The organism is Methylobacterium sp. J-001 (assembly GCF_022829565.1).
Taxonomy (GTDB): domain Bacteria; phylum Pseudomonadota; class Alphaproteobacteria; order Rhizobiales; family Beijerinckiaceae; genus Methylobacterium.
Genome location: NZ_JAKSYN010000200.1, coordinates 112,043 through 167,281, shown reverse-complemented (window position 1 = coordinate 167,281; position 55,239 = coordinate 112,043). Strand labels below are relative to the sequence as shown.

The window sequence follows — 55,239 nt, the reverse complement described above, 5'->3', positions numbered from 1 at the left end:
GCAGATGGCGGAAACCGATCCGGTGGAGCGCCGCCGCCATGCCGAGCCCCGCCGCCACGAACAGCACCTGGGTCAGCAGGCTGCCGTCCTCGGAGGCCGCCAGGGACGACCGGTCGGACAGGTCCTTGAGCCAGACGTGGTTCCACAGCAGGACGAACACCGCCCCGTTGAGGAGCACGCGCAGGACGTCCGGCACGTCGCGCCCGGCCGCGCCGTGCTCAGTCCTCTCGGCCGGGATCCCGATCGCCGCGTCCGCCGAAGCCATGCCGTTCCACCGCAGGGGCCGCGTGTTGCGGCGCTGCCCATTGTAGCGGGTGTGGTCGCCGGGGCGATGGGTCGGCCGGTGGTTGCACCCGTGGATCTGACGATAACCTTAGCGGGTTGGTCAGGTCGGGAAATGCCATGCGTCCCGCAGGTTTGGGTGCTGCGCGAATGCCGACTGGTTCACCTCGTCATTGCGAGCGCAGCGAAGCAACCCAGGGCAGCGCGCGTTCTCAAACCACAGCGTATCCCTAGGTTGCTTCGCTGCGCTCGCAATGACGGCGGGGTCCACGCGCAGCGTGCAACCATCGCGGCGGCTTTGCGTCTACAGACGCTCCGGAGCGGGCCGGCTCGCGTTGCGGTACGATGGCCCCGCGCAGTCAACAGGTGCACCATGACCCAATCGGCATCCCGGGCCGTCATCGTCCAGCCCGGCGGCGGCTTCGACACGGTGACATTCGGCGAGCGGCCCGTCCCGGAGCCGGGCCCCGGCGCGATCACCGTCCGCCTGCGAGCGAGCTCGCTCAACTATCACGACTACGCCGTGGTCAGTGGCCTGTGGGGGCCGAGCGAGCCGCGGGTGCCGATGTCCGATGGCGCCGGCGAGGTCGAGGCGGTCGGCCCCGGGGTGGACGGGTTCGCGATCGGCGACCGGGTGGTTAGCACGTTCTTCCCGACCTGGCTCGAAGGCACGCCGCAGGTCGAGGGCTTCGCCACGGTGCCGGGCGACGGAATCGACGGTTACGCCCGCGAGCGGGTGACGGCGCCGGAGACCGCCTTCACCCACGCGCCCCGGGGCTGGGACCATGCCGAGGCGGCGACGCTGACCACGGCGGCGCTGACCGCGTGGCGGGCGCTTCACGCCGATGCCGGGCTCAAGGGCGGCGACGTGGTGCTGGTCCAGGGCACAGGTGGCGTCTCGCTGTTCGCGCTGCAATTCGCAAAGGCGGCCGGCGCGACGGTGATCGCCACCTCATCGAGCGACGCGAAGCTCGAGCGCCTGCGCGGCCTCGGCGCCGACCACCTGATCAACTACCGCGCCGATCCCGCCTGGGGCGCCACCGCCAAGCGGCTGACTGGCGGGCGCGGCGTCGACCACGTCCTCGATGTCGCCGGCCCGGGGACGCTGGAACAGTCGATGGAAGCCGTGCGCGTCGCCGGGCACATCTCGGTGATCGGGATCCTGACAGGGGTGGCCGGGCCGCTGCCGCTGGTCCCGGCGCTGATCCGCCAGATCCGGCTTCAGGGCGTGCTGGTCGGCAGCCGTCGCCACCAGATCGAGATGATCCGCGGCATCGAGGCCTGCGGGCTGCGGCCGATCGTGGACAGCGTCTACCCGCTGGCCGAGCTCGTGGCAGCGTTCCGGCACCAGGAGAGCAACCGCCATTTCGGCAAGATCTGCATCCAGATCTGAACGGCGGGAAGCGGGTCGAGGGCTCGCCGCCCAAGGGGATACCGGTTCGGCGCGAACGCGCTTGTCCCACCGGGGCCTTGGAGGCGAGCCCGATTGCACCGCGATCGGGACCGCCTCTAGACTGGCGTGCTTCACCGTCGCCACACCGCCGAGCCGATGCTCTCAAACTTTGACGCCCCGGTGCTGTCCCCCGGCTTCGCGGCGGTCCCGCCGGGCCACATCGCCGCGATCGTCACCAGCCTTGAGATGGTCAAGCCGCCGGCCCTGCGCGATGCAAAGCCATTCCCGGACGACACTGTGTTGCACCGCCTCGTCCGGCCGGATGGCGAGACCTATCGCAGGCTGTACCGGGCGGTCGGCGCCGATTGGCTGTGGTTCTCGCGTTTGACGCTGGGGGACGAAGCGCTGCGGGCAATCCTCGACGACCCGCGGGTAGAGATCCTGGCCTTGCGCCGGGACGGGGCCGATCTCGGCCTGCTGGAACTGGACTTTCGCCAGCCGGACACCTGCGAGCTGGCCTTCCTCGGCCTCGTCCCGAAGGCACTCGGGCAGGGGCTCGGCCGCACCCTGATCAATGCGGCGATCGAACGAGCCTGGTCGCGGCCGATCCGGCGGCTCTGGGTGCATACCTGCACGTTCGACCATCCCGGGGCCCTCGGCTTCTACCGACGCTCCGGCTTCACGCCCTGCGCGGTCGAAGTCGAGATCGCACCCGACCCGCGGCTCACCGGCATCCTGCCCCGGACCTGCGCCCCGCACGTGCCGCTGCTGGCGTGACCGCCGGGCGGCAAAACCCTTATCGCCGCATCGTGTACTGCGACCGCCCCGCCGCCTGGCGCATCAGGAAGGACGCCATCTCGGCGAGTTCCGGGGCCTTGGAGCGGAAGGTCACCGACAGCGCCAGCAGCGTGTCCTTGTGGTCGAGCCCGGGATAGACCCGCTCCTGCACCGGCACGTGCGCGGCGCGCAGCTTGGCGGCGAGGCTCACCGTGTGCCGCGGCTTCACCACCGTGTCGGCCTCGCCGGTGGCCAGGAAGGTCGGCGGCGAGAGCGGTCCCGCGAAGGTCATCGGCTGGGTCAGCGGCAGGTCCGGGGCCTGCCCGAACACCTTGATGGTGGTGTCCTGATCGAGCGGCAGGAAGTCGTAGGGGCCGGACAGGCCGGCCACCGCCTTGATCACCTTGGGGTCGACCCCGGCGGCATTGAGGTAGCGCGGATCGAGCCCGAGCATCACGGCGTTGTAGGCCCCGGCCGAGTGGCCGGCGAGGACGATGCGGCGCGGGTCGCCGCCATAGGCCGCGATGTTGTCGCGCACCCAGGCGAGCGCGGCGGCCCCGTCCTCGAGGAAGCCCGGGAAGGCCGTCTCCGGGTAGAGCCGGTAATCCGGCATCACCGTCACGAAGCCCTGGGCGGCGAGCGCGTGGCCGACGAAGGCGTAGTCGTCCTTCGAGCCGCTCTGCCAGGAGCCGCCGTAGAAGAACACCAGCACGGGCGCCCGCTCGGCCGCGACCGTGGGGACGTAGACGTCGAGGCGCCGCCGCTTGCCCTCGCCGAAGGCCTGGTCGCGCGCCGCCAGGCGGCCACCGGCATCGCGCGGACCGATCGCGTCGAACAGGGTCAGCGGCGAGGCGGCGGTGAAGCCGTAGGCCGCGAGCCCGAGGCCGAGAAGGCTGGCAAGCGCGATGAGGAGCCGTGTCATATCCCGTCCGGTTGCCCTGATTGGCCCATTCAGCGCGCCGCTCGGGGCGGATTGATGACGGGAGCGGGGCCGGACGGTCAAAATCAGGTTCGAAGCACGATGCACGCGCCCCCGACCTTGCGGATACGGCCGCACAGATCGTCGGCGGCCTGCCGGCTCTGGGCGGGGAGGCGGATCCGGTAAAAGGCCCGGGTGCCGCGGTTGCGCAGGCGGGTGCCAATGATCATCGGCCGCGCCTCGCCGATCACCCCGGCATAGGCGCTGCGGGCGCGGTTGAAACTCTGCAGGGCCAGCGCCTTGGAGAAATTCCCCGCGAGCTGGATGCCCCAGGGCGCCGCCGGCCCCTCGTTCGGACCCAGCGCGAAGCGGTCGCCACGGGACGGAATGCGCAGGCTGGCGGTGACCTGCAGGCAGGTCGCCGGCGCCTCGGGCTTGGCCTCAAGCTTCGCCTCGGGCTTGGACTCTGCTTTGGCCTCCGCTTTGGCTTCGGGCTTCTCCTTCGCCGCGGGGGCCCCGCCCTCCGGATAGGTGATCGCGGCGCCGCCCCGCCAATCCTCGGCCGGGGTCCCGGTGATGGCGGCGACGTAGGCACGGGTCTCGGCGGGCAGGCCGCCATCACCGGCGAGCCATTTGCTCACCCGGCCGGCACCGCCGTTATAGGCGGCGGCCGCGAGCCCGAGATTGCCGAACTGGGCCTTGAGGTCGGCGAGCAGATGGGCGGCGTGCGGGATCGCCTGCTCGGGATCGAACGGATCGAGCAGCCCGCGTTCCCGCGCCGTGCCGGGCATGAACTGCGCAATGCCCTGCGCGCCGGCCGAGCTCACGACGCCGACGCGAAAGCTGCTTTCGCGCCAGATGAGCCGGGTCAGGAACGGGATCGGCAGCCCGCGCGCCTTGGCGGAGTCGTCGATGAGACGGCAGAGCGCCTGCTCGACGGTCTCGGTCGCGCCCTCCGACGGGGCCGCCATGGCCGGGCCGGCGAAGAGGAGCGGGAGCAGGGCGAGGCGGCGAAGGCAGGGGGCGATCACACAACCGCTTGTAGCGGGGCGCACGGGGGGATCAATCCGTACGGTTGGGGGGTGATGCCGCGGCGCGAGCCCTCCGGAGATCCCGCCCGCGCCGTCATCCCGAGGCCTTGGCTACGCCGCGGCGTATCCAGATGCGTGGAGGACCAGGAAATATTAGGTCGGCTGGCTTTTGCCGGATCCGAAGCAAGTCCACTGATGCCGATGATTTTCAGGCGATGCATCTCCGCTTAAGTTGCAAAACCGCAGGCAACGTGCACCGGATCGACGCTGGGGATCAGACGTTTCATTTGTCCGGCTCCAAACTTGGCCCCCGACTTGCTTAGGTCACACCGTCCTTGACGCATCCGGATCGGGAGACGGGAAGCGAGATGGCAGAGGCATCGGGATTCAGTCGTCGCAAGTTGATATCGCTGGTGGGCGCCGCGGCCGGGAGTGCGGCGGCCTATCAGGTCATGACCAGCCTCGGCTTCGCCGAGGAATCGCCCTATCGCGGGCCGATCCGGCTCGACGGCGACCCGAAGGGCGCCTCGGTGCTCGTTCTCGGCGCCGGGCTCGCCGGCATGACGGCGGCGCTGGAGCTGCACCGGGCCGGCTACCGGGTGCAGATCCTCGAGTACAACACCCGCGCCGGCGGCCGGAACTGGTCGCTGCGCGGCGGCGATACCTACACGGAGCTGGGCGGCGCCACGCAACGCTGCGACTTCGACGCGGGCCTCTACCTCAATCCCGGCCCCTGGCGGATCCCCTACCACCACCACGGCGTGCTGGATTACTGCCGCCGGCTCGGGGTGGCCCTGGAGCCGTTCATCCAGCTCAACCACAACGCCTTCGTGCAAAGCACCGCGGGCTTCGGCGGCACGCCGCAGCGGATCCGCACGGTCAAGACCGATTTCGACGGCGCCACCGCCGAGCTCCTGGCCAAGGCCACCCGCAAGGGCGCGCTGGACGCGGAGGTCTCCAAGGAGGACCAGGAGATCCTGATCGAGGCGCTGCGGTCGCTCGGCGGCCTCGACAAGGACCTCGCCTACCGCGCCGGCCCGGATTCCGCGGAGTTCCGCGGCTACGCCCAGGATCCGGGCGGCGGCCTTTCGGCGCGTCCGGTCGACGGCGAGCCGATGGCGCTCCACGACATCCTGACCTCGCGGCTCTGGCGGGGCCTGCAGAACTTCCTGCTCTACGAGTTCCAGACCACGATGTTTCAGCCGGTCGGCGGCATGGGCCGGATCGGCGAGGCCTTCGCCCGGGCCCTGCCGCCGGACACGATCCGGTACGGCGCCAAGGTCACGCAGATCGCCCAGGATGGCCACGGCGTCACCGCCACATACCAGGATCTCGCCCACGGCGGCGCGGTACGGCAGGCCCAGGCGGATTGGTGCGTCTGCGCCCTGCCGCTGACCGTGCTGAGCCAGATCCCCACTCAGGTCGGCCCCAAGATGAAGGCCGCCATCGACGCCGTGCCCTACGCCTCCTCGGTGAAGATCGGCCTGCAGTTCAAGCGGCGCTTCTGGGAAGAGGACGAGCACATCTTCGGCGGCATCTCCTACACCGACCTGCCGATCCGCCAGATCTCGTATCCCTCCACCGGCTACAATGCCGGCGGCAAGGGCGTGCTGCTCGGCGCCTATACGTGGAACGGGCCGAATTCCTACGAATTCACCGCGCTCAGCCCCGCCGAGCGGGTGCGCCGGGCGGTGGCCTACGGCAGCCAGATCCACCCGCAATACCGCACCGAGTTCGAGACCGGGATCGCGGTGGCCTGGCACCGGGTGCCGTTCACCCTGGGCTGCGCCGGCGACTGGACCGACGCGGCAAGGGCCGAGCACTACGACAACCTCTGCGCGATCGACGGACGGATCATGCTGGCCGGCGAGCACGCCTCGTACATCCCGGCCTGGCAGGAGGGCGCGATCCTCTCGGCGCTCGACACGGTCACGCGGCTTCACAAGAGGGTCCTGGCGGCATGAATGTCTCTTCGATCACCCGAACCCTGGCGCTGCTCCTCGCCACGTGTGGCGGCGCCGCCGCGCAGGAGCACGCCCTCCACGCGGCCGTCCCGTCGGCCGGCCCGGCGATGAGCGAGGGCAAGACCTTCACCGAGGCCGGGGGCGAGGCGCTCTACGCCCAGGTCTGCGCCGCCTGCCACCAGGCGGGCGGGGAGGGCGCGGTCGGCGCCGCCGCCTATCCGGCGCTCCGGCACAACCAGAAACTCGCCAGCGCCGGCTATCCCGTCACGGTGATGCTGTACGGCCTGCGCGGCATGCCCCCGCTCGGGCGCATGATGAGCGACACCCAGGTCGCGGACGTGGTGAACTACGTCCGGACCCATTTCGACAACCCATACGGCGACGCGGTCGCCCCCGCGGATGTGAAAGCGGCACGGCCATGATCGAACGGATCCTGATTTCCGCCCCCCTCGCGCTGGCCCTGTTGGCCGGGCCGGCGCGGGCCGAGGACATCACCCGGCACCCGATTCCGGGCTCGGATTTCCCGATCTCGGAGGCGGTGGAGGTGCCGGCCGGGCACGCGACCGTCTATCTCAGCGGCTTCGGGCCGGCGGTGACCAACCCCAACGCTGAGAAGACTTCTGTCGCCGCCTTCGGGGATACCCGGGCCCAGACCGCCTCGACCCTGGCGTCGATCGAGGCGGCGCTCAAGCGCCGGAACCTGTCGCTGCGCGACGTGGTGAAGATGACGGTGTTTCTGGTCGGCGACCCGGCCAAGGGCGGCCGGATGGATTTCGCCGGCCTGATGGAGGCTTACCGCGAGAAATTCGGCACGGCGGCGCAGCCGAACCTGCCGACCCGCTCGGCCGTCCAGGTCGCGGCGCTCGCCAATCCCGGCTGGCTGGTGGAGATCGAGGTCACCGCCGTGCGGCCGTGATCGGGGGTCGCCATCCCCACAGGATCCCCGGCATCCCGGACCCGCGACGCGGCGCCCGGGATGACAGTGTTTCCAGGAGAGCGCCTTCGCGGGGGCCGTGGCACGCCGCCACCGCAAGGTGCGGTCGCGAGAACCGGGTGCCGGTCGGACCATGCTCCCGCGGGGCCCACGTCTTGACGAGTGGCCTCGCCGACATGCCTCGCGCTCCGCCGGCGCTGTTGCCCGGCAACGACGCCGGCGGCGCAAGTTTGCATTCGGCGCATGAAAGAGCCGCCGGAGCCCCGTCGTCATGCAATAACGGCCAGCCGAAGATCGGGCACGTTGGGCCCTTGGAATGACAATGGCTGGATGGAACCGGACGGTCCGCGCTCTGGGGATGACCGCCGCGCTCATCGGCGGGCTGGCCGGCATCCCGGCGCAGGCCGGTTCGTCGGCGCAGCCCGGACAGACGGTCGGCATCCCGACCGGCGCGCCGCTGCCGAGCGGCCTCTACTTCATCGACACGTCGAGTTTCGGCGCACGCGATATCAGGCCCCGCGGCACGGATTCGAACGTCAACCTGCCGTCCTTCATCTGGGCGACGCCGGCCGAAGTGATCGGCGGACGGATACAGCTCGTCGTGCTGCAGCCGATCACGGCCTTGAGCACGCGGGGTGCCGCCTACCAGAGCGGGTTCGGCCAGACGCTGCTCGCCGCCCAGGTCGCCTGGAAACTCGGCGCCAATCTCAACTTCAGCTACCTGCTCGGGGCGTACCTGCCCAGCCAGACCAGGATCGTCATCCAGAACCCGGTCCTGCACCAGCGCTTCGCGATCACCTATAACGGGGACGGCTGGAACCTGACCGGCAACTTCTTGTACGGCACCTTCTTCGACACGCGGTCGAGCGCCGGTGTCTATTACCCGGACTTCCTCAATCTCGACCTCACCGCGACGAAGCATTTCGGCAAGTGGGAGATCGGTCCCGTGGCGTTCGGATCGACCGATCTGCCGACCGCCAACCCGTCCTATGCGCGGCAGGGACAGTTCGCGGTCGGCGGGCTGGTCGGCTACAATTTCGGGCCCGCGAACCTGCAGGCCTACGTGACGCGGGATGTGGTCCAGCGGAACTATGCCGGCCTCGAGACCCGGGGCTGGCTGCGCGTCACGGTGCCGATCGGCACCGAGCAGGCCGGCACACCCGCGCCGAGCCCCCTGGCGCGCCGCTTCTGACAGCCTGTTTCCGAACTCGACCGGCCGGCCATCAGCGGGCGCTCCGCATCCAGCCGATGTCCGGCGTCGGGACGGTCGTTCGGTCTTCCCGAAAACCGATTCCCCTCGGCCGCTCCCTGACGTCGGCGCGAGGCGGACGACGAGATCGCGAACGCCCGATCCTGACGCACTCAGCCGTCGGCATCGTGCGCAGAACGGCATCTCTCGAACAACAGGATGCCGTCATCCTCAACGCGATCGGTTTTCCAGATCAGGTGGCCGGGAATGTTTGCGGTCACGCAATATCCCTCTTCCGATCCCGCCGCCTTGTACGCGTCCAGATCAAGACCTGGCGGGAGATCGGTCGAGAGGACGATCAGGTCGTACCCTCCGGCCAGCGCGGCGCGGAAGGAATCCAGTTCCACGCGTGGCGAGAAGCGCTGCCGCCGATCCCACAGGTAGAAGGCTGGATTGGACGCACCGCCGACGTAGTTGGCGAAGACGTTGTGAGGGAACCAGGGCTGAATGGAAAAGGCCTTGAAGCCAATCGCTGCGACCCGCGCCGCCGGATCCCGCTCACGCGCCGCCCGCACGAGCGCGGCCGCCTCCCGACCTGACGAGTAGGGTTCTCTCACCTCCCTGATCCAGGCTGCAGCGGTCTGGACGTCCTGGAGCAAGACGAGGCTGGCGACGCTTGCCAGCACGAGCCTGCGCAGGGTGCGGCTGCCGGCGTTCAGCGTCGGCCAGCTGATCCAGAGGCCGAAGATCCACACGAGAAACAGGAAGCCTGAGTGCCAGAGATTGGCATGCTGCACGGCCGAGAAGACCATCAAGCTGAGAATGAGGGCGCCGACGAGGCTGAAGGTTCCGGCGCGGTGAAACAGAACGAGCGACGGGAGCAGGATCAACAGCCCGGCGAGCCGCTGGACCAGCACGGGCACGTCCAGGGTCCCGAAAGGCACGCCGCCCACGAACGCTTCGCTGAGGAGTCTATCGGCGCGGTCGAAATGGATGCCTGCCGCACCGAAGCTCACGTCCGGGGCCGGCCATGCCTGCAGGATGGCGCTCAACGCGCACAACGCGAACACGACCATGCTGCTGAGGAAGGCAGGTTGCCTCCAGGCGCCCGCACGCAACCCCAGAAGCAGCGTCTCGGCGCACAGCGTTCCGGCGACGAGGAAGCTGTGCGCATTGGTGTTGGCCAGCAGGCCAAGAACGATCGCGTAGGGCAGCGGCCGCGTTGCCCGCTGCGGGAACAGGCAGGCGGCCAGCGGGACGAGCAGGAGATCGAGCGCATAGCTGCGCGCCACGACGGAATATTGGTAGGCGAAGAAATAGGAACCGATGATGCCGAACCGGAGCCAGACAGGGAACGGCGCCGCGCGAAGGATCAGAAATGCGCTCGACACCGCAATCGCGGAACTGATGAGCCAGAGCGCCGCGAACGGGTAGCCGGCGTGTGAGGCAAGCCACAGCACGGCGTGCCAGAGGCCGGGCGACCCCTCGTAGTGGAGACGTTCGCGGAGCAGGTCCGTGAGTGTGCTGTCACGGGCCAGGAGCCACGCCTGCGCCTCGTCGAACCAAGCCTCGTGGTGCGATCCGACCGCGATGAGGGCAGCCGCAAGGCCGACCGCGCCGATCGCCGCCAAGGCCGCCTCATGCGACCGCGAAGGCGCGGCAGGGGTCAGCAATGCGGGCGACGGCATCGCGGCACGCGCGGTCAATCAGGACACCCATTTGAGGAGGCGGATCACACCCATATCGGCCGAGCGGTTATGGGCGGACACGTCGCGTCGCAGGGCGATCTCGGAACGGTTGGCCGCGTAATAGCGATAGGCGCAGAGCAGCATCTCGCGGTTCGTCAGCGTCGGCCGCCAGCCCAGTGCAGCTTTGATCCGCGTCGTGTCGAAGACGAAATCCGAGGCGATCATCCGCGCGTGGTACGGCCCGAGGGGTGATATCCGCAGGGCATGCGCAGCGCGCATCGCCAGGACGGTGGGCCTTTTCGGCAGGCTGCCGATCCGCGATTGGCTTCCCGCGTTCGCGATGACATGGGCGTAGCTATCGCGCATCGTGCCGACATCGTCCGAGCCGATGCCGAACACGCCGGCCGTTCGACGCTGCCAGGCCAGCAGCATCGCCCCGATCAGGTCACGCGCGGCGATGAACTGATACCGGTTCGAACCGTCGCCAACGACCCAAACACGTCGCCCATCGGCGATGAACTCGAACAGGATCGCCAGGAGGCCGAGCCGCCCCTGGTCCAGGATCGTCGGCGAGCGCAGCACAGTCGTGGCGAAATCGCCGGCATGGCTCGCGAGGATCTTCTCGCCCTCCCACTTGCTCGCGCCGTAGATCTCGCAAGGCTCCGGCAGGTCATCCTCGTGCACCGGGCGGCTGAAGCCACGGCCCCACAGGCAATTGCTGGAGATGTAGATCAGGCTGCGGATACCGGCTCCGGCGACGGCCGCCCCAAGCGTGCGCGTGCCCTCGACGTTGGCCGACCACAATTCACCCGGCGAGATCGAGCCGTGCGCCAAGAGCGCCGCACAATGGAAGACGCCGTCGTGCTCGCGCCCTGTCAGCAGCCGGTCGAGCAACGGTCGGTCACGGATGTCGCCGACGACCGCGGTCAAGTTCGGGTGTGATATCCTGCAGGGAAGCAAATCGATGCTGGTCACGGCGTGCCCGTCATCGAGCAGCCGCGCGATCAGCAATGAGCCCAGGAAGCCTGAGCCCCCCGTCACGAGAACACGTGCCACGCGAGTTCCTTCACGCCGGCGCCAAACGCGTAACCGGCGCCAAAACTTGCAACCGCTTGCTTAAGATTGCGTGGCTCCGCGCGCCGTAGGCCGTCCCCCAAGCACCACCGGAGCCGTGAGCGGCATCGCCGGTGCTCCTCGCTCGGGAGCGATGCCACCCCCGCCCTCGCCGCAGCACGCTTGGGTGTCCGTAAGCGGACCGGCCGTCATCCCCTTGGGAGGGCCGTTCCGGTCGCGACCCAGGTCCGGCATGGTGAAATGCGTCGGCGTTTTCCCGGACAGAACGTTTCTCCGCTGCCCTTCAATGGGGGCTTCGGGTGGCCTGATCCCGGGATCTCAGGACGACACGCGTGTCGCCACCCCTTCCTGGCTGGGCACGAGCCAGACCGGATGTGTTGGTTTCCCGTCAGGGTCCGTTGCCAAGCGGCCGACGCAGCGAGCGGCTGCGATCGCCATGACGGCGATCAGCGCACCCGCACCGACATCGATGAAGTAGTGGCCGCCATCGATCGGCGTCGCCGCAATCAGCATCACGTTCAACGCGAGGCCGGGCCAGCGCGTGATCCGCGACATCCAGAAATAGCGGATGAACAGCACGCCGAGTGCTGCATGGAAGCTCGGGAAGGTGATGATGCCTTCCATGTGGTCGAGGGACACGCTCCGGAGCGTGCCGTCGCGAAGGCCAGACAGATGGGCGAGATGAACGTATGCGGCGGCCGGGTTCAACCCGGGGAAATCCTCTGGCTTCAGGCCGAGGTGCACGAACATCGCCATCGCGGGCATCAGACCCGAGAGCAGGACGGTAACGAGCCCCGCGGTCACGAAGGCCAGCACGAACTCACGCACAGCGCCCAGCCGGCCGCTAAACCCGAGCACGACGACCACCAGGATCATTTGCGGCATCAGGCTCTGGTAGGCCAAGGATAGGACGAAGCCGAGCCGCGGACGGTCGTTCAGGCCGTGAAGGTAGGTCAGCCAATCGAGGCCAAGGGACCTGTCGATTGCCTCGAAGGTAACATCCCAGAGCGGACCGCCGGTGGCGGCGACAGCGTAGGAAAGGAGAGCCGCGCAAGAGCTGAAGGCGATGATTTGCGCGAGGCTCGACAGGCTCACTGCGAAGCGTGGCTCAAGGCGCCGCGTGCTGTAGAACATCGCCAGGACTTCGAGTCCCGCGCAACTCAAGGCGGGGATCAGTGTGCTCTTGGCATCCAGGGCGAGGCCAGCTGCACGCATCCACGCGGCCGTGAGGATGGCGGTGGCGAGGATCAGCAGCCAGAGACGCGCCCGCGTCTGATGAAAGTCGGACGGCAGGAAGAGCACGTGTCGTGATCCTGCGCTGTCCTCACTCTGTTCAGACATCACGGACCTGCCCGCTTCGGTGACGCGGCAGTCTAGAAGGGGGCCCTTAACGGACCTTAGCACGTTGCGCGGAGGCAGTGGCACCGATCCAGCTTGGGCAGGGAGATACGGATCGTCCGTTGAAGACGACGCGCGACGCCTGCTTCGTCCGACTTTTGCTCGGCAGCGGATTGTCGCGGATCCGCCCGTTGCAATCGTAAGGTACTGCTTCGTCAAACAGCTGGACACGAACCCTTCCGAGCCTGCCATGGGCCGGAGCCGAACGGCACCATGCGCTCGATCGTGCCGAGGCATTCCGCGCCGACGCGATTGCCCGACCCCCGCTTCCTACCGCGCGCCCACCCCTCGCTCACGCCCCCAGGCCGGCGCATCGTCCCCGAGTCGGCGTGCCGCCCGGTCCCAGCGCATCGCGGGCCCGGCCACGACAAGGGGCGGGCGCAGGCGGCGGGCCGGCCCCCAGGAGGTCGCCTCGATCTCCGGGGCCAGATCCTCTCGCGTCTCAGGCGCAAGCGCCGGCGCCGGCTCGGCCGGGCCGGCCGCGATCAGGATGGCCGCGGTCCGGGCGAGCGATAGCCGAGCCTGGCCGCCGGTGCCGTCCGACAGGCGCCGGGCCAGCAGCCGGAGCACGGCCGCCGCCATGAGGTAGCCGGTGGCGTGGTCCAGCGCCTGGACCGGGAGCGGCACCGGGATGTCGGCCTGCCGCCAACGCTGCCCGGCCTCGGCGAGGCCGCAGCTCATCTGCACCAGGCTGTCGAAGCCGCGCCGGCCGGCCCAGGGGCCGGTCCAGCCATAGGCATCGAGCGACACGTCGATCAGGCCTGGGGCCAGGGCGCGCCGCGCCTCCGGGCCGTAGCCGAGCCCGTCGAGGGCACCGGGTCGGTAGCCGTGGACCAGCACGTCCGCCCCCGCCAGCAAGGCCGCAAAGGTCGCCCGGTCGGCCGCCCGGCGCAGGTCGAGGCGGGAACAGGTCTTTCCGAGCGTCGTCTCAGGGACGATGGCCGGCTCGTCCCAGTCGGGCGCATCGATCCGCAGCACGTCCGCCCCGAACCCGGCGAGGAACCGGGTCGCCACCGGGCCGGCCAGCACCCGGGTCAGGTCGAGCACCCGGAGGCCGGCGAGCGGCCGCCCCGCTTGGGGATGCCAGCGCGATGCGGTGCGCTCGGCGGCCGGCGTGAACGCCACCAGGGGTTCTGCGGCCACCGCCCGGCCCTGGGGATGGCCCGTCCAATCCGCGAGCCCGCGCATCTCGGCCGCGCAGCCACCCGCGTCCAGAATCGCCGCCTCCAGCGCCGCCTTGTCCCAACCGGCCACGGCCCGCGCCATGCCGGCCCGGTCGGCCTGGGCGCCGAGCACCCGCTCCGCCGCCGCCCGGTGGTGCGGGGCGTTGGTGTGAAGCCGGATCCAGCCGTCCCGGGTCCGGTAGTCGCCGGCCACCGGGTCCCAGGGTGCCGGCACCCGCCAGTTTTCCGGCCGCAGCGACGTCGCGAACCAGAACGACGCGAGTCGCCGGTCCACCGCCACCGGTCCGTCGAGGCCCGCAACTTCCGCGAGCGCCAAGCCGGCGGCTGCAATCGAGGCCGCGGCAAGCTCGGTGACCCGGAACGCCGAGGGGAGGGTGCCGATCCCACTGATGCGAAGGGCCCGGGCAGCCTGCGACGGGTCTTCGACGGTAAGCCGGGTCTGCGCGGCCAATTCTTCGGCGAGATCCGGCATGGCAAGTCCCCGAGTTGCAGGCGGCGCGCATGATCGCGCATCCCCGGCCGGGTAGGCTAGGGTCCCGGCCGCGCTATAAGGATCCCATGTCCGAGGCCGAAACCCCGCCGCTCCTGTCCGTCGAGGGCCTGTCCGTCGCCTTCCGCTCCAGGGAGGGCGAGACCGCGGCGGTCGATTCGATCGGCTTCACCATCCGCCGGGGCGAGACCGTCGCGCTGGTCGGCGAATCGGGCTCCGGCAAGTCGGTGACCGCTCTGGCGATCCTGCGGCTGCTCGACGGCGCGGCGCGTCAGAGCGGGAAAATCCTGTTCCAGGGCAGGGACTTGGCAAGCCTGCCGGAGCGCCAGATGCGCGACGTGCGCGGCGCCGACATCACCATGGTGTTCCAGGAGCCGATGACCTCGCTCAACCCGCTCCACACGATCGAGCGGCAGATCGGCGAGGTGCTGGGCCTCCATCGCGGTCTCTCCGGCAAGGCCGCGCGCAAGCGAATTCTCGAGCTTCTGGAACTGGTTGGCCTGCGCGACGCCGAGAGCCGCATGGGCGCCTACCCGCACGAGCTTTCCGGCGGCCAGCGCCAGCGGGTGATGATCGCCATGGCGCTTGCCTGCGAACCGGACCTGCTGGTCGCCGACGAGCCGACCACCGCGCTCGATGTCACCGTGCAGGCGCAGATCCTGGCGCTGCTCGCCGACCTTCAGAAGCGCCTGGGCATGGCGCTGCTGTTCATCACCCACGACCTCGGCATCGTCGAGCGCATCGCCGACCGGGTCTGCGTGATGCTCAAGGGCAAGATCGTGGAGGCCGGCGAGACCAAGTCGGTCTTCGCCAACCCGCAGCACGCCTACACCCGCCGCCTGATCGCCTCGGAACCGAAGGGCCGGGCCAACCCGGTGCCGGCCGATGCACCGACGCTGGTGGAGGCCGGGCCGCTCAAGGTCTGGTTCCCGCTGAAATCGGGGGCGTTCCGGCGCGTCACCGGACACGTCAAGGCGGTGGACGGGGTCTCGCTCAAGGTCCGGGCCGGCGAAACCGTTGGCGTCGTTGGCGAATCCGGATCCGGCAAGACCACGCTCGGCCTCGCTTTGCTGCGGCTCACCGGCTCGGAGGGGCCGATCGTCTTCCTGGGCAACCGCATCGACGCCTTCACCGTGGCGCAGATGCGGCCGCTTCGCCGGGACATGCAGGTGGTCTTCCAGGACCCCTACGGCTCGCTCTCGCCGCGCATGTCGGTGGCCGATATCGTCGCCGAAGGGCTGATCGTCCAGGGCGCGGCGCGCTCCGGGGCGGAGCGTCGGGCCGTGGTGTCCAAGGCGCTCACCGATGTCGGGCTCGACCCAGCCGCCATGGACCGCTACCCGCACGAATTCTCCGGCGGCCAGCGCCAGCGCATCGCCATCGCCCGGGCCATGGTGCTCAACCCGCGCTTCGTCGTGCTGGACGAGCCGACCTCGGCACTGGATCGCTCGGTCCAGGCGCAGATCGTGACGCTGCTGCGCGATCTGCAGCGTGAGCGCGGACTCGCCTACCTGTTCATCAGCCACGACCTGAAGGTGGTCCGGGCGCTCGCGAACTACGTGGTGGTGATGCAGAACGGCCGGGTGGTCGAGGAAGGCCCGGCTGAGACGATCTTCGCCGACCCGCAGACAGGCTATACCCGGGCGCTGTTCAAGGCCGCCTTCGCCCTCGACAGCGATGCCGTCACCGAGCTGGAGCCCGCCTGATCGTGGCCCGTGCCCTCCTCATCGTGCTCGATTCCGTCGGCATCGGCGGCGCCCCGGATGCCGCCGCCTACGGCGATGCCGGGTCCGACACGCTCGGGCACATCGCCGAGGCCTGCGCGATCGGGCGCGGTGACCGGGTGGGCCTTCGCAGCGGGCTCCTGCGTCTCCCCCATCTCGCCGAACTCGGGCTCGGCCTCGCCGCCGCCGGGGCGTCCGGCCGCATTCCGCCGAACCTCGCGCCTCAGGGGGATCCGCGCGGCGCCTACGGCCACGCCGTCGAAACAGCCGCCGGCAAGGACACGCCCTCCGGCCATTGGGAAATCACCGGCCTGCCGCTGCCCGAGCCCTGGGGTCACTTTCCGGATACGCGGCCAGCCTTCCCGCCCGCTCTGGTCGCGGCGCTGATCGCCGAGGGCGGCGTGCCCGGCATCCTCGGGGATCGGCACGCACCGGGCGTCGCCATCATCGACGAACTCGGCGCCGAGCATGTCCGGACGGCCAAGCCGATCTGCTACACCTCGGCCGACAGCGTCTTCCAGATCGCCGCCCACGAGGAAGCGTTCGGGCTGGAGCGGCTCTACGAGCTGTGCTGCGTGGCGCGCCGCCTGTGCGATCCCTACCGGGTCTGCCGGGTCATCGCCCGGCCGTTCGTAGGCTCGGCGGAGACGGGCTTCCGCCGCACCGGTAACCGCAAGGATTTTGCCGTGGAGCCCCCCGGCCGCACCCTGCTCGACCGGGCCGAGGCCGCAGGGCGGGCGGTCGTCAGCGTCGGCAAGATCGGCGACATCTTCGCCCACCGCGCCACCGGCCGCGAGATCAAGCCGGGCGCCAACGCGGCCTGCCTGAAGGCCGGGCTCGACGCCCTGAGCGACCTGCCCGAGGGTGGCCTGATCTTCGTCAATCTCGTGGATTTCGACACGGAGCACGGCCACCGCCGGGACGTGCCGGGCTACGCCGCCGAGCTGGAGGCGTTCGACGCCCGCGTTCCCGCAATCCTGGCAGCGCTTAAACCCGGCGACCTCGCAGTGATCACCGCCGACCACGGCAACGATCCGACCTGGATGGGGACCGACCATACCCGCGAGCAGGTACCGGTCCTGGCCTTCGGCCCCGGCATCGCCCCCCGGGCGATCGGGCGGCGGGACACGTTCGCCGATATCGGCGCCACCCTGGCAGGCCATCTCGGGCTCCCCTGGGATGGTGCCGGCCGCGTATTCCTGTAAGGGGCCGCACCATGCGAGACGACGACGACCGACCGCGCAAGGCTGTGGCCCACGAGATCGGGCAGCCCCTCGACACGCTCTCGCTCTCCGACCTCGACGCCCGCATCACGCTGCTGCGGGAGGAGATCGCCCGGATCGAAGCGGCGCGGGCAGCCAAGCAAGCGGCGCAGGGCGCGGCCGACGCCTTTTTCAAGCGAGGCTGACGCTTTGGACCGAACCGAAACGCTGGCCGCCCTGCGGCGGGGCGACTTGGCGGGTGCGCGGGAACTGCGGCTGACCGACGGGCTGGCCGACTTTCCCCGCGAGATCTTCGGCCTCGCCGACACCCTGGAGGTACTGGATCTCGGCCGGGGCGGCTTCACCGACCTGCCCGCCGATCTCGGCCGCCTGAACCGCCTGCGGGTCCTGTTCGCCTCCGGCAACCGGTTCGAGCGCCTGCCGCCGGTCCTGGGCGATTGCCCGACGCTGAGCCAGCTCGGCTTCCGCGGCTGCGGCATCCGGGCGGTGCCGGTAGAGTCGCTGCCGCGCGACCTGCGCTGGCTCACCCTTACCGACAACGCGATCGAGACCTTGCCGGACGCCCTCGGCGAGCGCCCGCTGCTGCAGAAGTTGATGCTGGCGGGCAACCGGATCGCGCATCTGCCCGGCGGTCTCGCAGGCGCGGACAATCTCGAACTGATCCGTCTGTCCTGCAACCGGCTCGACACCCTGCCACCCTGGCTCGCCCGCCTGCCGCGCCTCGCCTGGATCGCTTATGCGGGCAATCCCGCCGAGCCCGTATCGGAGCCGACGGCGTCGACGCCGGTGCCGTGGTCGGCGCTGCAGATCGGCGCGTTGCTCGGGGAGGGGGCCTCGGGCCGGGTCCACCAGGCGATCTGGCGTGGGTCATCCGGTCTGGAGGCGGTGGCGCTCAAGCTGTTCAAGGGCACGATGAGCAGCGACGGCCTGCCGGAGCGCGAGATGGAGGCCTGCCTCGCCGCCGGCACCCATCCGGCGCTCACCGGTGCGCTCGGCCGGCTCGTGAACCATCCTGACGGAGCGCAAGGACTGTTGCTCCGGCTGCTGCCGGCGCATTGGCGCGCGCTGGCCGGCCCGCCGAGCCTCGCGAGTTGCAGCCGCGATGTCTACGATCCCGCCCTGCGGCTCGACACCGGACAGGCCCTGACGATCGCCCGCGCCGTGGCGGAGGCGGTGGCCCACCTGCATGGGCGCGGCCTGCTGCACGGCGACGTCTACGCCCACAACACGCTCTGGGATGCCGAGACCGGCGCAGCCGTGCTCAGCGATTTCGGCGCGGCCTCGGCGCTGCCGACAGGAGACGCGGGCGCAGCGCTGGCGCAGGTCGAGGTGCGGGCGGTGGGTATTCTGCTCGACGAGTTGCTCGACCGCTGCGACGCGGCGCCGGACGGGCTGCAGGCTCTGACAGATGCGTGCCTGCAGTCCGATCCGGTGCAGCGGCCCCGCTTGGAAGACGTGGCCGCCGCAATCGGACGGATTGCGGAATAACACGCCAAAAATCTCGCGTCCGGGAAGATCTTCCATTGCACGCAGCACCATTGAGGGGTGATCTCCACCATCCTCGAACGTGACCGTGGCGACATTCATGAACAATTTCGGCATCGCGTCCTTAGGAACTGTTCCAGAAACTCTTCTGATCCCGCTTGCCGCCAGGATGATCGCACCCGATCGGCATCCGGATCTTCAGTTCCGGGACGGCGAAGCGGCGCGCATCGGAACGGCACTCGGCTTTGATCCGGCGCGTTTTGCCGACGACACCGGAAGCATGCGCGGGTCGGTGATCCGCGCCCAGTGGTTCGACCGGATTGCGGGCGCCTTCATCGCGGCGCACCCCACCGGCCTGTGCGTCAGCATCGGCTCGGGGCTGGACGACCGCCCGGCGCGCATCCGGTTGCCCGCCACGGTGGACTGGATCGACGCGGATTTCGCCGAGGTCGTCCGTCTCCGCGAGGCCCTGATATCCCGGCGCGACAATGTCCGGATCATCACCGTCTCGAAAACGGAGCCGCTTGCCTGGATCGATGGGATCGGTTGGCAGCCCGGTCGACCAGCCCTGGTGCTGGCGGAAGGCGTCTTCATGTATCTCGCACCGGCTACGGGCGAAGATTTGCTCCGCAGGCTCGTCGACCGCGCCGCGGAAAGCGGCGCCCCGCTCGAATTGGCCGCCGATTTCGCATCGCCCGTCATGGTGCGGCAATCGCGGCGAAATCCGAGCCTCGCCAAGACCAGGGCGTCGTTCCACTGGGCGATGGCGCGGCCGGGGGCCGTGGAAGCGATTGCGCCCGGTCTAACTCTGGTCGAGCATGTCGATATCGCCAAGCGCTGTGGCACGCTGGCTTGGACCATGGCGCGTCTGCACCAGCTCGTGACCGGCCGGCCGGTCTATTTTTGCGGACATTACCGCTATCGACCTTGTGGAACCCCGATGACGGGACCACCGACCGACAGCGCGTAAACAGCATTCAGATCCGTCGGTCGGGACAGAAATCCCGCACTGTCTGTAATCGACTTCAAGCATCTGATAAAATGCCCGGTCGCTGGGCTTTCTCCCCCGGTATGCGACGGTACCGAGGAAGTTCCGCGTGAGGCTCTTCGCGGGGCGTCCAGAGCCCATCTCATACGGGATCGGCGATCACGCGTCCGGGGCTGCAACGATGACTGGGGTCTCTGGCCTGAGTTCCCGGGATACGTACCAACTGTCCCATTGCGAGAATTGGCGGAAAACCCGGATATATCCGTTCGCCGCAAGAAGTTCGTCGATCAAGACTTCATTCTTCGGATTGTTTTCTACGGATATGACATTGAACTTACGACTAAAACTGAAAGCCGACAGAATGTCGAGCTCGCTGCCTTCCGTATCGATCGATAGATAGTCGATGCGCTGCGGAGCCCTGTGCTCATCAAGCAGATCGTCCAAGGAGATGGTTTCGATTTCGATCCGTTGGCCACGGCTGCGCGTTTCGGCAAAATGATCGGCATCGGCATAGCGGGCAATACCGCTCAATTCAGGATCTGTATCGTTGGTCGCGATGAATGTCACCGTTTCCCGCGACTTCGAAGACACGCATCGATACTCGATTGCCGCGTCCCGTTCAGCCACCAAAGCGGAATGCCAGATCGGATTCGGTTCCGCCAGAATACCCTTCCAGCCAAGCGTCTTTTCGAGCAGCCACGTGTTACTATTTTTGATGCCGTTCGTCGCCCCGAATTCTACAAAATAACCATCCGTCTTCTCTCCAAGCTCAAAACAAACCCAGAGATCCTGCAAGATCTGAGATCTCGAACGAGCCCTGCGCGCCAGACAATACCCCAGAAACGCAGCATTGCGGTTCAATATGAGACTTCTCACTTCTTTTCTATTGAGGCGCAAAGCATTGAATAAAATTTTCTGAACAGATGCCTTGTCAAAAATCTAATTGAAAAAACCAGCAGCGCTCGACAATATCAATTCTTTTAACAACATCACCAGCCGATCCAGATACATCCATTCGCGATAATAAATAAATATTTTTTGAAGTAAGTCAAGAACAAGGCATCAATGCTTGCACAGCTGGAAGCCCGTTCTGGCCTGCCTGAGTCGGCGGATGAGTTCGCTGCATTGAAACGTTCAGGTCCGTCAAGTCATCGTAGGGCGCAGCGTTCAGGAAAGGCGTCTCGGGCCCTAAATCGAGGGCAGAGTAATCGACCTGCATCATCAGCGCTTCGAGCCGAGGGCCACGCTCCTCAGCAGCCCGGGTCCAACCGGATAGAGCGCAGCGGGTTCGTCATTATCGCGCAGGCCCCGTTCCCGGATCAATCGCCGGCAACTCGTTCGCCGGCAGGCCCGTTCCGGCCTGCGCCTGGGCGCCACCGCCGACGCCGCGGGCGCGGTTAGCGAGCGTCACGGTTAGGCGTTCGGCGGTATCGGGCTGCATCACTGCCAGAACCTCGGCCATCTTGCGCGGGTTCATGGCCAAGACGATCGGCACCAGCACGTCATGGCCGAGGCGGTCGAACACCCGGGCGGCGTCCTTCGGCTTCATCGACTCGTACATCGTGACGATGTTCTTCAGCCCCTGCTTCTCGGCCTCCTCGCGGGCCTTGGCAGCCGCATCGACCTTCTCCTCTGCCTGCTTGAGATCGCCCAAGCCAGTCTCAAGCTTGCGCTCGGCCTCGTTGAGCATTTTCTCGCGCAACTCGAGTTCGTCGTTCTTCTGGCGCAGGGCGTCACGACGGGCGCCGAGCTTCTCGAGAAGCGCACGTTCCGTAGGGGAGCCGGATGCGGCCTTAGCTGGCTCGGGTGCGGGCATCTCCGGCGGCTTCTCGGAAGGCGCCGCCGGCGGCTCCTCCTTGGCACCGACCGAGCCGGTCGTGACGGGATCGGGTGGTTCGTAGCCCGTGCGCGCCCGGGCCACCGCGCGGCCGTATTCCGGCAGGGTCCCGACGCCCGGCAGGCCGACCTGCGCCAGGGTAAGCAGCTTGAGCAACAGAAGGCCGCCGGCCGCGATCGCCACGGCATCGATCAGGCGCAGCCGCATGGGCTGCACCGGCTTCAGACGTGAGCGGCGCAGGGCCGTCGTACCCTGGCGCGGTGGCTTCGGGGTCGGCTTAGCCGCAGGCGGGATCTTTGGAGCCGGGACGCCGGTCACGCGGCGCGCGCCCGCACGCGAGCCAGGGCGCGCTCGCTCATCGCCAGAGCGGCCGCAGCGGCGGCGCCGAGACGCTCGCCGTTCGGGCTCGTAGGCTCGGTCCGGCGCACCTCCGGCTCGGGCGCAGTCCGCGGAGCGGGCGACGGCTCGGCCCGGACCGGTACGGTCCGCATCTGCGCCACAATCGCGCCAATCCGCATCACCACAGTCTCACCGGCCTCAACCTGTGCAGCCAGTTCGGCGGAGCGGGTTGTGGCGGCCTCAATCCGTGTGGTGAGGGTACGGTCACTGTCGTCGATTGCCGAGCGCAGCCCTGCGATAGCGCGCTCGGCTGTGCCGGTCGCCACCATCAGGTCTCCGATAGTCTGACGCAACGCCGCCTCGTCACCCTTGAGCTGGCTGATCCGGCGCGACAGCCGCAGACACGTGACGATCGTGGCCGCCAATAAGACCGCGACCAGGATGTCGGCGGCGAGCGTGACGAAGAGGCTCATGGTTTGCACCGCGCGCTAAACATCGGAATGACTGTTCATTGAGGCCTCGTAGGCCTGGATGGTCGTGCGCGATCGGCGCAGGGGCCGCGTAACCTGAACGGCGATATTGCCGTCGACCTGGCCGATCCGCCCCTGGGTCAGGGCCCAGTCGCCGCAGCGCACCGCGATCAGGTCCGAGGGCTTGGCGTCGAACATCAGGGTGTCGCCGACCTTGAGACGCATCACCTGCTTGAGCGGCAGCATCATCTCGTGGAGCACCGCCTCCATGGTGACGTCGGCCTGCCAGATTTCGGTAGCGAGGTGCCCCTCCCAGACATGGTCGCGGCCGAGCTTCTCACCCATGAAGCTCTGGGTCAGCAGTTCCCGGATCGGCTCGATGGTCGCGTAGGGAAACAGGATCTGCAGCATGCCGCCGCGCCCATCGACGTCGAGGCGCAGGCTGATCAGGATCGCGGCGTTGCCCGGCCGGGTGATGGTGGCGAAGCGGGGGTTGGTCTCGATCCGGTCGATGCCGAAGGTCACGGGTGAGAGCGGCTGAAACGACTGCTCCAGGTCGCCCAAAATGATCTCGACGAGGCGGCGCACCAGCGTCATCTCGATCGACGTGAACGGCCGACCGTCGAGGCGGCTCGACGAGCCGCCGCGCTTACCCCCGAGCAGCAGATCGAAGGTCGCGTAGGCGAGGTTCGAATCGACCGTGACGAGGCCCGAATTCTCCCATTGCTCGGCCCGGAACACGCCCAGCAGGGTCGGCAGCGGGATCGCGTTGAGATAGTCGCCGAACCGGACCGAGGTGATGTTGTCCAGCGTCACCTCGACGTTGTCCTGGAACAGGTTGCGCAGGGAGGTCGACAGCAACCGGATCATCCGGTCGAAGACGATCTCCAGCATCGGCAGGCGTTCGTACTGGACGACGCCCGAATCGACGATGGCCTGAACGCCCCCGGCCCCTGAGGCCGAGAGTTCGCGCATGGAGAAGCCGAGGACGCCGTCGATCTCGTCCTGGTTCAGCACGCGGTCGTTGCCGGCGAGTTCGGGGAGGTTGTCGCTCTCCCCGTCCTCGATCATCGTCGCCCATTCGGCGGCGACGTCTCCGGCGTTGCGCGTGGTGCCCTGCTCAGCGAGCGCCGCGCCCCATTCCTCGGCAAGCGACGTGTCGCCGCCCTCGGCGCCCTGTTCCAGGAGGGCGGCCGACCAATCGTCTTCGGGGAGCTCGTCCTCGGGTTCCATCAGGCGCGTCCGCTCTTGGCCTGGCTCTTGAAGACCGTCAGGGTCATCCGGTGGATCACTGGACGATCACGTCCTTGAACAGCACCGCCTCGACCTTGGCGGGGTAGACGGCGACGTTGACCCGCCGCAGCAGCTCCTCGCGCAGCCGGTAGAGGCCGACCGAGCCGGTGAGGTCGCTCACGCGCAGCTCGCGCATGTAGACCTGAAGGGTGTCCTCGATGCGCGGCATCAGGGGCTTCACCTCGTCCTCGACCCCGGCATCCTTGAGCTCCAGGGCGAGCCGCAGCTTGGCGTACTTCGCCTTCTCCTGCGGCATGTCGGGACTTAAGTTCAGCAGCATCTCGCGCAGCTCAACGAACACGATCGGCCTCTTGCCGTCGGGACCGACGCCCTTGGCGGCGTCCCCATGCCCGCCACCGTGACCGCCCCCGGCGGCCGCCTCCTTGCCTTCGGCGTTACCGCCTTGGCCCATCATCATGAAGGCGCCGCCACCGCCGACCACCAGCAGGGCGGCGGCGGCTCCGATGATCACGAGCTTCTTCTTGCCCTTGGGGGCGGCGTCGGCACCGGCCTCGCCGTCTTCGGCGGCCTTCTTGGGCTTCTTGGCCATGGGAAATAATGCTCTATCGCGGATATCCGCGTGCCGGGTATGCTCGGATATCGAAGCATTACGGTTAACGTGTCGTTAAGCGGGCAAATCCTGCCGGGCCAGGATTGCCGCCACGCAGCTCCAGCCTGTCGACGGCGTTACCGGACCCGCACCCAACCCATTACAATTGAAAGAAAAATCTAGGTCCTCGCCGTTGGCACAGCGGATGCTGAATGGATCGTTGCCGCCACCGCGGCACGCGAGTGTCAGAGTCCACGATGCAGAATGCCCTCTTCGTCGGCGTGTCGAGCCAGATGGCGCTCCAGCGCGAGCTGGACGTGATCTCCAACAACATGGCGAACGTATCGACCAGCGGCTTCAAAGGCCGGAGCACGCGCTTCCAGGAATACCTGATGCCAGTGGCGAGCGCGGATTCGTTCGCCCGGCCCGACCGGCGCCTCTCCTACGTCATCGACCAGGGCACCACCCTGGATCTGGGGCAGGGTCCGATCGAGCAGACCGGCAACCCGCTCAACGTCGCCGTCAAGGGCTCGGCGTTCATCGCGGTCCAGTCGCCCCAGGGCGAGCGCTACACCCGCAACGGCGCCTTCGAGGTCGACCCGACCGGCGCCCTCGTGACCAGCGACGGCTACAAGGTGGCGGGCGACGGCGGGCCGATCACCATCAACCCGCAGGAGACCGGCCTGACGATCGGGACCGACGGCACCGTGTCGACCAATCTCGGCATCCGCGGCAAGATCAAGCTCGTCACCTTCGCCAACCCGCAGCGGCTCACCAACGAGGGCGGCAACCTCTACGCCTCCCCGGAGCCCGCGCGCCCGGCCGGGCTCGAGGGCCGCGTGGAATCCGGTGCGCTCGAGCGCTCGAACGTGCGGCCCGTCATCGAGATGACCCGGCTGATGGACGTGAACCGCTCCTACGCCATGGTGTCGAGCATGATCAGCCGCCTCGACGACCTGCGAGGCACGGCGATCCGCCGCCTCGCCGACGTCGCGTAAGGAGGGCTCGACCGATGCGCGCCCTCTACTCAGCCGCCACCGGGATGGCGGCACAGGAACTGAACGTCCAGGTCATCTCCAACAACATCGCGAACCTGCGCACCACCGGCTACAAGCGCCAGCAGGTCCACTTCCAGGATCTGCTCTACCAGAACCTGCGCCGGGCCGGCTCCTCGACGTCCGAGCAGAACACCCAGCTCCCCGCCGGCCTCGCGCTCGGCTCGGGCGTGAAGACCACCTCGACCGCCCGCGTCATGTCGCAGGGCACGCTGAGCTCGACCGAGAAGGATTACGACGTCGCGGTCCGCGGGGAGGGCTTCTTCCGGGTCACGCTGCCGGACGGCCGGACCGCCTATTCCCGAGACGGCTCCTTCGACCTGTCGGCCACGGGCCAGCTTGTCACCCGCGACGGATACCTGCTCGATCCGGCGATCACCGTGCCGCAGACCGCGACCGCGGTGACGATCAGCGCCACCGGTGCCGTCCAGGCGACGCTGCCCGGGCAGACCGCGCCGCAGGCGCTCGGGCAGTTCCAGCTGTCGCGCTTCGTCAACAAGGTCGGCCTCGAATCGATCGGCGACAACCTGTTCATCGAGACCGCGGCCTCGGGGCCGGCGATCAGCGGCCTGCCGGGAGCGGAAGGGTTCGGTAACCTTCAGCAGAGTTATTTGGAAGAGGCGAACGTCAACGCCGTCACCGAGATCTCGTCCCTGATCGCCGCCCAACGTGCCTACGAGATGAACTCGAAGGTCGTGACCGCCGCCGATCAGATGCTCTCCACCACCTCGCAGATGTTCCGCAGCTGACCGCGCGTCCTGCCATCATTTCAGGTCTCCGCTCATGTATGCTGGCCTCCATCCCGACACGGCCTTCGCCGATCTGCCCCTTGTCAGCACGGCGGCGGACGAGAGCGATCTCAGCCCGATCGTCCGACGAGCCCGCCCGCGGGTGGCCGCCCCCGGCGCCGCGGTGCTGCTGCGCGCGGCGCTCGCTTTCATGACCTTCGCGGCCATCGGCGCGCTGGCGATCCCCGCCATGGCCGAGCCCGGTGCGCAGCAGGCCCAGACGCAGAAGGCCCAGCCGCGGCTGCGCGGCGACGTGACGGCACGGGGCGATGTTCTGGCCCTGGCCGACCTCATCGAGGGCGCACCCGACTCGCTGGCCGCCCGACCTCTGTTCCGCTCGCCGGCTTTGGGCGCCACCGGGACGATCCAGACTCGCCGCATCGCCGATGCGGCCGCCGCCCTGGGCATTACCGGACTGGAAACCGGGGGCCGGATGCAGATCGCCGTGCAGCGCGCCGCCCGGCGCCTGGGGCCGCCGGATCTGGAGGCGGCACTCAAGCGCGGCCTGGAATCCGGCTACGGCCTCGATCCAAGCAGCGTCGCTGTTCGCTTCGACGGCGACGGCCCGACCCTGCTGGCGCCCATCGACCTCGCCGGTCAGGCCACCGCCCTCGACCTGACCTACGATCCGCGCTCGCGCCGGGTCTCGGGCCTCGTGAGCCTGGGCGAGCGGCAGGCCTCGCTGCGGGTCTCGGGCGTCGTGATCGAGCTGCGTGAGGTTGCGGTGCTGACCCGGGCGCTCAACCGCGGCGACCCGGTGCGCGAAGGCGACCTGGTCGTCGAGCGCCGCCCCCGCGAGGCGGTCGCGAGCGACGCGCAGCTCGGCGGCGCCACGGTCGTGGGCGAAGTCGCCCAGCACCCGCTCCCGGCCGGCACGGTGCTGCGGGTTTCCGACACCGCCCTGCCGGAGCTCGTCGCCCGGGGCGAGAGCGTGACCATCGTGTACGAGACCGCCAGCGTCAGCCTGTCGATGCGCGGCCTCGCCAACGAAGCTGGCCGTATGGGCGCCGTCGTCAACGTCGTGAACGTCGCCTCGAAGAAGGTCCTCCAGGCCACCGTGATCGGACCGGGCCGGGTCTCGGTCGGTCCCGGCCCGGTGGCCCAGCAGAGCGCCGGCACCCCGCAAGTCCAGGCGACGGCGTCCCTGCGCTGATCGCCCTTATCGATGCGTCAACGAGTTTCCCCGATGGCCAGTCGCCTTGTCCTGAACCCGCTCGTTGCCGCGCTCATCGCCGGCGCGCTGGGCGCCTGCAACACCGCCGACCGGCTGTCCCAGGTCGGCGCGACCCCGGCCCTGTCGGCGATCGAGGATCCCACGACCCAGCCCGGCTACAAGCCGGTCCGGATGCCGATGCCCGACGTGCAGCCGGTCTCCTACGCACCGAACTCGCTTTGGCGCACCGGCTCCCGAGCATTCTTCAAGGACCAGCGGGCCGCCCGGCTCGGCGATCTCCTGACCGTGAAGGTCAACGTCACCGATCAAGCCAACATCAGCAACGAGACCAAACGGTCCCGGGCCAATACAGAGAGCTTCGGCCTGCCGAATGCGCTTGGGTTGGAGAACAACGCGCTGGGCAAATCCTTCGGTGTCGGCAGCACGGCTCTGCTGGCCGCGACCTCGGCGACCGCCAATGACGGCGCCGGCTCTGTTCAGCGCGCCGAGACCGTGACGACCAATGTCGCCGCGGTGGTCACCCAGGTCCTGCCCAACGGCAACCTCGTGGTCGAGGGCAAGCAGGAGATCCGGGTGAACTTCGAGGTCCGCGAGATGGTGGTGGCCGGCGTCGTCCGGCCAGAGGATATCGAATCCGACAACACCATCGACTCGACCAAGATCGCCCAGGCCCGGATCGCCTATGGCGGCCGCGGCCAGATCACCGACGTGCAGCAACCCCGTTACGGCCAGCAGATCGTGGATATCCTGCTGCCGTTCTGAGGTGCGTCAGTTCGGCTCCTCCGGCTCCGGTCCACGAGTCACATCGAGACCGGAGGCAGCACCAGCCGGAGGGCCGACCTTCACCGGTGTGCCGGTGCGGGCGGATTCGTAGATCGCCTCCATCAGTACCTGGTCCTGCAGCCCCTCCTCGCCGGGGGTGCGGGGGCGCAGGTTCTCCTGGATGCACCGGGAGAAATGGTCCATCTCAAGGGCGAACTGGTTCTTCGGGCTCAGAACCTTCTCGTCGCGGGCGACGGACTTGCCGTCGCGGTGGGAGATGAACAGGCGCTGGCCCTCGTACGCGAAGGCGTTCTGCAGATCGACCGCGGCGTTGCCGGTGTGCAGCGTCAGGCTGCGCGCCTCGTAGACGCCGTAGCTCGACAGGCATTGCGCGATCACGCCGGACGGGAAGTGCATCGTGAAGCTCACCGTCTCCTCGACCTCGCGGAACTTCGGATCGTCGGGCGGCGAATGGATCTGGGCCTGGATCAGGTCCGGCTCCTCGCCGAGGACCGCCCGGGTTGTGTTGAGGCAGTAGAGCCCGATATCCGGCAGGGAGCCGCCGCCCGCGAGCGCCTTCTTGAGCCGCCACTGCTCCGGCAGCCCGGTGGTCTGGCCGTTAAAGGCCTGGATCATCCGCGGGCGCCCGAACTCGCCCGAGCGGGCGAGCTTGATCACCGCGCGGTTGTGCGGCTCGTACTGACAGCGATAGGCAATCATCAGCTTGACGTTGGCCTGGTCACAGGCCGCGATCATGTCGCGACACTCCTGCGACGCCACCGCCATCGGCTTCTCGCACAGCACCTGCTTGCCACCTGCCGCCGCGGCCAGGACGTTCTCCCGGTGCACGCTGTTGGGCGTCACGATGTAAACCGCCTGGACTGCGGGATTGGCCTTGAGCCGATCCCACTCGTCGTAGCCGTAGACGGCATCATCCGGCAGGCCGTATTGCCGAGCTACGAGCCTGGCCTTGTCGGGGGTGCCCGACATCACCGCGGCGAGACGCGAACGCTTGGCTGCTCCGAACGCCGGAAGGATCTCGTCGAGGCTCAGACGCCCGAGGCCGACCACGCAGTAGCCGATGCGCTGACCCGGGGGCTGGGGCGCCGGGCTTGGCGCCGGCGGGCGATCGGCCTGACCTCGCCAGTTCGGAAACATCACGCGCCCGCCTTGGACCGCGCCGGTATCAGCCGGAACCGCGGGACCGGGCTGGGCCGCCTGGGCCACCTGGGCCGCGCCGCCGAGGCTGGCACCGGCCAATGCGCCCCCGGCCGCCAAGAGATTGCGTCGTGAGAGTCGGATGTCGTCCGCCATGAGCCTCGCCGTTCCGCTGAATCCGGGTCACGGCGCCGAATCGCCACGCCGTCGGGCGAGCGTCCGATATCGCTCCTGTCCCCTCAGTGAACGCAGTCCAGCATCCGGTCGTTTCCACCAAGAAGCGCGGCGCGCAGACGCGTGACTTCGGCTTCGCGATCGGCGAGCCGGCGGACGATCGCTTCCGGCGTGTTTGCCGCCCGCGTCGCCTCGAAACCGATGCCGATCACGGTGGCGGTCCGCCAAGCCACGAAGGCCCGCCGGATCTCATTGCGAGAGGGTATGAATAGATCGAAGCAGTCCGGTAGCGTGGCCGTGGGCGGGACACCGAGTTTCGCACCACCGAGCGAGACGTCGCGCACCACGCAATCGATTTCCGGCAGAAAGGCGGCGACCCGGACACGTCCGCCGAAACAGACGCGGCGGCGGGCGGTTTGACGACGCTCGGTCACGATCGCTGTCCTCAGGCTATAGGTCGCTTCGATCAATCGCTCGACAACCTCATTCGAGCCTAGATGGTGCTGTTAGGTCCACCTTAACCTTCGGTTTACCTTAATCGAGTGGTCAGGCTGGGGGCGGCGGATCCGGTGCCTCGACTTCGCCGCGACGCTGGAGCTGGAGGGCGACGAACCAGCACAGAGAGGCCCAGGCCGCACCGATGCACCAACCGGCCACCACGTCGCTCGGCCAGTGCACGCCGAGATAGATTCTGCTGAGCCCGACCAGCAGGGTGAGGCCAACACCAAGTCCGAGCACCAGAGCCTTCGCGCGCCGGTTGCGGTCGATCCGGGCGACCAGCGTCGCCAGGGTCAGGTAGGCAATCGCCGACATCGTGGCATGGCCGCTGGGGAAGCTCGCGGTGAACACCTCCATACCGTGGGGCACGAGATCCGGCCGCGGTCGTTGGTAGAAGAGCTTCAGCACCGTCGAAACCAGTTCGCCGCCGCCCACCGCGGCGAGTACGAATACGCCAATCCGACGCCTCCCGGACACCGCCAGGTAGGCCGCCACCGCGCAGGTCAGGAACAGCACTGTGAAGACGCTGCCGAGCCCGGTGATGTCGCGCATCGTCTCCTCGAGCCAGGGCGGCCCGATCGGGTCGGAGAGATCGGCCGGGTTGCGCAGGGCGAGCAGGATCTTGCGGTCGAGCGCGGCGGTCGAGCCCTCGCCGACCTCGTGAGCGAGATAGAAAAAGCCGTAGCTGAGGATGCTGACGCCCAGGAGGGCGACCAACGGACCGACTTCGTTCAACCGCAGGCGCAGCCAGACGGCCATTGCCCGCCCGGTGAGCGGATTGTGCTGCAAGCCACCCGGCGCCCTCATGGCGCTCTCTCCCCAGTCAGCGTGAGAACCATCAGGCATTCTCCCCGAAGGTCAGCGTAGCGACGGCCTCCCAGGGGCCGCCCAGATAGCGCCACAGCCGGGTAGCCGGCGCCGTGAAGTGGAACGGCGTGAACCCGGTGGCCAAATCGGCGTGGAGCGCACGCGCCTTGTCGGGGGCAACCTTGTTCTGCACCGTCACGTGGGGGCGCCAGCCCTGCTGATCCTGCGGGGTGAGGAAGGGCTCGAAGGTCTTGGCGAGCCGAGCCCGGAAGTTCGACAGCGAAGAGGAATCCAGGACGTAGGCGACACCCCGCCCTGTGAAGCGCAAGCCCGTGACGGCGACCTCCGGGGCCGGCACCGTGCGGGCCAGGGTCGTCACGGCTTCGATCACGCCGCGCTCCCGATCCCCCGGCAGATGGTGGAACAGGGTCGCGTGGGCCGGGATGAAGTTCAGCGCCTCGGGAAAGTGGCGCCGCCGCTCGCCATCGAAGCGGGCGAAGGTCGGCTCGTCGAAAGCGAGGGTCAGGATCAGGGGGGCCGCGTCATGCATGCAGGGCGACATGGCGCCTGAACCCACTCAGGTCCAGTACAGCACCCGCGCAGCCGGCAGATCGCGGGCCAGGCAATCCGCGAGATGCGTGCGCATTGCCTGCATCAACGGCTTCGGGAAGACATGTTTTACCGTACCGAACTTGGTGCGCTTCTCGACGCGGTCAGCTTCGTCCAGGGGCAGGTCCGAGCCGGGATACCAGGCACGCAAGACCGTCTTCGAGATCGGCGTGAACCGATGGGTGATGAGCTCTGCGGTGAGGTCCAGATCGGGGATCCCGGCGAGCGCGTCGGCGGCGTCGCGGATCAGGCCGGCATAGGCGGCCTCCCAACCGGCAACCGGAATGATCGGCGCGATGGTCAGCCCCACCGGATATCCGGCCCGCGCCATCGCTCCCATCGCAGAGAGACGCGCGTCGAGCGGATCCGTGCCGCCCTCGTAACGGGCGGCCGGCCGGGCGTTGACCGAGAAGCGGATGCGCGTGCGCCGGTTGTGCGGCAGGTCAAGGAGCGGCGCGACGGCGGCGAACTTCGTGGTGAAGCGCAGTTGCACAGGCGCGTCCCAGGCGCCGAAATGCCGGATCGCTGCCGAGAGGGAGCCGGTGAGGTGCTCGATCCCCAGCGGGTCGGTGTAGCAAGAGGCCTCGAAGGTCGTGCCTTCATGCGCACGCTCGACCGAAGCCGAGGTCACGGCGCCCTGGCCGGCATAGGCGGCAAGGTTGTCCAGGATCGCGTCGAGATTGGCGTAGGCGCGGGTGACCGGAGGACCCTGGAGCGAACCGGCGAGGTAGCAATACTGGCAGTGGGCCGGGCATCCTTCCGCCAGGTCGAAGCGCCAGTCGGCCGAGGGCGGAATCGGCTGGAGCCTGAGCTTGGTCGGCGGCGCCACCGTGATGGCGAGGGTCGCCTTGGCGGCAATGTAGGCCCGGCGCGGATCGGCGTCGCGCAGGCCGGTGAGGCGGTTGGCCGAAAGCCGCTCCACCGGTAGCCCCATCGCCTCGGCGCGCGCCACCATAGCCCGCCCATGCGCGAAATCCAGCGCGGCCGGGGTCACCAGAACCCGGCGGGGATGCCACAGCCGACCCGGACGGGGCCGTTCCGAATCGGGGCGTTCGGTCGGCAGGGCGGGCATCAGGGCTGGGGACGACGACATGCTTGTCGAACGCAGGCCCTCCGCGTCGGGTCCGCCCCAAGTGTCCGGGTGCGGTGCGGCCGAAGCGCTCGCCGCCGTCGCGGGGCTGGTTCAGCTCAGGCGAGCGTCCGACGCCCGCAGCTCGGAGCCGTTCCCGATTGCAAGCGGATCCGGAACAGATCTAAAGCACCGCCATGGCTGCAGGCAGGGAGAGCGTACATGTCGGCCGCAACGGATGGCTGTTCCTCATCGGCGGCAGCAACCGCGTCATGGACCGCTACCGGGGCGGGCTGCGGCACTGGCTGCTCCTGCGCGGCTGGACGCGGCTGATCGAAGCCCGGGCGCGCCGCGCCGAAAGCCTCGGGATCCGCTGCCTGCACGTGATCGTGCCGGAGAAGCTGTCCGTCTACGATAACAAGGTCGAGGGGCTGCGCTACGCCCCGGCCAAGGCCTCGACCCGGCGCCTCGCCCGGCGCCTCGCCCGGCACCCGGCTTATCTCGATCTCCTCGCGCCCCTCCGCGCGGGTCGCGACGGCCCGACGCCGCTGTATCTGCGGACCGACACGCACTGGACCATCCAGGGTTGCCTCTTGGCCTATCGCGAAATCATGCGTGCCCTCGGGGCGATCCCGCCGGCCGATATCGGGGCGCGGCCACAGATCGTCTCAGAGGCGATCATGGATCTCGGCGAGAAGCTCCGGGAGCGGCCACGGGAGCAGCTGGATCGGCTCATGCTGCAGCGCGACGCGAAACGGGTCGAGGTCGGCTCGATGCTCGCCGCCTACGAGGCGCAGGGGCGTGACCGGGAGGCGCATGTCGGCGCCCATGTCGTTTACCGGAACGAGACGGACGGCGCTGATCCAAGGCGCCTCGTCCTATTCGGCGATTCCTGCGCGCATTTCGACCCGTTCCTGCTGACCGGGCTGCTGGCCGAGAGCTTTCGCGAGGTCCACTTCGTCTGGTCAGCGAGCCTGGATTGGCACTACATCGAGCGCGTGCGTCCCGACATCCTGCTGTTCGAGATCGCCGAGCGCTTCCTGGCCCGGCTCCCGAAGGACGATTTCGACGTGGCGGTGGCGGGCCAGCGCGGAACCAGCGGGCGCGTGGCGCAGATGAAAGCTGCTCCCGCTCAGTAGATCGCTGGATCCAGGCGCGCGAACTCGGTCACGCTCGCAGCCTGGTACTTGGCGAAGGATTCCGGCGCGCAAGCGATGCCGATCATCAGGAGGAGTAGCGTCGCCACGCAGGCCAGCGTCGCTGTGACGAGGTCCGCGTGCCGCCGGAGGGTGTGGATGATCAGGCACCCCAGGGTGAACAGGGCCGCCTCTGCGACGGGCACCAGCGCGAACGACATCTTCCAGCTCCATCCAGTCTCCCGCCGGGCCAAAGCCTTCGCGAGTACGCACCGGCAGGCGGGGGTCGCCTAGATGGCTGATTATGCTGCACCGCAATAGAAGGGGCCGCGCAAACCAGCGTTGCACGGGGCTCTTGAGCGCAGCGCACCAGGGATTGATCGTCCCACGCATGGCCCTTTCCCCGCGGCGCTAGCCTCCCATCTGGCCTCAATCGCCATTTGCAACAGGATACGACCATGGGCCTCCTCGTCGACGGCGTCTGGCGCGACCAGTGGTACGACACTGCCTCGACCGGCGGTCGGTTCGAGCGGAAGGCTTCGTCCTTCCGCAACTGGGTGACTGCGGACGGCGCGCCGGGCCCCTCGGGGGAGGGCGGCTACAAAGCCGAGCCAGGGCGCTACCACCTCTATGTCTCACTGGCCTGCCCCTGGGCCCACCGCACCTTGATCGGTCGCGTTCTGAAAGGCCTGGAGGAGGCGATCACCGTCTCGGTGGTCGATCCGTATATGGGCTCAGAAGGATGGGTGTTCGGCGACACGCCGGGGGCGACGGCAGACCCGATCCATCAGGCGAGCCGCCTCTACGACGTCTACCGGGCAGCCGACCCGACCTATACCGGCCGAGTCACGGTGCCGGTTCTGTGGGACCGGCACCGCGCCACCATCGTGTCGAACGAATCCGCCGACATCCTGCGGATGCTGAACGGCGCCTTCGGGGGGACAGGGCCGGAACTCTACCCGGAGGACCTGCGCGCCGAGATCGATTCGATCAACGCGCGGGTCTACGACCGGGTGAACAACGGCGTCTACAAAGCCGGCTTCGCCACCGCGCAGGAGGCCTACGCGGCCGCGTTCGAGGCGCTGTTCGCCGAGCTCGACGCCCTGGAGGAACGCCTCGATCGCGGTCGCTATCTCTGCGGCGACAGGCTGACCGAAGCCGATATCCGGCTATTTACAACGCTGGTGCGGTTCGATGCAGTCTATGTCGGGCACTTCAAGTGCAACCGGCGCCGGATCGCCGATTATCCGAACCTGTCGAATTATCTGCGCGACCTCTATGCGCTTCCCGGCGTCGCCCCGACCGTGAACCTCACCCACATCAAGCGCCACTATTACGAGAGCCACCCGACCATCAATCCGACCGGGATCGTGCCGTTGGGACCGGATCTGGACTTCTCCGCTCCGAACGACAGGGCCCTCCGCTTCGGCTAGCGCTCGACGTCCCGGACGAATAGGCACGCCCGGCTCGACAGGAAGCCGCCCGAGCCTAGTTCGACGGCAAACGGAGGAGACCCGGCCCACCATGACCATACGCCTGCGCCTTGCGCTGCTCTGCACCCTTCTCAGCCTGCCGAGCGCGGCGCAGGCCCAGGCGGCGCTCAAGCTGGAGGGGGCCTGCGAGAAACTGGTCGTCGACGGACGCGACCTCAGCGCGTCCTGCAGCAACGTGCTGGTCAACGCGGTGAGCCGCAACCGCACGAGCTTCGACTTCTCCGCGGCGGACGGCCAGGCGCTGAGCTTCAGCGGCAACGGTGCCCAGCAGGAGGCCACCGAGGAGACCGACCCGCTGCAGCCGATCAACCTCGTGATGGTCGGCAAGGATGGCGCCCCGACCCTGGCGATCGGAGCCTGTCGGTTCTCCACACCGGAGCCGGGCCGCACTGCGATCACCTGCGAGGCGAGCACTTCGGACGGCCATGCCTATGCAGGGACTTTCGTCACCGCCGCGAAGGCTGCGGAGAAGGCAGTTCCTGGGACGCCGGCTCGCTGAGTTTGGGCTGGTCAGAGCGCGTCCGAAGCCCCATCTAAGGCGCTCCACGAAAAAAGTTCCGAAGCCAGGCCAATGCTGAATGACACCCTCGCCGGCGGCGCTGCCCCGGCCGGCGATACCGCTGCCCTGATCAAGGATACGACGACCGCAGGCTTCCGGCAGGATGTCATAGCTGAGTCGATGCATCGGCCTGTCCTGGTCGATTTCTGGGCGCCGTGGTGCGGCCCCTGCAAGCAGCTCACGCCGGTCCTGGAGAAGGTGGTCAAGGCGGCCAAGGGCGCAGTTGCCCTGGTCAAGATGAACATCGACGATCATCCCTCGATCGCCGGCCAGCTCGGCATTCAGTCGATCCCCGCCGTGATCGTCTTCCAGAAGGGCCAGCCAGTCGACGGCTTCATGGGCGCGGTGCCGGAGAGCCAGATCAAGGAGTTGATCGACCGCGTCGCCGGCCCCGCTCAGGATCCGGTCGAGCTGGCGCTCGCCGACGCCGCCGCCCTGATTGAGGAGGGCGACCTCGCGGGCGCCTCCGAGATCTACGCGGCCGTGCTGGAACAGCAGCCCGACAACGTGACGGCGCTCGCCGGCCTGGCGAAAATGCAGCTCGACGCCGGCGAGATCGAGAACGCCAAACGTGTGCTGGCGATGGTCCCGGAGGCGAAGGCCGCCGATCCGGCGCTCGCCGGCATCCGCGCTGCCCTCGAACTCGCCGAGCAGGCGGCCTCGCTGGGCGATCTTGCGGGTTTCCAGCGGGAGATTGAAGCCAACCCGGACGCGCATCAGGCGCGGTTCGACCTCGCCCTGGGCCTCGCCGCCGCGGGCGAGCGGGGTCAGGCAGTCGATCACCTGATCGAGCTGCGCAAGCGCGACAAGGACTGGAACGAGGACGCCGCGCGCAAGCAGCTGCTGCAGTTCTTCGAGGCCTGGGGCGTGATGGATCCCGATACGATCCGGGGACGGCGCAAGCTCTCGGCAATCCTGTTTTCGTGACGCGTCGACGCGCACTGGGACGGATCGTCCGCCCCAGCTTTCGGTCCGGCTTCGGGTCCATCGGGGAAGCGCCATGAGCACCCACGCGAGCTACAAGGGCCCGGCGGATTGCCCCGCCGTCATCCCGGTCTTTCCGCTGCCCGGCGCACTGCTGCTGCCGCGCGGTCAGATGCCCCTCAACATTTTCGAGCCGCGCTACCTGTCGATGATCGACGACGCGATGCGCACGGACCGGATCATCGGGATGATCCAGCCCGATCCCGAAGGCTCGGGCGCGGCCAATCCGAAGCTCTTCCGGGTCGGTTGCGCCGGACGGATCACGCAATATGCCGAGACCGGTGACGGCCGCTACCTGGTTTCGCTGACCGGCATCAGCCGGTTCCGGCTGGAGAGCGAATTGGTCTCGACCAGTACCTACCGCCGTTGTCACGTCTCCTACGACGACTTCGCGGTGGACTTCGAGCCGCGGGCGGGCGAGGAACAGGTCGACCGCGACGGCGTCCTCAAGGCGCTGCGCGACTTCGTGGACTCGAACGACCTGAAAGTGGACTGGGCCGGGATCGACGAGGCGCCCGACGAGGCACTGGTCAACGCCCTCTGCATGATGAGCCCGTTCGGCGTCCGCGAGAAGCAGGCGATGCTGGAGGCCCCCGACCTCAAGACCCGGGCGGAGATCCTGATCGCGGTCACGCAGATGGAACTGGTTCGCGGCTCCGGCCCCGAGCCGACGATGCAATAGGCTGCACGACCAATGACCAACGCTCTCACAACCGCCGTCGAGGCGACGCGCGTGGACCCCAAGCTCCTGGAAATCCTGGTCTGCCCGCTGACCAAGGGCACGCTGGAATACGACTCCGCCCGACAGGAGCTGATCAGCCGTTCCGCCAAGCTCGCCTACCCGATCCGCGACGGCATCCCGATCATGCTGCCGGAAGAGGCACGCCCGCTGACGGATTGAGGGCCGCAAAAAGCCCGATCCAACGATGACGCGCGTCTCCCTCCCCCCTCTGCGGGGGAGGGTGGCCCCCGAAGGGGATCGGGAGAGGGGGGCGACGGTGCGGAACAGAACGTCGCCCGTTATGCTGGTCGCGCCCCATCCTGAACCCGGGTTCCCCTCTCGCGGGACTTCGTCCCGACCCGGCCTAACGGCCGGCCCACTCTCCGCCGCAGAGGTGGGAGGGAGACGCGCCTGGGGTTGGCCTTGGCCACCATCCGGCAGCGATGTGTGAACATCATAGCTTCTACGGGGGAGGAAGAGGCGCATGTGTTGCGCCCCTGTACCCATTCATTGAAGATCCAAACACGAACTTCGAACGGACACCCGCCCGCTCCGCGAATACCGACAAGCAATCGCAAAACGCAGCGTGGCTATTTCCGTCCCATCCGCCCGCAGATCCTGATCTCACCTCAGAAACCACGCGGTCATACTCTCGCCGCTTCTCGCATTCAGCATCGAGTCATCCTCCATCGACGAGTGTGACCCAGCGCGCCATGACGGGCGGCGCGTGCTTTGCTGAAAGAGAATCCTGCATGATCAAGCTGGTCGCCGCCACGGCTCTCGCCGCCGGCCTGTCCTCCATGGTCTCCCTCCCAGCCCAGGCTGAGCCGGGGGCGAACAACGGGACATGGTCGGTGGAGTTGGTGACGGAAAGCGGCCTGTGCAGCGCCCGCTATTCTTACGCGCTGGCGATCCGTGAGGGTCAGGTGCAACTCGTCTCGGGCAGTGCGGGCGCGCGGGTGAGCGGCCATGTCGGCGCTGACGGGAGCGTCGGGCTCGCCGTCACCAATGGGACGGCGAGCGGCACCGGGACCGGCCGGCTTCAGGCCGGGACCGGCTCGGGCACCTGGACGGTCGCGTCCCTGTGCTCCGGCCGCTGGACCGCGCGGCGCCGGGATGACCGTACCGCGCAGACTGACTGATCGCGCTCAGGCGGCTCCGGCGAGCCAGGTCCGCGCTTCGGCGAGACGCGCGCGCTCGAACACCTTGATCTGTGTGGGCGAGACGAAGTTGAAGGTCTCGGCCAACGCCTTCAGCCAGGGTGCATCCGTCACCAGGGCGACATGGCTGACGCTCTTCATCATCGAAATGCCGAAGCGCGGGTCCTTGAAGAAGGCCGCCGGCTCCATGCCTTCGAAAGCGCGGATGTCCTCAAGCAGCTTGATCTTGCCGCCCTTGTCGAGATCCGCCTTCATGGCGTTCATCGCGGTGTTCATCTCCTCGTCGGAGATCTTGCCGTCGACCACGATCTCGGCGACGTTCGAATCCGGCGTCTTGGTATAGGTCAGCACTGATCGCTCCTCCGGGTACCGCACGCGTCCCGCCTCCGGCATCCGGAAGCGGGTCCGCCGCCCGTGTCCGCAGTGTCTTACAAAAAGCTCTGCGGGTCGACATCGATCGCGACCTTGACGTTGCCGCGCACCTTCGGCCCGCGGGCAATCCAGGCCCGTAAATAGGTCTGCATGTCGATATTGCGCTCGGTCTTCACCAAGAGCCGGAACCGGTAGCGGCCCCGGACCAGGGCGAGCGGCGCCTCAGCCGGCCCGAGCACCATCACGCCCTCGGGCGGGTCGGCGGCGCGGGCGAGTGCCTGGCCATGGGCCTCCGCGACCTCCCGCTCGGCGGCCGAGACGATCAGTGCGGCAAGCCTCCCGAACGGCGGCAGGCCCGCCGCCTCGCGGGCCTGGATCTCCTCCTGGTAGAAGCGCTCGGCATCCCCGGACAGCAGCGAGGCGATCACCGGGTGCTCAGGCTGGTAGGTCTGAACCAGCGCCCGCCCTGGCTTGTCGCCCCGCCCGGCCCGGCCGGTGACCTGCTGGAGCAGCTGGAAGGTGCGCTCCGCCGCCCGGGGATCGCCCGAGGTCAGGCCGATATCGGCGTCCAGCACCCCGACCAGGGTCAGGCCTGGGAAGTTGTGGCCCTTGGCCACCAGCTGCGTGCCGATCACGAGATCGCACTCGCCGGCCGCCACAGCCTCCAGCTCCTGCCGCAGACGGTCGGCGCCACCTGGAAAGTCGCTCGACAGGACGACGATGCGGCGGTCGGGAAACAGCCCGGCGGCCTCCTCGGCGATCCGCTCGACCCCGGGGCCGCAGGCCGTGAGGTTGTCGAAGGTGCCGCACTCGGTACAGGCGTCGGGCCGCCGTTCGGTGTAGCCGCATTGGTGGCAGACGAGCGCCCGCCGGAACCGGTGCTCCACGAGCCAGGTCGAGCAGTTCTTGCACTGGTAGCGGTGCCCGCAGGCCCGGCACAGGGTGAGTGGCGCGTAGCCCCGGCGGTTGAGGAACAGCAGCGCCTGCTCGCCACGCTCCAGGGTGGCCTTCACGGCGTTGACCAGCGGGGGGCTGAGGAAGCGGCCGCGCTCGGGCTGGTCCTTGCGCATGTCGATGGCGGCGATGTCGGGCAGACGCCGGCCGCCGAAGCGCTCCGGCAGCAGGACGTGGCGATAGCGGCCGCGCGCGGCGTTAACCCGGGTCTCGATAGAGGGCGTCGCCGAGGCCAGGACCACCGGGCAGCCCTCCAGGCGTCCGCGCACCACCGCCATGTCGCGGGCGTGGTAATGGACGCCGTCCTCCTGCTTGTAGGCGGCCTCGTGCTCCTCATCGACCACGATCAGGCCCAGGCGAGCAAACGGTAGGAACAGCGCCGAGCGGGCGCCGACCACCACCAGAGCCTCGCCGGCCGCGACGGCTGCCCGCAGGCGCTCCCGCCGCTTACCGCCGATGCCGGAATGCCAGGCCGCCGGCCGGACCCCGAAACGCTGGGCGAAGCGGTCGAGGAACTGAGCCGTCAGGGCGATCTCGGGCATCAGGATCAGCGCCTGCCGCCCGGCCCGGATGCAGGCCGCCACGGCCTCGAAATAAACCTCGGTCTTGCCTGAGCCGGTGACGCCCTCGAGCAGGACCGGCCGGTTGTCGGCCGCCTCGGGCTTGGGATGCTGCCAGGGGAATGCCTCGACCAGTTCGGTCACCGCGTCGGCCTGGGCCGGAGAGAGCGGCGTGCGCGGGAAGTCAGGATCGGGAGGCGGGGCGACCGGCTGGGCCTCGACCGCAACGGTCTCTAGAACGCCGTCGTCGATCAGGCCGTCCACCACCGAGAGTGAAACCCCGGCCTCCTTGGCGAGCGCGCTCTTGCCGCGCAGTTCGCGGTCCACTGCGACCGCCAGGACCTTGGCTCGCGCCGCGGTCGGCCGGGTCGGCTGCTTGTCGGTGAGGCGCACCGCCACCCGGGCGGTCTCGGCGGCGGCGGCCTCGTCGGGCAGGCGCAGCACCATGGCGAGCGCCGACCCCTTCGGCGCGAGAGTGTAGCGGGCGATCCAGTCGACCAGGCTGCGCAAGGGCTCGGAGAGCGGCGCGTAGGGCAGGCGGCCGGTGATCGGGCGCAGGTTCGAGCCGCCCGGCGTCTCGGCCAGGCCCCAGACCACGCCCACGATCTCCCGGGGCCCGAGCGGGACCTGCACCACGTCGCCGACCGCCAGCTCAAGGGTGCCGGGCACGACGTAGCTGTAGGGCGCATCGAGCGCCAGCGGGATCAGGATCTCGGCGACAAAGGGCATGCGGGGCGTATCGGGCGGGTCCGTTCCGGGTCCGTACCACAGGGCCGGGAAAAGAACCCGCGGCTTCAGTCATCGCGTAGGCCCGGCACCAGCGGCAGGGCGGCGAGGCTGAGCGCCGCCATCGCCCAGAAGGCCGAAGCGCCGAACGCCCCGTAGAGCGCACCGGAGGCCAGGGTCGCGAGCACGCCGGACAGGCCCAGCGCCACGGTGCCGTAGAGCGCCAGGGCGGTGGCGCGGAGTTCCGGCGGTGTGGCGGCCTCGATCAGACCGAGGCAGGCGAGATGCAGGAGCGCGAAGCTCAAGCCGTGCAGGGCCTCCGCGGCAGCGATGAGCGGGACCGCGGTGGTGGAGGCGAGCACCGCCCAGCGCAGGGCGCCGGCACAGGCCGCGACCGCGATCCCGGCGGGCAGGCCGATCCGTGCCAGCAGCGGGGGACCGGCGAGGAGGAAGACCAGCACCTCGGCGGCCACCGATCCGGACCAGAGCAGACCGGCGGTTCCAGCCCCGATTCCGGCGCCGCGCCACAGGATCATCGCGAAGGCGTCGTGAAGGGAATGGGCGCCGATCACCAGCGAGCCTGCGAAGAGAATGCGACGGAAGCGTGCGAGCCGGAGCAACTCGTCGAAGTTCTGGCCAAGCCATCCGCCGACCTTCGCCGAACCGTCCCGAACCGGAAGGGCCAGGGCCGCGGCGGCTGCCGCGACGAACAAGCCGCCGCCCGCGATCAGGGCAGCGGCCAGGCCGGAGGCGGCGATCAGCCAGCCGGCGGCGGCGGTGGCGGCGATGAAACTGGCCGAGCCGGCAGCCCGGACCCAGCCATACTGGAACACCGTCCCACCCCGGGCGGCGGCGAGCGCCAGTGCGTCGGCCAGGGGCGCCGGCGCCGCGGTTCCGGCGGCGTAGAGCAGCGCCGGCCCGAGGAGTCGCCAGAACCCGACGCCGGGCAGATGTGCCAGAACCGCGAGACCGGCGAGCGCGACGCTCGCGGCCAGGACCGGGCGGCCGGCACGGCGCCGGTCGGCGACGGCGCCGGACAGAGGCCCGACCACGATCCGCAAGGCACCTGCGGCGGCGAGGAGGGTGCCGATCTCACCCGGACTGAGGCCCCGGGCCGCCAGGAATCCGGGCAGGATCGGAGACAGGATGCCGTAGGCGCCATAGAGGGTGGCGTACAGGACGAGGAAGCGGGCCAGACCGCCCCGCCATCCCGTGCAGATCGCGCCCGGATCCATCGGGGCGCCGGGTCAGGATGCCGGCGGGGGGCAGGGGGGCATGCGGGTCCGGTCGGTCGGGCTACGAAAAGATAGCCCAGACAAGCGTATTCGGAGTGCCGACGCAAATCACGCGGGCGGCTGGACTATAGATCCGGCCACTGCCCCAAAAACTTCAGGATGAAGGCACGGGCGGGACAAGCATCGCGCCGGCCACGTCACAGCGTTGGGCCGAGCGACGCGATCCGGTCCCCCGCGCCATCCCGGCGCGCCCCCCCTCACGAATGCCGGCGAACCGCGTAGCGGTAACGGCGGCCGTGCTCGTCCAAGAGTTCGCTGTCGGAGCCCTCCTGCCAGACGACCTCGTCCTTCGGCCCCTTGGCATTGGTCAGGGTCGCGCCTCGGACGATGTCGAGGCTGAGGCCGAAGCCGTAATTGGTGGCGGTGGCGTCGGTGATCGCGGCCGAAATGTCGGCCCCGTCGGGCAAGCAGGCAAACAGGACGCCGTCGGCGATGGCCAGGGTGTAGGTTTGCACGGAGGGCTCCGGAGATCGAGGCGAGGGGGGCCGGCACGTGAGCCCCCCAAGCTAGGAGACCCTTTCGGGATGTGAAGCGCGTTCTCAGGAATGCTGCATTGCAACATAGGGAGAGGCCGCGCCTTCACAAGGTGCCGAGCCCCGGCGTCTCAGCGGGCCAGATGTGCGTCCAGGAACCGGGCCATCTCGCCGAACACCTCTTTGGTCTCCGGCGCGTTCGGCGCGGCGAGGTACTGGGCGTGCGACATGCCCTCGAACAGCTGGAGATCGGCCTCGATCCCGGCAGCGCGCAACTTCCGGTGAGTGCGCACCGTGTTCGAGAGGAACAGGTCGCGAGTCCCGCTGATCAGGATCGCGGGGGGCAGGCCGGCAAAGTCGCCGTTAATCGGCGAGAGCTGCGGATCCTTCAGGTCGCGGCCGGCGGCGTAGAGCTTGGCGGCGGGCGTCAGGTAGCCGGAATAGCTCACCAGCACGTTGTCGAGCCATTCGTTGGTCCGGTACGTGTCGCCGGTCTCGGTCATGTCCGACCAGGGCGTGCCGAGACCGATCGCGGCCGGCAGGGCCAGGCCCTCCTGCTTGGCCCGCAGCATCAGCGCCAGGGTCATGCCGCCGCCCGTGGAGGTGCCGAAGACGCCCATGTTCTGCGGCTTCTGCATGGCCAGCATCGCCTTCCAGACCGCGGTCGCATCGTCCATGGCGGCCGGGTAGGGGGCGTCGGGCGGCATGCGGTAATCGACCGAAATCACCTTGAAGCCGCCGAGCCCGGCCATCAGGATCGCCTCCAGGGTGCCGGCCTCGCCCGGATTGTAGACATAGCCGCCGCCGTGGATGTGCAGCAGCAGCCGGTTGCGGTTGGCCTCCGGGATCGTCTTCGGCTGAACCACGAACACCTTCACACCGCCGATCATTGCGGTCTCGCTGGTGACGCCAAGTTTTTCGCGCAAAGCCGGCAGGGTGGCAGCGCCGGCCGCGGCCAGCCGATCTACCAAGGCCTTCCAGCCGGCGGCATCCGGCGGGTTCGCGTTCCAGGCCGGCACTCGGTAGGGGGCCGCCACGGCATTGCGGAAATCCGGGCTGGTCGTGTCGGGCACGGGGATGACCCGGCCCGGCACCGTGCGGGGTCCGGGCGCGGCATTGGCCGCCCCCATCTCGGCTTCCAGGCCTTTGAAATCGGCCCCAGGAGTCGCTTGCCCGAAGGCGGCGTGCGTGCCGAGCGCGATCAACAGCAGGGCGGGCAAGCTCAGGCGCATTGGGTTTCCTCCAGCGAGCGACTTCTCGCGATGGCCCGTCGTTGCAGACAGGGGGCGCTCGGCCGTCAAGGATACAGGGGGTGAGGGCAGGATGGGACCAGTTTTTCGTCCTAAGGTTCGGGCGTTGCACGAACCTTTGAACGCAGGACCGTCATTGCGAGCGCAGCGAAGCAACCCAGTGATGCGCAACGTTCTGAGATCGCGCGTTGCCCTGGGTTGCTTCGCTGCGCTCGCAATGACGGTGTGGGGGACAGCTCGCTCCCCCCAAAAAGAATCACCCGGCCACCCGGGGCAGGGCGGCCGGGTGTTCCGGCTCGACCACCACGGTGGCGGGTACGCTGCCATCGCCGATGAGCGCGTCCGCCACGGCGTCGGCCGAGATCGCAGCCTCGCGCGCGGTCTCGCCGGGCTCGGCGGTGAGCCGGGCGGTCTCGCGGCGGGGCGGCGTGTCGGCGCCGGCGTGCTCGTCGGCGACGCGGGCGACCGCATCGGCGGTGATCAGACCGATCCCGGCGGCGTGCTCGGCCATGGCGACGCTGTCGGCGGCGAGGACCAGGCTGGAGCCGGCCCGCGCGACCGCCCCGGCGAGCCGGACGATCTCTTCCACCCGGGCGGCATCGTTGGACACGTTGCGGATGTAGACGGCTAGCACCCGTCCGGGATGCTCCTCGACGATCTGGGCGTAGACCTCGGGGTCGTGCTGGCCGCTGTCGCCGATCAGCACGAAGGGCAGGTCGTGATAGAGGGACAGCATGTGCCGGATCAGCGCCTGCTTGTGGTCGGTCGCCCGGCGCGGCAGCGGGTGCGTCCAGGACAGGCCCCATTCCCGCAGGAACAGCACCGGCCCCACCGGGATGCCGTGCCGCTGGAAGAACTCGGACAGCATCTCGTAGAGGCCCCAGGGCGCGCGGGAAACGTAGAGCATCGGGTTGCCCTCGGCCCCGCCGGCCCCGTCATGGAGGGCACGGTACAGGGCGGCCACACCCGGAAAGGCGACCCGGCTGTCGGCATCCTCGACGAACAGCCGCCACAGCATCTTCAGTTTGTTGGCGACGCCGGTATGCATCACCGTGTCGTCGATATCGCTGATCACGACGCAGCGGCTGTCATCGGGCGGGATGAACACCGCACCCTCGGCGGAGATCGGCGTCTCGTCCTCCAGCACAAGCTCCACCGGCTGCCAGGCGCCGGGGCGCCCGGGCAGCGCGCGCGGATGCAGATGCAGGCGGAAATAACCGTCCCGGTCGGTCTCGACCCGGGCCGCATCACCGCCGAACCGGGCCGTGATCGCGGCACCCGCTACCGTGCGCCGGGCGATCCGCCGGCGCAGGTCGCGCCACTGCGCCCTCAACGAGTCCGGGTCCTCGCCGGGGATCCCCGGGGATTGCCGAAAGACCCGGCCGATCAGGAAGATCTCGCGGCGGGAGCCGTAGCCGCGATAGGGCTCGACCACGAGCCCGCCAGGGCCCGTCCCGCCATGCCCCTGGGCGCGGCGGACGGGGCGGGTAAGGACCCGCACCGCCTTGTTGACGCCGCGGCGAACCCGGGAAGCCATACCGCCGGTCTCCGGTCTGCGCGTCAGGCTTGGGGCAGTTCGGGGGTCAGACCCATCGCGTCGAGGCCCTCCTCCAGCAGGTCGCCGGCATCCGGCGCGCCCAGCAATTCCTTCACAGCGCCTTCGCCGACGGCTTCGCGCTCGCGGGCGAAGCGGACCGCATCGCCCCACTCCTCCGGCTCCATGTCGCCGCGGCCGATATAGAACAGGGCCAGGAGCTCGGCCCGGGCATCGTCGTCGAGCCCGGCGATGGCGCCGCGCACCTCGGATTCGGTGGCGTCATCGGTGCCCGAGATCAGGACGTCGGTGGAGCCGTCGTCGATCGGGTTCGACCCCGAATCCGGATCGGTGTTGCCTTCCTTCACCTCGATGGCACGCAGCCGCAGAACGAGGTCGGTGACGGTCTCGACGGCGATATCCATGCTCTGATCTCCGGACGCTGACTGGGTCGGACGTTTCCGCCCTCAAGCGGCGACAACGGGCGAGCGGCCCCCGGGTTCGCCTCGCCGAACGCGACGGGCGCGCACGTTGCCCGGTATGCGTGGTCCGCGCCACTTCCCGGCTGCCGGACCATAGGCTAGAGGCTGCCGAACCTTCCGAACAACCGGATCGACAGCGGCGATAGACGTGACATCTTTGAACGCCGCCGCAACGACGCCTGTCGATACCGTCGATTGTCAGTCTAAGTACCCCGACCAGCCCCGGCGCCCACCCGTGCCGGTCGCGGCGCTGCTCGGCGCCTTCGCGCTCGGCCTCGTCGCAGCACCGGCTCCGGTCTCCGCCCGGGCCGCCAGCGCCGAGGCCAGCGCGCCGAGCTGCTACGTCACCGGCGGCGGCGGCCTGGAAATCTGCCGCGACGGCGCCGAAGCCGAGGGCGTGCTGATCGCGCCGGCGCCCTGCGCGTTCGTCCGTGGCGTGCAGATCCTGCGGCTGCCGCGGGCCGAGGCGCCGGGGCCGCTGCAGATGATCTTCCAGGGCCAGAGCCCGCTCTCATCACGTCGCCGGGACGAGCCCTGCCCGGAGCGGCGCGCCACCGACAGCCGCGACGGCGGATCGCTGCGCACGGGCCGCAGCCCGGAGGCGCTGGCCACGACGCTACCGCCCTCGGCCGATCGCTTCTCGGTCGATCTCCCGGAGGAGCGCGCGGCCAAGCGCGGCGCGTCCGAGCCGGCCGCCGAGGGCATCGGGCCCCGCGACCCGATCGCGGTCTCGGGCCGCGACTGGGCCGGCGAAGCCTACAGCTACGTCTTCCTGCTTGGTCAGGAGCGGGTCGGCGGGAACACCGACCCGGACGCGGAGCCAACCGGCGGACGGCGGGGTCGCCGCCGGGCCGAGCGGGATGAGCCCGCGGCGCAGCCGGCGGATATACGGCGCCGGGTGCAGATCGCGGCCCGCACCGTCGACTTCCAGACCTTCGAGATCCGCACACGTACTCCGGACGGATACGGGCTCACCTGGACGCCGTTCACCCCCGGCGGCCGCGGGACGCCGCCCAACCCCGCTCCGGTGGTCGACGAATCCGGCAAGCCGGTCGCCTCGTCCTGCCCGGCCCCGGCCTTCGAGACCCACGGGCTCGCCGGTTCGATCAGCATCGTCGACCGGACCTACCACTACGTCTACACCGACGTCCTGCCCGAGGATTGCGGCCTCGCCCCGGAGAAGCGCCGCACCGCCCTTTACCTGCGCACGTCGAAGGACCTGTCGGCCTCGAAAGTCTGGTCGGCGGCCAAGCAGCTCGCCGCACCGCTGCCGCCCGGGAGCCTGGTGCGGGTGGCGCGGGCCAAGGGCATGCAGCGCTGGGCGGTGTCCTATACCTGCCAGCGGCCGGCCAACGCCCCGGGCGGCCCGGTGGCGGATATCTGCCTGCAATACACCCCCGACCTGAATCTCGACGGGATCGGGGCGCTCACCCTCTACGCCGACCCGGTGGAGGCGGGCCGCTCGCCGGCCTATCTCGGGCTCCGCTCGGGCGGCGACGGCAGCGGCCGGTTCGACCGGAGCGCGCATTTCTGGATGACCGATGCGCAGGGCAACCTCGACACCCCGTCGATCTATCCGGGCAAGGCCGGGTTCCTGACATGGCTCGACCGGCTGGCGCCGACGGCCTCCGGGCGCGACACCTCGAGCCTCTACGGGCGGCCGGTCTACTGGGCGACGTGGACGGTGCGTCGGATCGGCGCGCAATAACCCGCACGAGACGCTATATGGGCGGCCTCCCCGCCGCCCGAGTCGCGCGTCTTGGAACCGATGGACACCCATATCGACCTGTGGTTCGCCGCGAGCATCGTGGTGATCTCGCTGCTGCTCTCGGCCTTCTTCGCGGGTGCCGAGACCGCCTTCACCGCCGCGTCCCGGGCGCGGATGCACGCCCTCGAGCAGGCGGGCGATCCACGGGCGGCGATCGTGAACCGCATCCTGGCGATCCGCGAGCGCTTCATCGGCGCGATGCTGATCGGCTACAACATCGTGGCGATCGGCGCCTCGGCCTTCACCACCAGCGTGCTCACCGCGCTGTTCGGCAAGAGCGGCGTGATCTACGCCACCGTCGGCATGTCGGTGCTGGTCATCGTCTTCGCCGAGGTGCTGCCGAAGACGCTGGCCATCTCCAAGCCCGACAAGGCAGCCCTGCTCACCGCCCGGCCGGTGGCCTTCGCGGTCGCCATCATGGGTCCGGCCGCGATCGCCATCGAGCACCTCGTGCGGCTGATGCTGAAGCCGTTCGGCGTCACCATCGGCGAGCACCAGTCGATCCTCACCGCCTCCGAGGAGCTGCGCGGGCAGGTGGCGCTGATGCACCGGGAGGGCGGCGTCGCCAAGGCCGAGCGCGACATGCTCGGCGGCTTGCTCGACCTGTCGAACCTGTCGGTCTCGGACGTGATGGTCCACCGCACCAAGATGCGGGCGATCGACGCTGACCAGCCCTCCGAGGACATCGTTCGGGCGGTGCTGGCCTCGCCGTATACCCGGATGCCCCTGTGGCGCGGCACGCCTGAGAACATCGTCGGCGTGCTCCACGCCAAGGACCTACTGCGGGCACTCGACGCCGCCGGGGGCGACGCCTCGGGCCTCAAGGTCGAGGCGCTGGCACTGGAGACCTGGTTCGTGCCGGGGACCACGTCCCTGCGGGCCCAGCTCAAGGCGTTCCTCACAAAGAAGACCCACTTCGCCCTGGTGGTCGACGAGTACGGCGAGGTGATGGGCCTCGTGACCCTGGAGGACATCCTCGAGGAGATCGTCGGCGAGATCGCCGACGAGCACGACGTCACCGTCTCGGGCGTGCGTCCCCAAGGCGACGGCTCGGTCAATGTCGACGGCGGCGTGCCGATCCGCGATCTCAACCGCGCCATGGACTGGAACCTGCCCGACGACGAGGCCACCACCATCGCGGGCCTGGTCATCCACGAGGCCCGGACGATCCCCGACCAGGGCACCGCCTTCAACTTCCACGGCTTCCGGTTCCAGGTGATCCGGAAGGCCAAGAACCGGATCACCACCCTGCGGATCACGCCGCTGACCACGACCGGCCTGCAGACCACCGCGCAGGCGGAGGCGCAGCGCGACCCGGTGTGAGCCGGGCCGCGCCGGGTCTCCTCAGGCCGGCAGCGCCTCCAGCCCCTCGGCGCGGATCCAGTCGCGGGTGCGGTCGAGCGCCCGGCCCAGCCGATCGAACAGCGCGTCGATCTCGTCGGGGGTGATGATCAGCGGCGGGCAGACGGCGACGCGGTCGCCGGCCAGCGACCGCACGATCAGGCCCTCGCCTTGCGCGAAGGCGACGCAGCGGGCGGCGACGCCGGCCTTCGGGTCGTACTGGCGCTTGCTGGCCTTGTCGGCGACGATCTCCAGCCCGCCGATCAACCCGATGCCGCCGGCCTCGCCGACGATGTCGTGGTCGGCCAGCGCCGCAAGCCGGCGCTGGAAATGCGGCGCCTTCTCGGCCGCGCCCTCGATCACCCGGTCGCGCCGGTAGATCTCGATCGCCTTCAGGGCCACCGCGGCCGCCACCGGATGGCCGGAATAGGTGGTGCCGTGCCCGAAGGTCCCGAGCTTCTCGCTCTGGCCGATCATTGCCTGGTAGAGCGGCTCGTCAATGCTGACGCCGCCGAGCGGCATGTAGGCCGAGGTCAGCGCCTTGGCGAAGGAGATCGAGTCCGGCCGGATCCCCAGGGCCTCGCTGCCGAACCAGGTGCCGAGCCGGCCGAAGCCGCAGATCACCTCGTCGGCGATCAGCCGGACCTCGTACTTCGCCAGCACCGCCTGGATCGCGGCGAAGTAGCCGCGCGGCGGCACGATCGCCCCGCCGGCGCCCATCACCGGCTCGGCGATGAAGGCCGCCACCGTCTCCGGGCCCTCGCGCAGGATCGTCTCTTCCAGTTCGGCAGCGAGGCGGGCCGAATAGGCCTCCTCGGTCTCGCCGGGCTCGGCGCCGCGATAAAAATGCGGGCAGGACACGTGCAGGAAGCCCGGCAGCGGCAGGTCCCAGTCGGCGTGGTTGGCCGTCAGGCCGGTCATCGAGGCGCTGGCCACGGTGACGCCGTGATAGCCCTTCTGCCGCGCGATGATTTTCTTCTTGTTCGGCCGGCCCAGCGCGTTGTTGTAGTACCAGGTCAGCTTCACCTGCGTGTCGTTCGCTTCAGACCCGGACGATGTAAAAAAAATCTTCGAGGTCGGGACCGGCATCAGTTCCTTGAGCGTCTCGGCCAGCTCGATCCCGGGATCGTGGCTGCGGCCGGAGAACAGGTGCGTGAAGGGCAGCCGGCCCATCTGGACCCGGGCGGCCTCGACCAGCTCCGCGTTCGAGTAGCCGAGCGCCGTGCACCACAGGCCCGACATGCCCTCGATGTAGGATCGGCCCTCCGTGTCGTAGACGTGGACGCCCTCACCGCGCTCCAGCACCAGCGGGCCGGTATGCCGGTGGGTCGACAGGTTGGTGTAGGGGTGGAGCAGGGTTTCGACGTCGCGGGTCGCGAGATTCGAGAGCATCGTTCGCACCGTCCTCATGCCCAGGGGATCCGCCACACTACCGACCCGATGCCCGTGCAGGTAGTCCCGCGGCCCTGCGCCCGGCCGTTACCGGATGCATGCCCCCGTGTTTGACCCGCGCGACGCACGATCCATGCTCAATTCCGGTCCCTCGCCTGTCCTGGCGCCCGAAGCCTTCGTGGCGCAGCCGGCCCCCGGGCGCGCCTGCGGCGCCTGCACCCTGTGTTGCAAGGTCTACGACGTGCCGGCGGTGGAGAGCGTGGCGGGCCAGTGGTGCCGCCACACCAAGGCCGGCCAGGGCTGCGCGATCCACGCCACGCGCCCCGACCATTGCCGGGCGTTCCATTGCCTCTGGATGACCGAGAGCTGGCTTGGTCCGGAATGGAAGCCCGACCGCGCCAAGATGGTGCTCACCCTCGACCCGCTCTCGCGCAACATGAACGTGCAGGTCGATCCCGGTCAGGCGAATGTCTGGCGCCGGGAGCCCTATTACGGCCAGCTCAAGCGCTGGGCGGTGGCCTCGGTGCCGCTGCGCCGCCACGTGCTGGTGCACGTCAACAAGACCACGACGGTGGTCCTGCCCGATCGGGACGTCAGTCTCGGGGTGGTCGGGCCGGACGAGCGGATCGTCTCCCACGACCGGATGACCCCGCAGGGTCCGAGCTTCGACGTCCAGAAGGTCAAAGCCGCGTAAGGGCCTTGCAGCCTCCAGAGGTTTGCCCGACTGATCGGGTATGACGACGATTCACGATCTCACCGTTCCCGCGGCGGACGGGAGTCCGTACCCCCTCGCGCAGCATCGCGGCGAGGTGCTGCTCATCGTCAACACCGCCTCGCGCTGCGGCTTCACCCCGCAATATGCCGGGCTGGAGGCGTTGTGGCGGGCGCATCGGGACCAGGGCCTGACGGTGCTGGGGTTTCCCTGCAACCAGTTCGGCGCCCAGGAGCCGGGAGACGCCGCCGAGATCGCGCGCTTCTGCTCGCTCACCTACGACGTCAGCTTCCCGGTGCTGGGCAAGGTGGCGGTGAACGGCCCGGAGGCTGAGCCCTTGTTCGACCACCTGAAACAGGCGCGCTCAGGTCTGTTCGGCACCACGGCGATCAAGTGGAATTTCACGAAGTTTTTGGTCGGCCGGAACGGCCAGGTGATCGCCCGGTTCGCACCATCGGCGAAGCCCGCCTCGCTGGAGGGGAAGGTGCGAGAGGCGCTCGCCCAGCCGGTGGGGTAAGCGGTCGGCGCGAGGAACGCCGCCGGCATTGCGAGCGCAGCGAAGCAATGCCGGCAGTGAAAGGTCGGACCGCGCGTCAAACCGGATCGAGATCGGCCTCCGCGAGCCGGCGCGGCTCCGCCGCCAGCCGCAGCAGGCTCCGCAGCGGCGCAATCCGCGACGGGCGCATCGCGTCGCGCAGGATGCCGACCAGGAACCGGGCCTCGGCGATCTTGGCCAGGGTCGAATCCGTGGCGCCCGCGATCAGCGCCCGCCGCTCCAGCCGCAAGAGGGCCGCGAACAAAGCCTCGCGCGCTACCGCGTCGTCGGAAGACTGTTTGCTGGCAAGGAGCGCGGCCAATTCGTCTTCGAAGCGACTGTCACGGCAAGGATCGGCGCGCATGGATGATCCGACGACTAGAATAGCCGGACCCTAAGTCAATCCTCACGGCCTGTCAGCCGGCTATGCGGCCTCGCGGCAGCGAATTCGGGCATGTTGCGCAGGTGCATCTGCGCAATCCACCCAGGTACCGATCAGACGCTGGCGATCAGCTCGGCCGCGGCCTCGAACTCGGTGCGGCGGATCGCCAGCCGCGCCTCGGCTTCGGCATCCCGGCCCCATACGGCGGCCTGATAGGTCTCGTCCACATGGGCCGCGTCCCAGGCCTCGGCCGGGCCGAGGCGGCCGCGCAGGACCGCAAGCGCGATCAGCAGCGAGCCGGTCAGCGTCGTCAGCGTGTGCAGTCCGGCCAGCCGGAACGGGCTCTCAACCGCGGCCACCGCCTCGGACAGCGCCCGCACGGTATCGGGCGGCTGTTCCACATGCATCACACCCTCGCTGAGGATCACCCGGGCTCCGAAGGTCTCCCGGGCCCAGTCGAGGACCGGGTCCCAGGCGGCGGCCTGGGCCGAGACCAGCCGGTCCGGATCCCCGGCCCGATAGGCAACAAGGTCGGTGCTCGCATAGGCGCAGAGATCCTCCACCACCGCGGCGTGCCGGGGGGCGACGCCGTCGATGCTGGTATTCGCCAGCCGGGTCAGCGGCATCCTGGCCGGGTCGATCACCGTGTCCTGCGCCGCCCATTCGGCCGCGATCTTCTCGGCCAAAGCCCGGGTCGGCAGGCTCAGCGGGTTGCGGGCCGGCGTGTTGGCCGGACGGCCGTCCAGGGTCAACCGAAATCCATCCGGGCCTCCGGCGAAGCCGGCCTCCTTGTAGAACCGCCGGGGCAGGGCAGGCTTGGCATGGCCGCGGGCCGCTCGCATCGGATCGGGGCGTTCCCCGTCGCCCGGTTCGCCGAGCCACTCGTTCGTCACATCGCTCATGGATGCCAGATAGGGGTTTTGGGGTTCGTCGGCGAGCCTTGCTGGACATCGCGCCGTCATTGCGAGCGGAGCGAAGCAACCCAGGGCGGCGGGCGTTCTCCGAGCGGTGCGATTCCCTGGGTCGCTTCGCTACGCTCGCGATGACGGCGAAGCGGGCGGGCCCGAAGGCTCCCCCCCGGAGAACAACCCCTCCAGCGCACCCGCGCTCGAGACCACGGTGACTGCCCCCGCCCCGTAGAGGGCGCCGGCCGGGTGATAGCCCCAGCCGACCCCCACCGCGACGGCCCCGGCCGAGACGCCCATGCCGATGTCGAAGGTGGTGTCGCCCACCATGATGGTGGCTTCGGGGGCGCAGCCGGCCTCCGCCATCGCCTGGCGCAGCATGGTTGGATCGGGCTTCGACGGCGCATCGTCGGCACTTTGCGTGGTGACGAACCAGTCGGCCCAGCCGTGATGCTCGATCAGCCGGTCGACGCCGCGGCGCGACTTGCCGGTCGCGAGGCCGATCAGCACGTCCTCCCGGGCGTGCAGCCGGGCCAGCAGGTCGCCCATCCCGGGAAACAGCGGCTCCTCGTAGGCGGGGTCGACGCGCAGGCGATTATAAGCCTGCTTGTAGCTCTCGGAGAGTTCCGCGATCGGCCCGTCCTCGCCGACGAGGCGGCGGAACGCCTGCGGCAGAGACAGCCCGACCACGGAAAGCGCCTCGCGCCGGCCCGGGGCCGGCAGGCCGTTCTCCGCGAAGGCGAGTCCCTGCGCGGCCACGATCAGATGCTGGCTGTCGACCAGGGTGCCGTCGACATCGAAGACGATCAGCTTCATCGCCCGGGCGCACCCGGCGCGGCGCGACCAGTCACGGCTTGCGGCCCGGCTGCACCGGCTGGGCGGCACCCGGCTGCGCCGCTTGCCCGTGCGTGCGCTCGTAGCCGAGCCGGCAGCGGATCAGGAACCGCCGCCGCCTGCCGCCGCGCAAGCCACGCTGGTGCGAAGCGCGGTTGCAGGCCGCGTAGGATCGCCGCCGCCGCTCGGCCCGGCCGCTCGATGCCGGGCGAGGGGCGGTCTGCGGCTGGGCCGCGGACGGGGCGGGGGTCGCAGCCGGCTGCGGCGCATCGGCTGCAGGGACGGGCTGCGCAGGCTTGGCCGCGTTGGCCGGTGGTGCGGCACTCGCCGGGGCGGCCGGCTTGGCGGCTTCACCCGGCGCGGCATGGGCGGCCGGCCCGACCAGGCAAAGGGCGGCGAGGCAGGCCAGCGTCGCGAGCTTCATGCGTCAGGGTCTCGAACCGCGGGAAATCGGCCCCGCGGCGGAACGGCGGGTCGCGGATCAGCATATGAGGCGAGTCGGCCGATTGCCAAGGCGTGCCGGTCCCTAGAGTTTCGGGGCGCGGGCCGCACGCCGCCGCGGATGCCGGGTCACTGAGGATCTCGACCGCCCCATGAACCTCGTCCTGCTCCCCGGCTTCATGACCGATCCCGATCTCTGGGCGGACATGCTCCCGCGCCTCGCCCCCCTCGGCCCGGTGCTGCACGGCGACCTCACCCGGGACGCCGGCATCGACGCCATGGCGCACCGGGTCGCCGAGATGGCTCCGGAGCGATTCGCCCTCATCGGCTTCTCCATGGGCGGCTACGTAGCGCGGGCGATCGCCCGGCTGGCGCCGGAGCGGGTCCGGGCGCTGGTGCTGATCGCCACCTCGGCCCGGGCCGACACCCCGGTCCAGGCGCGCCGGAAGGCGGCGGCGGTGGCGAATGTCCGCCGCCAGGGGTTTTCAGGGCTCAGCCGAGCCGCGATCCTCGGCTCGGTCCATCCGGACCGGGTCGGCGACGCAGCGCTGATCGCCCGCATCCGCCAGATGGGCGACCGCCTCGGCGGGGAGGTCTTCTTGCGCCAGGCCGGTCAGGCACGCGCAGGCGATGGCGAGCTTCTCGGCGCCATCACCTGCCCGACGCTGGTAGTGGCCGCCGCCCAGGACAGCCTGCGCAGCCTCGACGAGGCGCGGGAGCTGCAGGCCGGCATTCCCGGCGCCGCGCTGACGGTGATCGACGGCTCCGGCCACATGCTGCCGATGGAGGCCCCCGGCGCCCTGGCGGAGGCCATCGTGCCGTGGCTGCAGGCTCAGCTCTCCGGCGCCTCGACGATCGGGTCGTAGCGGGAGGCGTCGAAACCCAGGAGATTCCAGCTCTGCGT

Annotated in this window: 58 protein-coding genes (2 of these 58 only partly in view); 27 read left to right on the top strand and 31 right to left on the bottom strand. The window is 69.2% G+C overall.

The annotated features are described in order from the left end of the window. Positions 1-265, bottom strand: partial view of an O-antigen ligase family protein gene (locus MKK65_RS25130; RefSeq protein WP_243960727.1) — the 5' end (the start) only. It extends 1,061 nt beyond the left edge of the window; the window shows 265 of its 1,326 coding nt (coding positions 1-265); its start codon is at positions 263-265; its stop codon lies off the left edge, out of view. Positions 266-655: 390 nt separating this feature from the next. Here MKK65_RS25130 and MKK65_RS25125 point away from each other — a divergent pair, with 390 nt between their 5' ends. After that, positions 656-1,675 carry a zinc-dependent alcohol dehydrogenase family protein gene (locus MKK65_RS25125; RefSeq protein ID WP_243960725.1) on the top strand — a complete coding sequence of 340 codons (1,020 nt, stop codon included), beginning with the start codon at positions 656-658 and terminating at the stop codon, positions 1,673-1,675. A 156-nt stretch (positions 1,676-1,831) separates the two neighbouring features. Continuing rightward, positions 1,832-2,452: a GNAT family N-acetyltransferase gene (locus tag MKK65_RS25120; protein ID WP_243960723.1), complete on the top strand. Its 621-nt coding sequence runs from the start codon at positions 1,832-1,834 to the stop codon at positions 2,450-2,452. 19 nt (positions 2,453-2,471) lie between these two features. Here the strand turns inward: MKK65_RS25120 and MKK65_RS25115 are convergent, their stop codons facing one another. After that, on the bottom strand, positions 2,472-3,374 hold the full coding sequence (locus tag MKK65_RS25115; protein WP_243960721.1) for an alpha/beta hydrolase: 903 nt from the start codon (positions 3,372-3,374) through the stop codon (positions 2,472-2,474). Positions 3,375-3,457: 83 nt separating this feature from the next. Then, entirely contained in the window at positions 3,458-4,342 is an 885-nt protein-coding gene (locus MKK65_RS25110; protein WP_243961003.1) for a lytic transglycosylase domain-containing protein, read from the bottom strand. 428 nt (positions 4,343-4,770) lie between these two features. Between MKK65_RS25110 and MKK65_RS25105 the strand changes: the two genes are divergently transcribed. The 4 genes from MKK65_RS25105 (at position 4,771) to MKK65_RS25090 (ending at position 8,492) form a co-directional block, all read left to right on the top strand. Continuing rightward, entirely contained in the window at positions 4,771-6,366 is a 1,596-nt protein-coding gene (locus MKK65_RS25105) for a flavin monoamine oxidase family protein (RefSeq protein WP_243960720.1), read from the top strand. After that, positions 6,363-6,788, top strand: a complete 426-nt coding sequence (locus MKK65_RS25100; protein WP_243960718.1) for a c-type cytochrome — start codon at positions 6,363-6,365, stop codon at positions 6,786-6,788. Before MKK65_RS25105 ends, MKK65_RS25100 begins: the two co-directional genes overlap by 4 nt. Beyond that, entirely contained in the window at positions 6,785-7,282 is a 498-nt protein-coding gene (locus MKK65_RS25095; protein ID WP_243960716.1) for a RidA family protein, read from the top strand. Before MKK65_RS25100 ends, MKK65_RS25095 begins: the two co-directional genes overlap by 4 nt. 376 nt (positions 7,283-7,658) lie before the next feature. Continuing rightward, positions 7,659-8,492, top strand: coding sequence for a transporter (locus tag MKK65_RS25090; protein WP_243960713.1), 834 nt, complete (start codon positions 7,659-7,661; stop codon positions 8,490-8,492). Positions 8,493-8,662: 170 nt separating this feature from the next. On the opposite strand, the gene MKK65_RS25085 is transcribed toward MKK65_RS25090, so the two are convergent. The 4 genes from MKK65_RS25085 to MKK65_RS25070 all read right to left on the bottom strand — a co-directional run bounded on the left by MKK65_RS25085 (position 8,663) and on the right by MKK65_RS25070 (position 14,305). Continuing rightward, the gene (locus tag MKK65_RS25085; protein ID WP_243960711.1) at positions 8,663-10,195 is read right to left on the bottom strand and encodes a hypothetical protein; all 1,533 of its coding nucleotides are present in this window, start codon (positions 10,193-10,195) and stop codon (positions 8,663-8,665) included. Next, positions 10,196-11,233 carry an NAD-dependent epimerase/dehydratase family protein gene (locus MKK65_RS25080; RefSeq protein ID WP_243960709.1) on the bottom strand — a complete coding sequence of 346 codons (1,038 nt, stop codon included), beginning with the start codon at positions 11,231-11,233 and terminating at the stop codon, positions 10,196-10,198. It lies immediately after the preceding gene. A gap of 336 nt (positions 11,234-11,569) precedes the next feature. Continuing rightward, a complete protein-coding gene (locus MKK65_RS25075; RefSeq protein ID WP_243960707.1) occupies positions 11,570-12,553 on the bottom strand; it encodes a phosphatase PAP2 family protein in 984 nt (327 codons plus the stop codon). Positions 12,554-12,919: 366 nt separating this feature from the next. Continuing rightward, a complete protein-coding gene (locus MKK65_RS25070; protein WP_243960705.1) occupies positions 12,920-14,305 on the bottom strand; it encodes a CoA transferase in 1,386 nt (461 codons plus the stop codon). A gap of 86 nt (positions 14,306-14,391) precedes the next feature. Between MKK65_RS25070 and MKK65_RS25065 the strand changes: the two genes are divergently transcribed. The 5 genes from MKK65_RS25065 (at position 14,392) to MKK65_RS25045 (ending at position 19,725) form a co-directional block, all read left to right on the top strand. Further along, positions 14,392-16,029, top strand: coding sequence for an ABC transporter ATP-binding protein (locus MKK65_RS25065; protein WP_058192978.1), 1,638 nt, complete (start codon positions 14,392-14,394; stop codon positions 16,027-16,029). A gap of 2 nt (positions 16,030-16,031) precedes the next feature. Continuing rightward, positions 16,032-17,252, top strand: a complete 1,221-nt coding sequence (locus MKK65_RS25060; protein ID WP_243960703.1) for a phosphopentomutase — start codon at positions 16,032-16,034, stop codon at positions 17,250-17,252. A gap of 11 nt (positions 17,253-17,263) precedes the next feature. Beyond that, positions 17,264-17,455 (top strand): DUF1192 domain-containing protein, encoded by a 192-nt coding sequence (locus MKK65_RS25055; protein WP_243960701.1) that lies wholly within the window; start codon positions 17,264-17,266, stop codon positions 17,453-17,455. Positions 17,456-17,459: 4 nt separating this feature from the next. Continuing rightward, positions 17,460-18,758, top strand: coding sequence for a leucine-rich repeat-containing protein kinase family protein (locus MKK65_RS25050; protein WP_243960700.1), 1,299 nt, complete (start codon positions 17,460-17,462; stop codon positions 18,756-18,758). Positions 18,759-18,855: 97 nt separating this feature from the next. Then, positions 18,856-19,725 carry a class I SAM-dependent methyltransferase gene (locus MKK65_RS25045; protein WP_243960697.1) on the top strand — a complete coding sequence of 290 codons (870 nt, stop codon included), beginning with the start codon at positions 18,856-18,858 and terminating at the stop codon, positions 19,723-19,725. 177 nt (positions 19,726-19,902) lie between these two features. Here the strand turns inward: MKK65_RS25045 and MKK65_RS25040 are convergent, their stop codons facing one another. From MKK65_RS25040 to fliL, 5 genes are all read right to left on the bottom strand, one after another. Further along, positions 19,903-20,538, bottom strand: coding sequence for an FkbM family methyltransferase (locus MKK65_RS25040; protein ID WP_243960695.1), 636 nt, complete (start codon positions 20,536-20,538; stop codon positions 19,903-19,905). Between the two features lie 499 nt (positions 20,539-21,037). Further along, a complete protein-coding gene (locus tag MKK65_RS25035) occupies positions 21,038-21,898 on the bottom strand; it encodes a MotE family protein (RefSeq protein WP_243960693.1) in 861 nt (286 codons plus the stop codon). Then, positions 21,895-22,392: a DUF6468 domain-containing protein gene (locus MKK65_RS25030; RefSeq protein ID WP_058192983.1), complete on the bottom strand. Its 498-nt coding sequence runs from the start codon at positions 22,390-22,392 to the stop codon at positions 21,895-21,897. The genes MKK65_RS25035 and MKK65_RS25030 overlap by 4 nt, the downstream gene beginning before the upstream one ends. 15 nt (positions 22,393-22,407) lie before the next feature. Beyond that, positions 22,408-23,622, bottom strand: coding sequence for a flagellar motor switch protein FliM (gene fliM, locus MKK65_RS25025; protein ID WP_058192984.1), 1,215 nt, complete (start codon positions 23,620-23,622; stop codon positions 22,408-22,410). A gap of 55 nt (positions 23,623-23,677) precedes the next feature. Beyond that, a complete protein-coding gene (fliL, locus tag MKK65_RS25020; RefSeq protein ID WP_243960692.1) occupies positions 23,678-24,232 on the bottom strand; it encodes a flagellar basal body-associated protein FliL in 555 nt (184 codons plus the stop codon). 257 nt (positions 24,233-24,489) lie between these two features. Between fliL and flgF the strand changes: the two genes are divergently transcribed. The 4 genes from flgF to flgH are packed head-to-tail and all read left to right on the top strand — an operon-like array spanning position 24,490 to position 28,011. Next, on the top strand, positions 24,490-25,230 hold the full coding sequence (gene flgF, locus MKK65_RS25015; RefSeq protein WP_058192986.1) for a flagellar basal-body rod protein FlgF: 741 nt from the start codon (positions 24,490-24,492) through the stop codon (positions 25,228-25,230). A gap of 14 nt (positions 25,231-25,244) precedes the next feature. Next, a complete protein-coding gene (gene flgG, locus MKK65_RS25010) occupies positions 25,245-26,036 on the top strand; it encodes a flagellar basal-body rod protein FlgG (protein ID WP_007564701.1) in 792 nt (263 codons plus the stop codon). A gap of 34 nt (positions 26,037-26,070) precedes the next feature. Continuing rightward, a complete protein-coding gene (flgA, locus tag MKK65_RS25005) occupies positions 26,071-27,228 on the top strand; it encodes a flagellar basal body P-ring formation chaperone FlgA (protein ID WP_243960690.1) in 1,158 nt (385 codons plus the stop codon). Positions 27,229-27,261: 33 nt separating this feature from the next. Then, a complete protein-coding gene (gene flgH, locus MKK65_RS25000; RefSeq protein ID WP_058192988.1) occupies positions 27,262-28,011 on the top strand; it encodes a flagellar basal body L-ring protein FlgH in 750 nt (249 codons plus the stop codon). A gap of 6 nt (positions 28,012-28,017) precedes the next feature. Here the strand turns inward: flgH and MKK65_RS24995 are convergent, their stop codons facing one another. The 5 genes from MKK65_RS24995 to MKK65_RS24975 all read right to left on the bottom strand — a co-directional run bounded on the left by MKK65_RS24995 (position 28,018) and on the right by MKK65_RS24975 (position 32,350). Continuing rightward, positions 28,018-29,325, bottom strand: a complete 1,308-nt coding sequence (locus MKK65_RS24995; protein WP_243960688.1) for a Gfo/Idh/MocA family protein — start codon at positions 29,323-29,325, stop codon at positions 28,018-28,020. 83 nt (positions 29,326-29,408) lie between these two features. Further along, complete coding sequence (locus MKK65_RS24990) at positions 29,409-29,813, bottom strand: PilZ domain-containing protein (protein WP_243960686.1); 405 nt, start codon at positions 29,811-29,813, stop codon at positions 29,409-29,411. A 76-nt stretch (positions 29,814-29,889) separates the two neighbouring features. After that, positions 29,890-30,648, bottom strand: coding sequence for a phosphatase PAP2 family protein (locus tag MKK65_RS24985; RefSeq protein ID WP_243960684.1), 759 nt, complete (start codon positions 30,646-30,648; stop codon positions 29,890-29,892). A gap of 31 nt (positions 30,649-30,679) precedes the next feature. Then, complete coding sequence (locus tag MKK65_RS24980) at positions 30,680-31,198, bottom strand: 2'-5' RNA ligase family protein (protein WP_243961001.1); 519 nt, start codon at positions 31,196-31,198, stop codon at positions 30,680-30,682. A gap of 27 nt (positions 31,199-31,225) precedes the next feature. After that, entirely contained in the window at positions 31,226-32,350 is a 1,125-nt protein-coding gene (locus MKK65_RS24975) for a radical SAM protein (RefSeq protein ID WP_409565495.1), read from the bottom strand. Between the two features lie 173 nt (positions 32,351-32,523). Between MKK65_RS24975 and MKK65_RS24970 the strand changes: the two genes are divergently transcribed. Next, the gene (locus MKK65_RS24970; protein ID WP_243960682.1) at positions 32,524-33,465 is read left to right on the top strand and encodes an alginate O-acetyltransferase AlgX-related protein; all 942 of its coding nucleotides are present in this window, start codon (positions 32,524-32,526) and stop codon (positions 33,463-33,465) included. Here the strand turns inward: MKK65_RS24970 and MKK65_RS24965 are convergent. Beyond that, positions 33,459-33,683, bottom strand: a complete 225-nt coding sequence (locus MKK65_RS24965) for a hypothetical protein (RefSeq protein ID WP_058192993.1) — start codon at positions 33,681-33,683, stop codon at positions 33,459-33,461. The genes MKK65_RS24970 and MKK65_RS24965 overlap by 7 nt on opposite strands. 237 nt (positions 33,684-33,920) lie before the next feature. Here MKK65_RS24965 and MKK65_RS24960 point away from each other — a divergent pair, with 237 nt between their 5' ends. The 6 genes from MKK65_RS24960 to MKK65_RS24935 all read left to right on the top strand — a co-directional run bounded on the left by MKK65_RS24960 (position 33,921) and on the right by MKK65_RS24935 (position 38,361). Further along, positions 33,921-34,895, top strand: a complete 975-nt coding sequence (locus MKK65_RS24960; protein WP_243960681.1) for a glutathione S-transferase family protein — start codon at positions 33,921-33,923, stop codon at positions 34,893-34,895. Between the two features lie 91 nt (positions 34,896-34,986). Further along, on the top strand, positions 34,987-35,454 hold the full coding sequence (locus MKK65_RS24955; RefSeq protein WP_243960679.1) for a hypothetical protein: 468 nt from the start codon (positions 34,987-34,989) through the stop codon (positions 35,452-35,454). 72 nt (positions 35,455-35,526) lie between these two features. After that, positions 35,527-36,441, top strand: a complete 915-nt coding sequence (gene trxA, locus MKK65_RS24950) for a thioredoxin (protein WP_243960677.1) — start codon at positions 35,527-35,529, stop codon at positions 36,439-36,441. Positions 36,442-36,514: 73 nt separating this feature from the next. Next, a complete protein-coding gene (locus tag MKK65_RS24945) occupies positions 36,515-37,180 on the top strand; it encodes an LON peptidase substrate-binding domain-containing protein (protein WP_243960675.1) in 666 nt (221 codons plus the stop codon). 12 nt (positions 37,181-37,192) lie between these two features. After that, positions 37,193-37,399, top strand: a complete 207-nt coding sequence (locus MKK65_RS24940) for a Trm112 family protein (RefSeq protein WP_058192998.1) — start codon at positions 37,193-37,195, stop codon at positions 37,397-37,399. A gap of 572 nt (positions 37,400-37,971) precedes the next feature. Further along, positions 37,972-38,361 carry a hypothetical protein gene (locus tag MKK65_RS24935; RefSeq protein ID WP_243960673.1) on the top strand — a complete coding sequence of 130 codons (390 nt, stop codon included), beginning with the start codon at positions 37,972-37,974 and terminating at the stop codon, positions 38,359-38,361. Between the two features lie 6 nt (positions 38,362-38,367). Here MKK65_RS24935 and MKK65_RS24930 read toward each other — a convergent pair whose 3' ends face one another. From MKK65_RS24930 to MKK65_RS24900, 7 genes are all read right to left on the bottom strand, one after another. After that, positions 38,368-38,730, bottom strand: a complete 363-nt coding sequence (locus MKK65_RS24930; RefSeq protein ID WP_243960671.1) for an STAS/SEC14 domain-containing protein — start codon at positions 38,728-38,730, stop codon at positions 38,368-38,370. Between the two features lie 77 nt (positions 38,731-38,807). After that, positions 38,808-40,994 carry a primosomal protein N' gene (locus tag MKK65_RS24925; RefSeq protein ID WP_243960669.1) on the bottom strand — a complete coding sequence of 729 codons (2,187 nt, stop codon included), beginning with the start codon at positions 40,992-40,994 and terminating at the stop codon, positions 38,808-38,810. Positions 40,995-41,059: 65 nt separating this feature from the next. Then, complete coding sequence (locus MKK65_RS24920; RefSeq protein ID WP_243960667.1) at positions 41,060-42,226, bottom strand: MFS transporter; 1,167 nt, start codon at positions 42,224-42,226, stop codon at positions 41,060-41,062. Between the two features lie 257 nt (positions 42,227-42,483). After that, complete coding sequence (locus MKK65_RS24915) at positions 42,484-42,741, bottom strand: hypothetical protein (RefSeq protein ID WP_058193003.1); 258 nt, start codon at positions 42,739-42,741, stop codon at positions 42,484-42,486. 149 nt (positions 42,742-42,890) lie between these two features. After that, positions 42,891-43,991: an alpha/beta hydrolase gene (locus MKK65_RS24910; RefSeq protein WP_243960665.1), complete on the bottom strand. Its 1,101-nt coding sequence runs from the start codon at positions 43,989-43,991 to the stop codon at positions 42,891-42,893. A 274-nt stretch (positions 43,992-44,265) separates the two neighbouring features. Continuing rightward, positions 44,266-45,546 carry an App1 family protein gene (locus tag MKK65_RS24905; RefSeq protein ID WP_243960663.1) on the bottom strand — a complete coding sequence of 427 codons (1,281 nt, stop codon included), beginning with the start codon at positions 45,544-45,546 and terminating at the stop codon, positions 44,266-44,268. Positions 45,547-45,569: 23 nt separating this feature from the next. After that, entirely contained in the window at positions 45,570-45,968 is a 399-nt protein-coding gene (locus MKK65_RS24900) for a DUF3775 domain-containing protein (RefSeq protein ID WP_058193006.1), read from the bottom strand. Positions 45,969-46,260: 292 nt separating this feature from the next. On the opposite strand from MKK65_RS24900, the gene MKK65_RS24895 reads away from it, so the two are divergent. Both MKK65_RS24895 and MKK65_RS24890 read left to right on the top strand, forming a co-directional pair. Beyond that, positions 46,261-47,733, top strand: a complete 1,473-nt coding sequence (locus tag MKK65_RS24895; RefSeq protein WP_243960661.1) for a hypothetical protein — start codon at positions 46,261-46,263, stop codon at positions 47,731-47,733. 60 nt (positions 47,734-47,793) lie between these two features. Then, positions 47,794-49,116, top strand: coding sequence for an HlyC/CorC family transporter (locus MKK65_RS24890; RefSeq protein WP_058193008.1), 1,323 nt, complete (start codon positions 47,794-47,796; stop codon positions 49,114-49,116). Positions 49,117-49,137: 21 nt separating this feature from the next. Here the strand turns inward: MKK65_RS24890 and MKK65_RS24885 are convergent, their stop codons facing one another. Next, entirely contained in the window at positions 49,138-50,526 is a 1,389-nt protein-coding gene (locus MKK65_RS24885; protein WP_243960659.1) for an aminotransferase, read from the bottom strand. Positions 50,527-50,659: 133 nt separating this feature from the next. Here MKK65_RS24885 and MKK65_RS24880 point away from each other — a divergent pair, with 133 nt between their 5' ends. Together MKK65_RS24880 and MKK65_RS24875 are read left to right on the top strand one after the other, a co-directional pair. Then, complete coding sequence (locus MKK65_RS24880; protein ID WP_058193010.1) at positions 50,660-51,220, top strand: hypothetical protein; 561 nt, start codon at positions 50,660-50,662, stop codon at positions 51,218-51,220. 40 nt (positions 51,221-51,260) lie between these two features. Next, the gene (locus MKK65_RS24875) at positions 51,261-51,755 is read left to right on the top strand and encodes a glutathione peroxidase (protein ID WP_058193011.1); all 495 of its coding nucleotides are present in this window, start codon (positions 51,261-51,263) and stop codon (positions 51,753-51,755) included. 76 nt (positions 51,756-51,831) lie between these two features. Here MKK65_RS24875 and MKK65_RS24870 read toward each other — a convergent pair whose 3' ends face one another. From MKK65_RS24870 to MKK65_RS24855, 4 genes are all read right to left on the bottom strand, one after another. Then, positions 51,832-52,137, bottom strand: a complete 306-nt coding sequence (locus tag MKK65_RS24870) for a hypothetical protein (protein WP_058193012.1) — start codon at positions 52,135-52,137, stop codon at positions 51,832-51,834. A 131-nt stretch (positions 52,138-52,268) separates the two neighbouring features. Beyond that, a complete protein-coding gene (locus MKK65_RS24865; protein ID WP_243960657.1) occupies positions 52,269-53,057 on the bottom strand; it encodes an ATP12 family chaperone protein in 789 nt (262 codons plus the stop codon). Positions 53,058-53,186: 129 nt separating this feature from the next. Beyond that, positions 53,187-53,876 carry an HAD-IA family hydrolase gene (locus MKK65_RS24860; RefSeq protein ID WP_243960655.1) on the bottom strand — a complete coding sequence of 230 codons (690 nt, stop codon included), beginning with the start codon at positions 53,874-53,876 and terminating at the stop codon, positions 53,187-53,189. Between the two features lie 31 nt (positions 53,877-53,907). Then, complete coding sequence (locus MKK65_RS24855) at positions 53,908-54,318, bottom strand: hypothetical protein (RefSeq protein ID WP_243960653.1); 411 nt, start codon at positions 54,316-54,318, stop codon at positions 53,908-53,910. 169 nt (positions 54,319-54,487) lie between these two features. On the opposite strand from MKK65_RS24855, the gene MKK65_RS24850 reads away from it, so the two are divergent. Beyond that, positions 54,488-55,201: an alpha/beta fold hydrolase gene (locus MKK65_RS24850; protein WP_243960651.1), complete on the top strand. Its 714-nt coding sequence runs from the start codon at positions 54,488-54,490 to the stop codon at positions 55,199-55,201. Here MKK65_RS24850 and MKK65_RS24845 read toward each other — a convergent pair. Further along, positions 55,168-55,239, bottom strand: partial view of an RluA family pseudouridine synthase gene (locus MKK65_RS24845; protein ID WP_243960649.1) — the 3' end only. Its footprint extends 1,341 nt past the window's final position; 72 of the gene's 1,413 nt are visible here — the last part of the coding sequence; its start codon lies beyond the right edge, outside the window; the stop codon is at positions 55,168-55,170. The two genes, MKK65_RS24850 and MKK65_RS24845, sit on opposite strands and share 34 nt — an antisense overlap.

Bases quoted from the DNA above. Each gene is read 5' to 3' on its own strand.
- MKK65_RS25125 (WP_243960725.1), top strand. From the start codon at position 656: ATGACCCAATCGGCATCCCGGGCCGTCATCGTCCAGCCCGGCGGCGGC.
- MKK65_RS25120 (WP_243960723.1), top strand. From the start codon at position 1,832: ATGCTCTCAAACTTTGACGCCCCGGTGCTGTCCCCCGGCTTCGCGGCG.
- MKK65_RS25115 (WP_243960721.1), bottom strand. From the start codon at position 3,374: ATGACACGGCTCCTCATCGCGCTTGCCAGCCTTCTCGGCCTCGGGCTC.
- MKK65_RS25110 (WP_243961003.1), bottom strand. From the start codon at position 4,342: ATGGCGGCCCCGTCGGAGGGCGCGACCGAGACCGTCGAGCAGGCGCTC.
- MKK65_RS25105 (WP_243960720.1), top strand. From the start codon at position 4,771: ATGGCAGAGGCATCGGGATTCAGTCGTCGCAAGTTGATATCGCTGGTG.
- MKK65_RS25100 (WP_243960718.1), top strand. From the start codon at position 6,363: ATGAATGTCTCTTCGATCACCCGAACCCTGGCGCTGCTCCTCGCCACG.
- MKK65_RS25095 (WP_243960716.1), top strand. From the start codon at position 6,785: ATGATCGAACGGATCCTGATTTCCGCCCCCCTCGCGCTGGCCCTGTTG.
- MKK65_RS25090 (WP_243960713.1), top strand. From the start codon at position 7,659: ATGACCGCCGCGCTCATCGGCGGGCTGGCCGGCATCCCGGCGCAGGCC.
- MKK65_RS25070 (WP_243960705.1), bottom strand. From the start codon at position 14,305: ATGCCGGATCTCGCCGAAGAATTGGCCGCGCAGACCCGGCTTACCGTC.
- MKK65_RS25065 (WP_058192978.1), top strand. From the start codon at position 14,392: ATGTCCGAGGCCGAAACCCCGCCGCTCCTGTCCGTCGAGGGCCTGTCC.
- MKK65_RS25055 (WP_243960701.1), top strand. From the start codon at position 17,264: ATGCGAGACGACGACGACCGACCGCGCAAGGCTGTGGCCCACGAGATC.
- MKK65_RS25045 (WP_243960697.1), top strand. From the start codon at position 18,856: ATGAACAATTTCGGCATCGCGTCCTTAGGAACTGTTCCAGAAACTCTT.
- MKK65_RS25030 (WP_058192983.1), bottom strand. From the start codon at position 22,392: ATGAGCCTCTTCGTCACGCTCGCCGCCGACATCCTGGTCGCGGTCTTA.
- fliM (WP_058192984.1), bottom strand. From the start codon at position 23,622: ATGGAACCCGAGGACGAGCTCCCCGAAGACGATTGGTCGGCCGCCCTC.
- fliL (WP_243960692.1), bottom strand. From the start codon at position 24,232: ATGGCCAAGAAGCCCAAGAAGGCCGCCGAAGACGGCGAGGCCGGTGCC.
- flgF (WP_058192986.1), top strand. From the start codon at position 24,490: ATGCAGAATGCCCTCTTCGTCGGCGTGTCGAGCCAGATGGCGCTCCAG.
- flgG (WP_007564701.1), top strand. From the start codon at position 25,245: ATGCGCGCCCTCTACTCAGCCGCCACCGGGATGGCGGCACAGGAACTG.
- flgA (WP_243960690.1), top strand. From the start codon at position 26,071: ATGTATGCTGGCCTCCATCCCGACACGGCCTTCGCCGATCTGCCCCTT.
- flgH (WP_058192988.1), top strand. From the start codon at position 27,262: ATGGCCAGTCGCCTTGTCCTGAACCCGCTCGTTGCCGCGCTCATCGCC.
- MKK65_RS24995 (WP_243960688.1), bottom strand. From the start codon at position 29,325: ATGGCGGACGACATCCGACTCTCACGACGCAATCTCTTGGCGGCCGGG.
- MKK65_RS24985 (WP_243960684.1), bottom strand. From the start codon at position 30,648: ATGAGGGCGCCGGGTGGCTTGCAGCACAATCCGCTCACCGGGCGGGCA.
- MKK65_RS24980 (WP_243961001.1), bottom strand. From the start codon at position 31,198: ATGCATGACGCGGCCCCCCTGATCCTGACCCTCGCTTTCGACGAGCCG.
- MKK65_RS24975 (WP_409565495.1), bottom strand. From the start codon at position 32,350: ATGTCGTCGTCCCCAGCCCTGATGCCCGCCCTGCCGACCGAACGCCCC.
- MKK65_RS24970 (WP_243960682.1), top strand. From the start codon at position 32,524: ATGGCTGCAGGCAGGGAGAGCGTACATGTCGGCCGCAACGGATGGCTG.
- MKK65_RS24965 (WP_058192993.1), bottom strand. From the start codon at position 33,683: ATGTCGTTCGCGCTGGTGCCCGTCGCAGAGGCGGCCCTGTTCACCCTG.
- MKK65_RS24960 (WP_243960681.1), top strand. From the start codon at position 33,921: ATGGGCCTCCTCGTCGACGGCGTCTGGCGCGACCAGTGGTACGACACT.
- MKK65_RS24955 (WP_243960679.1), top strand. From the start codon at position 34,987: ATGACCATACGCCTGCGCCTTGCGCTGCTCTGCACCCTTCTCAGCCTG.
- trxA (WP_243960677.1), top strand. From the start codon at position 35,527: ATGCTGAATGACACCCTCGCCGGCGGCGCTGCCCCGGCCGGCGATACC.
- MKK65_RS24945 (WP_243960675.1), top strand. From the start codon at position 36,515: ATGAGCACCCACGCGAGCTACAAGGGCCCGGCGGATTGCCCCGCCGTC.
- MKK65_RS24940 (WP_058192998.1), top strand. From the start codon at position 37,193: ATGACCAACGCTCTCACAACCGCCGTCGAGGCGACGCGCGTGGACCCC.
- MKK65_RS24935 (WP_243960673.1), top strand. From the start codon at position 37,972: ATGATCAAGCTGGTCGCCGCCACGGCTCTCGCCGCCGGCCTGTCCTCC.
- MKK65_RS24925 (WP_243960669.1), bottom strand. From the start codon at position 40,994: ATGCCCTTTGTCGCCGAGATCCTGATCCCGCTGGCGCTCGATGCGCCC.
- MKK65_RS24920 (WP_243960667.1), bottom strand. From the start codon at position 42,226: ATGGATCCGGGCGCGATCTGCACGGGATGGCGGGGCGGTCTGGCCCGC.
- MKK65_RS24910 (WP_243960665.1), bottom strand. From the start codon at position 43,991: ATGCGCCTGAGCTTGCCCGCCCTGCTGTTGATCGCGCTCGGCACGCAC.
- MKK65_RS24905 (WP_243960663.1), bottom strand. From the start codon at position 45,546: ATGGCTTCCCGGGTTCGCCGCGGCGTCAACAAGGCGGTGCGGGTCCTT.
- MKK65_RS24900 (WP_058193006.1), bottom strand. From the start codon at position 45,968: ATGGATATCGCCGTCGAGACCGTCACCGACCTCGTTCTGCGGCTGCGT.
- MKK65_RS24890 (WP_058193008.1), top strand. From the start codon at position 47,794: ATGGACACCCATATCGACCTGTGGTTCGCCGCGAGCATCGTGGTGATC.
- MKK65_RS24885 (WP_243960659.1), bottom strand. From the start codon at position 50,526: ATGCTCTCGAATCTCGCGACCCGCGACGTCGAAACCCTGCTCCACCCC.
- MKK65_RS24880 (WP_058193010.1), top strand. From the start codon at position 50,660: ATGCTCAATTCCGGTCCCTCGCCTGTCCTGGCGCCCGAAGCCTTCGTG.
- MKK65_RS24875 (WP_058193011.1), top strand. From the start codon at position 51,261: ATGACGACGATTCACGATCTCACCGTTCCCGCGGCGGACGGGAGTCCG.
- MKK65_RS24870 (WP_058193012.1), bottom strand. From the start codon at position 52,137: ATGCGCGCCGATCCTTGCCGTGACAGTCGCTTCGAAGACGAATTGGCC.
- MKK65_RS24865 (WP_243960657.1), bottom strand. From the start codon at position 53,057: ATGAGCGATGTGACGAACGAGTGGCTCGGCGAACCGGGCGACGGGGAA.
- MKK65_RS24860 (WP_243960655.1), bottom strand. From the start codon at position 53,876: ATGAAGCTGATCGTCTTCGATGTCGACGGCACCCTGGTCGACAGCCAG.
- MKK65_RS24855 (WP_243960653.1), bottom strand. From the start codon at position 54,318: ATGAAGCTCGCGACGCTGGCCTGCCTCGCCGCCCTTTGCCTGGTCGGG.
- MKK65_RS24850 (WP_243960651.1), top strand. From the start codon at position 54,488: ATGAACCTCGTCCTGCTCCCCGGCTTCATGACCGATCCCGATCTCTGG.